The sequence below is a fragment of the Mesorhizobium caraganae genome, from assembly GCF_016836705.1.
Taxonomy (GTDB): Bacteria; Pseudomonadota; Alphaproteobacteria; order Rhizobiales; family Rhizobiaceae; genus Mesorhizobium; species Mesorhizobium caraganae.
In genome coordinates, this window is sequence record NZ_JAFCGY010000002.1 from 57,509 (window position 1) to 115,179 (window position 57,671).

At 63.0% G+C, this 57,671-nt stretch carries 45 protein-coding genes and 1 tRNA gene (2 of these 46 running past the window's edge); 23 read left to right on the forward strand and 23 right to left on the reverse strand.

What is annotated here, in order from left to right; translation table 11 throughout:
• The 7 genes from JQK88_RS07885 to bglA form a co-directional block, all read left to right on the forward strand.
• Window positions 1-1,531, forward strand: partial view of a glycogen/starch/alpha-glucan phosphorylase gene (locus tag JQK88_RS07885; protein ID WP_192256461.1) — the 3' portion only. The gene continues 932 nt to the left of window position 1, outside the view; the window shows 1,531 of its 2,463 coding nt (coding positions 933-2,463); its start codon lies beyond the left edge, outside the window; it ends in the stop codon at window positions 1,529-1,531.
• A gap of 77 nt (window positions 1,532-1,608) precedes the next feature.
• Window positions 1,609-3,822: a 1,4-alpha-glucan branching protein GlgB gene (glgB, locus tag JQK88_RS07890; protein ID WP_203278003.1), complete on the forward strand. Its 2,214-nt coding sequence runs from the start codon at window positions 1,609-1,611 to the stop codon at window positions 3,820-3,822.
• A 36-nt stretch (window positions 3,823-3,858) separates the two neighbouring features.
• Entirely contained in the window at window positions 3,859-5,124 is a 1,266-nt protein-coding gene (gene glgC, locus JQK88_RS07895; protein WP_192256465.1) for a glucose-1-phosphate adenylyltransferase, read from the forward strand.
• A 78-nt stretch (window positions 5,125-5,202) separates the two neighbouring features.
• Complete coding sequence (gene glgA, locus JQK88_RS07900; RefSeq protein ID WP_192256467.1) at window positions 5,203-6,648, forward strand: glycogen synthase GlgA; 1,446 nt, start codon at window positions 5,203-5,205, stop codon at window positions 6,646-6,648.
• 3 nt (window positions 6,649-6,651) lie between these two features.
• Window positions 6,652-8,280 carry an alpha-D-glucose phosphate-specific phosphoglucomutase gene (locus JQK88_RS07905; protein WP_203278004.1) on the forward strand — a complete coding sequence of 543 codons (1,629 nt, stop codon included), beginning with the start codon at window positions 6,652-6,654 and terminating at the stop codon, window positions 8,278-8,280.
• Window positions 8,281-8,479: 199 nt separating this feature from the next.
• Window positions 8,480-10,480: a glycogen debranching protein GlgX gene (gene glgX, locus JQK88_RS07910; protein WP_192256471.1), complete on the forward strand. Its 2,001-nt coding sequence runs from the start codon at window positions 8,480-8,482 to the stop codon at window positions 10,478-10,480.
• Window positions 10,480-12,117 carry a beta-galactosidase BglA gene (bglA, locus tag JQK88_RS07915; RefSeq protein WP_203278005.1) on the forward strand — a complete coding sequence of 546 codons (1,638 nt, stop codon included), beginning with the start codon at window positions 10,480-10,482 and terminating at the stop codon, window positions 12,115-12,117. Before glgX ends, bglA begins: the two co-directional genes overlap by 1 nt.
• Window positions 12,118-12,256: 139 nt before the next feature.
• Here bglA and JQK88_RS07920 read toward each other — a convergent pair whose 3' ends face one another.
• Together JQK88_RS07920 and JQK88_RS07925 are read right to left on the reverse strand one after the other, a co-directional pair.
• Window positions 12,257-14,026: a pilus assembly protein TadG-related protein gene (locus JQK88_RS07920; protein WP_203278006.1), complete on the reverse strand. Its 1,770-nt coding sequence runs from the start codon at window positions 14,024-14,026 to the stop codon at window positions 12,257-12,259.
• On the reverse strand, window positions 14,026-14,472 hold the full coding sequence (locus JQK88_RS07925; RefSeq protein ID WP_192256477.1) for a TadE/TadG family type IV pilus assembly protein: 447 nt from the start codon (window positions 14,470-14,472) through the stop codon (window positions 14,026-14,028). The genes JQK88_RS07920 and JQK88_RS07925 overlap by 1 nt, the downstream gene beginning before the upstream one ends.
• 290 nt (window positions 14,473-14,762) lie before the next feature.
• Here JQK88_RS07925 and JQK88_RS07930 point away from each other — a divergent pair, with 290 nt between their 5' ends.
• The 4 genes from JQK88_RS07930 (at window position 14,763) to JQK88_RS07945 (ending at window position 20,210) form a co-directional block, all read left to right on the forward strand.
• On the forward strand, window positions 14,763-16,355 hold the full coding sequence (locus tag JQK88_RS07930) for a peptide ABC transporter substrate-binding protein (protein ID WP_192256479.1): 1,593 nt from the start codon (window positions 14,763-14,765) through the stop codon (window positions 16,353-16,355).
• A gap of 174 nt (window positions 16,356-16,529) precedes the next feature.
• The gene (locus tag JQK88_RS07935) at window positions 16,530-17,453 is read left to right on the forward strand and encodes an ABC transporter permease (protein ID WP_192256481.1); all 924 of its coding nucleotides are present in this window, start codon (window positions 16,530-16,532) and stop codon (window positions 17,451-17,453) included.
• The gene (locus JQK88_RS07940; RefSeq protein ID WP_192256483.1) at window positions 17,446-18,573 is read left to right on the forward strand and encodes an ABC transporter permease; all 1,128 of its coding nucleotides are present in this window, start codon (window positions 17,446-17,448) and stop codon (window positions 18,571-18,573) included. The genes JQK88_RS07935 and JQK88_RS07940 overlap by 8 nt, the downstream gene beginning before the upstream one ends.
• Before the next feature lie 17 nt (window positions 18,574-18,590).
• Entirely contained in the window at window positions 18,591-20,210 is a 1,620-nt protein-coding gene (locus JQK88_RS07945; RefSeq protein WP_192256485.1) for an ABC transporter ATP-binding protein, read from the forward strand.
• Between the two features lie 41 nt (window positions 20,211-20,251).
• Here the strand turns inward: JQK88_RS07945 and JQK88_RS07950 are convergent, their stop codons facing one another.
• The 10 genes from JQK88_RS07950 to JQK88_RS07995 all read right to left on the reverse strand — a co-directional run bounded on the left by JQK88_RS07950 (window position 20,252) and on the right by JQK88_RS07995 (window position 30,652).
• Window positions 20,252-20,596: a hypothetical protein gene (locus JQK88_RS07950; RefSeq protein ID WP_192256487.1), complete on the reverse strand. Its 345-nt coding sequence runs from the start codon at window positions 20,594-20,596 to the stop codon at window positions 20,252-20,254.
• A 542-nt stretch (window positions 20,597-21,138) separates the two neighbouring features.
• Window positions 21,139-22,287, reverse strand: coding sequence for a response regulator (locus JQK88_RS07955; RefSeq protein WP_203278007.1), 1,149 nt, complete (start codon window positions 22,285-22,287; stop codon window positions 21,139-21,141).
• A 13-nt stretch (window positions 22,288-22,300) separates the two neighbouring features.
• Entirely contained in the window at window positions 22,301-22,648 is a 348-nt protein-coding gene (locus JQK88_RS07960) for a response regulator (RefSeq protein ID WP_246501742.1), read from the reverse strand.
• Between the two features lie 14 nt (window positions 22,649-22,662).
• A complete protein-coding gene (locus JQK88_RS07965; protein ID WP_203278008.1) occupies window positions 22,663-25,317 on the reverse strand; it encodes a GAF domain-containing protein in 2,655 nt (884 codons plus the stop codon).
• A complete protein-coding gene (locus JQK88_RS07970; protein ID WP_192256493.1) occupies window positions 25,283-25,870 on the reverse strand; it encodes an SCO family protein in 588 nt (195 codons plus the stop codon). The genes JQK88_RS07965 and JQK88_RS07970 overlap by 35 nt, the downstream gene beginning before the upstream one ends.
• Window positions 25,867-26,874 carry an ABC transporter substrate-binding protein gene (locus tag JQK88_RS07975; protein WP_192256495.1) on the reverse strand — a complete coding sequence of 336 codons (1,008 nt, stop codon included), beginning with the start codon at window positions 26,872-26,874 and terminating at the stop codon, window positions 25,867-25,869. The genes JQK88_RS07970 and JQK88_RS07975 overlap by 4 nt, the downstream gene beginning before the upstream one ends.
• 43 nt (window positions 26,875-26,917) lie before the next feature.
• Window positions 26,918-27,928: an ABC transporter substrate-binding protein gene (locus JQK88_RS07980; RefSeq protein ID WP_203278009.1), complete on the reverse strand. Its 1,011-nt coding sequence runs from the start codon at window positions 27,926-27,928 to the stop codon at window positions 26,918-26,920.
• Window positions 27,929-27,974: 46 nt separating this feature from the next.
• Entirely contained in the window at window positions 27,975-28,979 is a 1,005-nt protein-coding gene (locus tag JQK88_RS07985; RefSeq protein WP_192256499.1) for an ABC transporter substrate-binding protein, read from the reverse strand.
• Window positions 28,980-29,008: 29 nt separating this feature from the next.
• Window positions 29,009-30,016 carry an ABC transporter substrate-binding protein gene (locus tag JQK88_RS07990; RefSeq protein ID WP_203278010.1) on the reverse strand — a complete coding sequence of 336 codons (1,008 nt, stop codon included), beginning with the start codon at window positions 30,014-30,016 and terminating at the stop codon, window positions 29,009-29,011.
• Window positions 30,017-30,575: 559 nt separating this feature from the next.
• Window positions 30,576-30,652 (reverse strand) — tRNA-Pro (locus JQK88_RS07995).
• Window positions 30,653-30,852: 200 nt separating this feature from the next.
• Between JQK88_RS07995 and JQK88_RS08000 the strand changes: the two genes are divergently transcribed.
• A complete protein-coding gene (locus tag JQK88_RS08000) occupies window positions 30,853-32,373 on the forward strand; it encodes a phosphomannomutase/phosphoglucomutase (RefSeq protein ID WP_203278011.1) in 1,521 nt (506 codons plus the stop codon).
• 11 nt (window positions 32,374-32,384) lie between these two features.
• A complete protein-coding gene (locus JQK88_RS08005) occupies window positions 32,385-34,622 on the forward strand; it encodes a mannose-1-phosphate guanylyltransferase/mannose-6-phosphate isomerase (protein WP_203278012.1) in 2,238 nt (745 codons plus the stop codon).
• A gap of 180 nt (window positions 34,623-34,802) precedes the next feature.
• On the opposite strand, the gene betB is transcribed toward JQK88_RS08005, so the two are convergent.
• From betB to betI, 5 genes are all read right to left on the reverse strand, one after another.
• Window positions 34,803-36,266, reverse strand: coding sequence for a betaine-aldehyde dehydrogenase (gene betB, locus JQK88_RS08010; RefSeq protein ID WP_203278013.1), 1,464 nt, complete (start codon window positions 36,264-36,266; stop codon window positions 34,803-34,805).
• A 104-nt stretch (window positions 36,267-36,370) separates the two neighbouring features.
• Window positions 36,371-38,023 (reverse strand): choline dehydrogenase, encoded by a 1,653-nt coding sequence (gene betA / locus JQK88_RS08015; RefSeq protein WP_192256514.1) that lies wholly within the window; start codon window positions 38,021-38,023, stop codon window positions 36,371-36,373.
• On the reverse strand, window positions 38,016-39,017 hold the full coding sequence (locus tag JQK88_RS08020) for a threonine/serine dehydratase family protein (protein ID WP_192256516.1): 1,002 nt from the start codon (window positions 39,015-39,017) through the stop codon (window positions 38,016-38,018). The genes betA and JQK88_RS08020 overlap by 8 nt, the downstream gene beginning before the upstream one ends.
• Window positions 39,017-40,546, reverse strand: coding sequence for a choline-sulfatase (gene betC, locus JQK88_RS08025; RefSeq protein WP_192256858.1), 1,530 nt, complete (start codon window positions 40,544-40,546; stop codon window positions 39,017-39,019). The genes JQK88_RS08020 and betC overlap by 1 nt, the downstream gene beginning before the upstream one ends.
• Before the next feature lie 8 nt (window positions 40,547-40,554).
• The gene (gene betI, locus JQK88_RS08030) at window positions 40,555-41,145 is read right to left on the reverse strand and encodes a choline-binding transcriptional repressor BetI (protein ID WP_192256518.1); all 591 of its coding nucleotides are present in this window, start codon (window positions 41,143-41,145) and stop codon (window positions 40,555-40,557) included.
• Window positions 41,146-41,346: 201 nt separating this feature from the next.
• On the opposite strand from betI, the gene JQK88_RS08035 reads away from it, so the two are divergent.
• Together JQK88_RS08035 and JQK88_RS08040 are read left to right on the forward strand one after the other, a co-directional pair.
• Window positions 41,347-42,513: an acetyl-CoA acetyltransferase gene (locus JQK88_RS08035; RefSeq protein WP_192256521.1), complete on the forward strand. Its 1,167-nt coding sequence runs from the start codon at window positions 41,347-41,349 to the stop codon at window positions 42,511-42,513.
• A 26-nt stretch (window positions 42,514-42,539) separates the two neighbouring features.
• Window positions 42,540-43,544, forward strand: a complete 1,005-nt coding sequence (locus JQK88_RS08040; protein ID WP_192256523.1) for an asparaginase — start codon at window positions 42,540-42,542, stop codon at window positions 43,542-43,544.
• On the opposite strand, the gene JQK88_RS08045 is transcribed toward JQK88_RS08040, so the two are convergent.
• The gene (locus JQK88_RS08045; protein ID WP_203278014.1) at window positions 43,537-44,892 is read right to left on the reverse strand and encodes a TIGR03808 family TAT-translocated repetitive protein; all 1,356 of its coding nucleotides are present in this window, start codon (window positions 44,890-44,892) and stop codon (window positions 43,537-43,539) included. The two genes, JQK88_RS08040 and JQK88_RS08045, sit on opposite strands and share 8 nt — an antisense overlap.
• Window positions 44,893-45,031: 139 nt before the next feature.
• Here JQK88_RS08045 and greA point away from each other — a divergent pair, with 139 nt between their 5' ends.
• On the forward strand, window positions 45,032-45,505 hold the full coding sequence (gene greA, locus JQK88_RS08050; RefSeq protein WP_192256527.1) for a transcription elongation factor GreA: 474 nt from the start codon (window positions 45,032-45,034) through the stop codon (window positions 45,503-45,505).
• Here the strand turns inward: greA and JQK88_RS08055 are convergent.
• From JQK88_RS08055 to JQK88_RS08070, 4 genes are all read right to left on the reverse strand, one after another.
• Window positions 45,502-45,888 (reverse strand): type II toxin-antitoxin system death-on-curing family toxin, encoded by a 387-nt coding sequence (locus JQK88_RS08055; protein ID WP_192256529.1) that lies wholly within the window; start codon window positions 45,886-45,888, stop codon window positions 45,502-45,504. The genes greA and JQK88_RS08055 overlap by 4 nt on opposite strands.
• Window positions 45,885-46,115, reverse strand: a complete 231-nt coding sequence (locus JQK88_RS08060) for an AbrB/MazE/SpoVT family DNA-binding domain-containing protein (protein ID WP_192256531.1) — start codon at window positions 46,113-46,115, stop codon at window positions 45,885-45,887. The genes JQK88_RS08055 and JQK88_RS08060 overlap by 4 nt, the downstream gene beginning before the upstream one ends.
• Before the next feature lie 79 nt (window positions 46,116-46,194).
• Window positions 46,195-48,315, reverse strand: coding sequence for a methylmalonyl-CoA mutase (gene scpA / locus JQK88_RS08065; RefSeq protein ID WP_203278015.1), 2,121 nt, complete (start codon window positions 48,313-48,315; stop codon window positions 46,195-46,197).
• The gene (locus tag JQK88_RS08070) at window positions 48,312-49,754 is read right to left on the reverse strand and encodes a methylmalonyl-CoA mutase subunit beta (protein WP_203278016.1); all 1,443 of its coding nucleotides are present in this window, start codon (window positions 49,752-49,754) and stop codon (window positions 48,312-48,314) included. Before JQK88_RS08070 ends, scpA begins: the two co-directional genes overlap by 4 nt.
• A gap of 312 nt (window positions 49,755-50,066) precedes the next feature.
• Here JQK88_RS08070 and JQK88_RS08075 point away from each other — a divergent pair, with 312 nt between their 5' ends.
• Window positions 50,067-51,611 (forward strand): helicase HerA-like C-terminal domain-containing protein, encoded by a 1,545-nt coding sequence (locus JQK88_RS08075; RefSeq protein ID WP_203278017.1) that lies wholly within the window; start codon window positions 50,067-50,069, stop codon window positions 51,609-51,611.
• Between the two features lie 7 nt (window positions 51,612-51,618).
• On the opposite strand, the gene JQK88_RS08080 is transcribed toward JQK88_RS08075, so the two are convergent.
• Window positions 51,619-52,518, reverse strand: a complete 900-nt coding sequence (locus JQK88_RS08080; protein ID WP_203278018.1) for an SMP-30/gluconolactonase/LRE family protein — start codon at window positions 52,516-52,518, stop codon at window positions 51,619-51,621.
• A 107-nt stretch (window positions 52,519-52,625) separates the two neighbouring features.
• Here JQK88_RS08080 and JQK88_RS08085 point away from each other — a divergent pair, with 107 nt between their 5' ends.
• From JQK88_RS08085 to JQK88_RS08110, 6 genes are all read left to right on the forward strand, one after another.
• Window positions 52,626-53,345 carry a FadR/GntR family transcriptional regulator gene (locus JQK88_RS08085; RefSeq protein WP_203278019.1) on the forward strand — a complete coding sequence of 240 codons (720 nt, stop codon included), beginning with the start codon at window positions 52,626-52,628 and terminating at the stop codon, window positions 53,343-53,345.
• A gap of 1 nt (window position 53,346) precedes the next feature.
• Window positions 53,347-54,549, forward strand: a complete 1,203-nt coding sequence (locus tag JQK88_RS08090) for a mandelate racemase/muconate lactonizing enzyme family protein (RefSeq protein ID WP_192256543.1) — start codon at window positions 53,347-53,349, stop codon at window positions 54,547-54,549.
• A gap of 23 nt (window positions 54,550-54,572) precedes the next feature.
• Complete coding sequence (locus JQK88_RS08095; protein WP_203278020.1) at window positions 54,573-55,550, forward strand: sugar ABC transporter substrate-binding protein; 978 nt, start codon at window positions 54,573-54,575, stop codon at window positions 55,548-55,550.
• 86 nt (window positions 55,551-55,636) lie between these two features.
• On the forward strand, window positions 55,637-56,614 hold the full coding sequence (locus tag JQK88_RS08100) for an ABC transporter permease (RefSeq protein ID WP_192256546.1): 978 nt from the start codon (window positions 55,637-55,639) through the stop codon (window positions 56,612-56,614).
• A 4-nt stretch (window positions 56,615-56,618) separates the two neighbouring features.
• On the forward strand, window positions 56,619-57,350 hold the full coding sequence (locus JQK88_RS08105) for an ATP-binding cassette domain-containing protein (protein ID WP_192256548.1): 732 nt from the start codon (window positions 56,619-56,621) through the stop codon (window positions 57,348-57,350).
• A gap of 9 nt (window positions 57,351-57,359) precedes the next feature.
• Window positions 57,360-57,671, forward strand: the start of a protein-coding gene (locus tag JQK88_RS08110) for an SDR family oxidoreductase (protein ID WP_192256550.1). 444 nt of this gene lie beyond the right edge of the window; 312 of the gene's 756 nt are visible here — the first part of the coding sequence; it begins with the start codon at window positions 57,360-57,362; the stop codon falls past the right edge of the window.

A 57,671-nucleotide genomic window follows, 5' to 3' on the forward strand; every position in this document is an offset into this window, starting at 1 on the left:
CAGCCAGTATGGCGATCTCGTGTCGCTGCCCGACAAGGCGGCGATCCATCTCAACGACACCCATCCGGCGATTGCCGTGGCGGAGCTGATGCGCCTGCTGATGGACGTCCACGGCATGGATTTCGACCAGGCCTGGGACATCACCAAGCGCACCTTCGGCTACACCAACCACACGCTGCTGCCCGAGGCGCTGGAAAGCTGGCCGGTGCCGCTGTTCGAGCGGCTTTTGCCGCGCCACATGCAGATCGTCTACGCCATCAATGCGCAGGTGCTGCTCGAAGCGCGCGCCACCAACCAGTTCTCGGGTGAGCAGATCAGCCGCATCTCACTGATCCAGGAAGCCGGCGACCGCCGCGTGCGCATGGGCAACCTCGCCTTTGTCGGCTCGCACTCGATCAACGGCGTGTCGGCGCTGCACACCGAGCTGATGAAGGAGACGGTGTTTGCCGATCTCCACAAGCTCTATCCCGATCGCATCAACAACAAGACCAACGGCATCACGCCGCGGCGCTGGCTGATCCAGTGCAATCCAGGCCTCACCGCGCTTACCCGCGAGGCGATCGGCGACCGCTTCCTCGACAATATCGACGCCATCAAGGGGCTCGATGCCTTTGCCGACGACGCCGCCTTCCGCGACAAGTTCGCCGCCGTCAAGCGCTCCAACAAGGTCAAGCTCGCCAATCTCGTCGCCGACCGGCTCGGCATCAAGCTCGATCCATCGGCGCTGTTCGACATCCAGGTCAAGCGCATTCACGAATACAAGCGCCAGCTGCTCAACATCCTGGAGGCGATCGCGCTCTACGACCAGATCCGCTCGCATCCCGAACGCGACTGGATGCCACGCGTGAAATTCTTCGGCGGCAAGGCGGCGCCGAGCTACCACAACGCCAAGCTGATCATCAAACTCGCCAACGACGTCGCCAAGGTCATCAACAGCGACCCGTCGGTGCGCGGCCTGCTGAAAGTGGTGTTCGTGCCAAACTACAATGTCAGCCTGGCCGAAGTGCTGATGCCGGCCGCGGACCTGTCCGAACAGATCTCGACCGCCGGCATGGAAGCGTCGGGCACCGGCAACATGAAGTTCGCGCTCAACGGCGCCTTGACCATCGGCACGCTCGACGGCGCCAATGTCGAGATCAAGGAGTGCGTCGGCGACGACAACATCTTTATCTTCGGCCTGACCACGGCCGAAGTCGCCGAGCGGCGCAGCAATGGCTACAACCCGCGCGCCGTCATCGAAGGATCGCCGGAACTGGCGCAGGCTGTCGCCGCCGTCTCGTCGGGCGTGTTCTCGCCCGACCAGCCGGATCGCTACCGCGAGCTGATCGACGGTCTCTACAACACCGACTGGTTCATGGTTGCGGCCGATTTCGATGCCTATGCCGCTACCCAGCGCGATGTCGACGCCGTCTGGCGCAACAGTCCCGACTGGTACGCACGCGCAATCCGCAACGTTGCCCGCGTCGGCTGGTTCTCTTCCGATCGCACGATCCGCCAATATGCGAAAGAAATCTGGAACGTACCCGCCTGATATGATTGCATGAGACCACGAACAATGGGTCTTATGCACAAGAACAAGAACTGGCTCCCCGGGAGGGAAATCGGCTGATGAGGAAACCGCGCGTGACCGCTGCGACAAGCGGGCCGGACGGGCTGGCACCAGCCGGCGATGTCGCGGCGATTGTTGCCGGTACGCATGGAGATCCCTTCGCGGTTCTGGGTGTGCATGAAGCCGGCAAGGGCTTCGTCGCCCGTTGCTTCGTGCCCAATGCCGAGTTCGTCACCGCCTATACGTTGACCGGCAAGGAGGTTGGTGAACTCTCACGCCGCGACGATGCCGGTTTCTTCGAGGGCAAGGTTTCGATCCGCAAACGCCAGCCGCTGCGCTATCACGCCAAAAATGCCGGCGGCGACTGGTGGCTGACCGATCCCTATTCCTTCGGCCCGGTGCTCGGCCCGATGGATGACTATTACATCGCCCAAGGGTCGCATCTCAGGCTGTTCGACAAGCTCGGCGCCCATCTCATCGACCATGAAGGCGCCTCGGGCGTGCATTTCGCCGTCTGGGCGCCCAATGCGCGGCGCGTATCGGTCGTAGGCGATTTCAACGATTGGGATGGCCGCCGGCACACGATGCGCGACCGCCGTGACACCGGCATCTGGGAGCTGTTCATTCCCGACATCGGCGCCGGACAGCCCTACAAATACGAGATTATCGCCCCCGACGGCGTGCGCCTGCCGCTCAAGGCCGATCCGTTCGCCTTCAAATCCGAGCTGCGCCCGGCCACCGCTTCGGTGACGGCGGTGCCGCCGGCGCATGAATGGGGCGACGATGCGCATCGCAGCTACTGGCGCAAGGCCGATCCCCGGCGCGAAGCCATCTCGATCTATGAGGTCCATGCCGGTTCGTGGCAGCAGCACGACGACGGCAGCTTCCTGTCATGGGACGAACTTGCCGACCAGCTGATTCCCTATGCCGTCGAAACCGGCTTCACCCACATCGAATTCCTGCCGATCTCCGAACATCCCTATGACCCGTCATGGGGTTATCAGACAACCGGACTTTATGCCCCGTCGGCGCGCTTCGGCGACCCCGACGGCTTTGCCCGTTTCGTCGACGGTGCGCACCGCGCCGGCGTCGGTGTCATCCTCGACTGGGTGCCGGCGCATTTCCCGGTCGACGCGCATGGCCTGGCCAATTTCGACGGCACCGCGCTCTACGAGCATGCCGATCCGCGCAAGGGTTTCCATCCCGACTGGAACACCGCGATCTACAATTTCGGCCGCCGCGAGGTGGTGTCGTTCCTGGTCAACAATGCGCTGTTCTGGGCCGAGAAATACCATGTCGACGGTTTGCGCGTCGATGCGGTCGCCTCGATGCTCTACCTCGACTACTCGCGCAAAGCCGGCGAATGGATCCCCAACGAGAAAGGCGGCCGCGAAAACCTCGAAGCGGTCTCCTTCCTGCAAAAGATGAACAAGGAGCTCTACGGCCACCATCCCGGCGTGATGACGATCGCCGAGGAATCGACCTCATGGCCGAAAGTCTCGGCGCCGGTGCATGAAGGCGGGCTGGGCTTCGGCTTCAAGTGGAACATGGGCTTCATGCACGACACGCTGGAGTATTTCGCCAAGGAGCCGATCTTCCGCAAGCACCACCACAACGACCTAACCTTCGGCCTGACCTACGCCTTTTCAGAGAATTTCGTGCTGCCGCTCTCTCACGACGAAGTCGTGCACGGTAAAGGCACGCTGCTCGGCAAGATGGCCGGCGACGACTGGCAGAAATTTGCGACTTTGCGCGCCTTTTACGCCTTCATGTGGGGCTATCCCGGCAAGAAGCTGTTGTTCATGGGCCAGGAATTCGCCCAGCGCCGCGAATGGAGCGAGGCGCGCGCGCTCGACTGGAACCTGCTCGACTTCCGCCCGCATCGCGGCGTCTGGCAGACGGTGCGCGACCTCAACTATCTCTACCGTTCGCGCCCGGCGCTGCATGCGCGCGACTGCGAGCCGGACGGTTTTTCCTGGCTGATCGTCGACGACAAGGAAAACTCGGTCTTCGCCTGGCTGCGCAGTGCGCCGGATGGCAATCCCATCGCCGTCATTTCCAACTTCACGCCGGTGCCGCGCGACAATTATCGCGTGCCGTTGCCCAACGTCGGCAAATGGCGCGAAATCATCAACACCGACGCCTCGGACTATGGTGGTTCGGGCAAGGGCAATGGTGGCGTGGTCGAAGCCAGGGCGGAGGGAGGAGGCATATCGGCAACGATGCTTTTGCCGCCGCTGTCGACGATCATGCTTGAACTCGTTGCGGAGTGAGCAGTGCTCCAGACTGGTAATTTGGGAGGGTAAAAAATGGCAGACTTGAAGAGAACCCAGCCGCTGGCGCGCGATGCCATGGCCTATGTGCTGGCCGGCGGCCGCGGCAGCCGGCTCAAGGAATTGACCGACCGGCGCGCCAAGCCCGCTGTCTATTTCGGCGGCAAGACGCGCATCATCGATTTCGCGCTTTCCAATGCGCTGAATTCCGGCATTCGCCGCCTCGGCGTCGCCACCCAATACAAGGCGCATTCGCTGATCCGCCATCTGCAGCGCGGCTGGAACTTCCTGCGGCCGGAGCGAAACGAAAGCTTCGACATCCTGCCGGCCAGCCAGCGTGTCTCGGAAACCCAGTGGTATGAGGGCACCGCCGACGCCGTCTACCAGAACATCGACATCATCGAGGCCTATGGCCCCGAATACATGGTCATCCTCGCCGGCGACCACATCTACAAGATGGACTACGAGCTGATGCTGCGCCAGCACGTCGACGCCAATGCCGACGTCACCGTCGGCTGCCTCGAAGTGCCGCGCATGGAAGCGACTGGCTTCGGCGTCATGCATGTCGACGGCAAGGACAACATCATCGCCTTCGTCGAAAAGCCCGCCGATCCGCCCGGCATTCCCGACAAACCGGAATTCGCCCTGGCCTCGATGGGTATCTATGTTTTCAAGACCAAGTTCCTGATGGAACAGCTGCGCCGCGATGCCGCCGAGCCGGGCTCCAGCCGCGACTTCGGCAAGGACATCATCCCCTACATCGTCCAGCACGGTAAGGCGATCGCGCATCGCTTCGCCAAATCCTGCGTGCGCTCGACCGCCGAGAATGAGGCCTACTGGCGCGATGTCGGCACCGTCGACGCCTATTGGGAAGCCAATATCGACCTGACCGACGTGACGCCGGAACTCGACCTCTACGACCGCGACTGGCCGATCTGGACCTATGCCGAATTGAAGCCGCCGGCAAAGTTCGTTCATGATGAGGAAGGCCGCCGCGGTTCGGCTGTCTCCTCGCTGGTGTCAGGCGACTGCATCGTCTCAGGCGCTTCGCTGAAGAAGAGCCTGATCTTCACCGGCGCACGCATCAACTCCTATTCGACGCTGGAAGAAGTCGTCATGCTGCCCGACGTTCATGTCGGCCGGAACGCAAAGTTGAAGCGCGTCGTCATCGACCACGGTGTAAGGATACCGGAAGGGCTGGTGGTCGGCGAAGACCCGGCTCTCGACGCCAAGCGCTTCCGCGTTTCGGAAAAAGGTATCTGCCTGGTCACGCAGGACATGATCGACAAGCTGAAGCTATGAAGCAATTCCAGGAAAAGTGTGAAACGGTTTTCCGTCCGGAATTGCGCAAAACAAAGAGTTAGACAGGATCAGAAACGCATGCAGGTTCTGTCGGTCACGCCCGAAATCTTCCCGCTGATCAAGACCGGCGGATTGGCCGACGTGACCGGCGCATTGCCGATCGCTCTGGCCGCCAAGGGCGTGACGATGCGCACGCTCATCCCCGGCTTTCCCCAGGTGATGGACGCCTTCAAGAAAAGGAAGGCCGTCTACCAGTACCCGCTGTTGCAGGGCGGCAAGGCTTCAGTCCATGCCGTGAAGATTGCCGGGCTCGACCTGTTCGTGCTCGACGCGCCGCATCTCTACGACCGCCCCGGCGGCCCCTACGGCAACGCGGCCGGCGCCGACTGGCCCGACAATTGGCGGCGTTTCGCGGCGTTGAGCCAGGTCGGCGGCGATATCGCCGGCGGCGCCATTTCCGGCTACCAGCCCGATCTCGTCCACGCCCATGACTGGCAGTCGGCGATGACGCTGGCCTATATGCGATACGGCAAGGCGGTCGGGGTGCCGTCGCTGATCACTGTGCACAACCTTGCCTTCCAGGGCCAGTTCGGCGCCGGCATCTTCGGTGAGCTCGGCCTGCCGGCGGTGGCGATGGCGCTTGACGGCGTTGAGTATTATGGCGGCGTCGGCTTCCTCAAGGCCGGCCTGCAGGCCGCCTGGGCGATCACCACGGTGAGCCCGACCTACGCGCAGGAAATCCGCTCGCCCGAATTCGGCATGGGCCTCGACGGCCTGATCAACATGCGATCCTCGGACCTCTACGGCATCGTCAACGGCATCGACACCGACATCTGGAACCCCGAGACCGACAAGCATCTGGTGTCGGCCTATTCCGCGCAGACGCTCAAGGCTCGCCTTCCCAACCGGACGGTTGTCGAGGACCGTTTCAATCTGGAGCACGACGACAGCCCGATCGTCTGCGTCATCAGCCGGCTGACCTGGCAAAAGGGCATGGACATACTGGCAGCGGTGGTCGACGGCGTCGTCACCACCGGCGCGCGGCTGGCGATCCTCGGCTCGGGTGACGCCGGCCTCGAAGGCGCGCTGCTTGCCGCCGCCGCTCGCCATCGCGGCCGCGTCGGCGTTGTCGTCGGCTACGACGAGGGCTTGTCCCACACCATGCAAGGCGGCTGCGACGCCATCGTCATCCCGTCGCGCTTCGAGCCCTGCGGGCTGACCCAGCTCTACGGCCTGCGCTATGGCTGCGTGCCGGTCGTCGCCCGCACCGGCGGCCTTGCCGACACCATCATCGACGCCAACGAAGCCGCGATCTCGGCAGGTGTAGCCACCGGTTTCCAGTTCGCGCCCAACAATGGCGGCGCCATGCTGCACGCCATCCGCCGGCTGGTCGACGCGCATGCGAGTCCGGCGGTGTGGGAACAGATCCAGCGCCAGGGCATGAAAGCCGATGTCTCCTGGGACAAGAGCGCCGACAAATACGTTGAACTCTACCGCCTGTTGCTTTCGAAAAGGGTTGCCTGAAGCATGATCCGAACCGTTCCAACCAAACCTTATCTTGACCAGAAACCCGGCACGTCCGGCCTGCGCAAGAAGGTGCCTGTCTTCCAGCAGGAGCACTATGCCGAGAATTTCATTCAGTCGATCTTCGACGCGCTCGATGGCTTCAAGGGCAAGACGCTGGTGATCGGCGGCGACGGCCGCTTCTACAACCGTGAGGTCATTCAGAAGGCGATCGCCATGGCGGCAGCCAACGGCTTCGGCAAGGTGATGGTCGGGCAGGGCGGCATATTGTCGACGCCGGCCGCCTCGCATGTCATCCGCAAATACAAGACCTTCGGCGGCATCATTCTGTCGGCCAGCCACAATCCGGGCGGCCCGCATGAGGATTTCGGCATCAAATACAATGCCGGCAATGGCGGCCCGGCGCCGGAAAAGCTCACCGACGCGATCTTCGAAAAGACCAAGACGATTTCGAGTTTCAAGATCGCCGACATCGACCAGATCGACATCGACAAGATCGGCACCGTCGAGGCCAGCGGCATGACGGTGGAGGTGATCGATCCGGTCACCGACTATGCCGAGCTGATGGAAAGCCTGTTCGATTTCGACGCCATCCGCGCCAATTTCAAATACGGCTTTCGCATGCGCTTCGACGCCATGCATGCGGTCACCGGTCCCTATGCCAAGGAAATCCTCGAACGCCGCCTTGGCGCTGAGAACGGCACCTGCCGCAACTACAAGCCGCTGCCGGATTTCGGTGGCCATCACCCCGACCCCAACCTGGTCCACGCCAAGCATCTCTATGACGAGATGATGGGTCCGGACGCGCCGGATTTCGGCGCTGCCTCCGATGGTGACGGCGACCGAAATTTGATCATCGGCAAGGGCATCTTCGTCACCCCCTCGGATTCGGTGGCGATGCTTGCCGCCAATGCGCAACTGGCGCCGGGCTACAAGGACGGTCTCAAAGGCATCGCCCGCTCGATGCCGACCAGCGGCGCTGCCGACCGCGTCGCCGAAAAGCTTGGTATCGGCATCTATGAAACGCCGACCGGCTGGAAGTTCTTCGGCAATCTGCTCGATGCCGGCATGGCAACGATCTGCGGCGAGGAAAGTGCCGGCACCGGCTCCAACCATGTCCGCGAAAAGGACGGACTGTGGGCGGTGCTGTTGTGGCTCAATATCCTGGCGGTGCGCGGCGAAAGCGCCAAGCAGGTGGTCACCGAGCATTGGGCGACCTATGGCCGCAACTATTATTCGCGCCACGACTATGAAGAGGTCGAGACCGAACGCGCCAATGCCCTGGTCGACGAGTTGCGCGCCAAGCTCGCTTCGCTGCCTGGCACCAGCGTGCGCGGCCTGAAGATCGCCAACGCCGACGACTTCGCCTATCACGATCCGGTCGACGGTTCGGTGAGCAAGAACCAGGGCATAAGGATCCTGTTCGAAGGCGGCTCGCGCGTCGTCTTCCGCCTCTCGGGCACCGGCACTTCAGGCGCGACGCTGCGCGTCTATATCGAGCGCTACGAGCCGGACAGGGCGAGGCACGATCTCGACACGCAAGAGGCGCTCGCCGATTTGATTGCGGCGGCGGATGATATTGCGGGGATCAAGAGCCATACCGGCCGCAACAAGCCGAGCGTGATTACTTGAGAGTGGTGCGGCGCGCCTCTCCTTCTCCCCTTGTGGGAGAAGGTGGCCGAGCGAAGCTCGGCCGGATGAGGGGTGCTCCAGCTTGGCGCACACCATCGTTTCAAGCACCAATGCCTCATTCCTTCCAGCACCCCTCATCCGTCTCGGCGCTGCGCGCCGATCCACCTTCTCCCACAAGGGGAGAAGGAAAGCCGCGCCCATGACCCATCTCGGCGCAACCATCACCCGCGATGGCATCCGCTTCGCCGCCTGGTCGTCGTCGGCACGGCGTCTTTGGGTGTCGATCTTCGACGACACCGGCACCCACGAAACCGACCGGCTTGAGCTTCAGCCGGACGGCGAGGGCGTTTTTGCCTTGTCAGTCGCCGGCCTTGCCGGCGGCACCCGCTATGGCTTTCGCGCCGATGGCGACTATGCGCCCGAACGCGGCCTGTGGTTCGATCCCGACAAGCTGCTCACCGATCCCTACGCCATCGAAATCGACCGGCCGTACCAGTATCACTGGCGGCTCACGGCCAAACGCAACGAAGGCGCCGACACCGCGCAGCTCATGCCCAAGGCAATTGCCGTGGCTTCGCTCAAGGTCGTGCCGGCCAAGCCGCCGCTGTTCAAACCCGGCGGCCTGATCTACGAACTCAATGTCCGCTCCTTCACCAGGCTGCGCCCCGACGTGCCGGAAGTGCAGCGCGGCACCATCGCGGCACTTGCTCATCCCGCCATCATCAAACACTTGAAAAAGATCGGCGTCTCCGCCGTCGAACTGATGCCGGTGACGGGATGGATCGACGAGCGGCATCTGCCGCCGCTCGGCTTGAGCAACGCCTGGGGCTACAACCCGGTCACCTTCATGGCCCTCGACCCGCGCCTGGCGCCGGGCGGCCTGACCGAATTGCGCGACACGGTAGCTGCGCTGCGCAAGGCCGGCATCGGCACCATCCTCGATCTCGTCTTCAACCACACCGGTGAGAGCGATCGGCTCGGCCCGACGCTATCGCTGCGCGGCCTCGATGCCAGCGCCTATTACCGGCACGAGCCGGGCGGCAGGCTGGCCAACGACACCGGCACCGGCAACACGGTCGCCTGTGACCATCCGATCGTTCGGGAGATGGTGCTCGACACGCTCCGCCATTTCGTCCGCTATGCCGGCGTCGACGGTTTCCGCTTCGATTTGGCGCCGATCCTCGGCCGCGTCGATGGCATTTTCGATCCGGAAGCACCCTTGCTTCAAGCCATTGCTGGCGACCCGATCCTTGCCGATAGGGTGCTGATCGCCGAGCCCTGGGATATTGGCCCGAACGGCTATCAGCTGGGCGATTTCCGCCCGCCATATCTGGAATGGAACGACCGCTACCGCGACGACGTCAGGCGCTTCTGGCGTGGCGATGCAGGCGCCGTCGGTGCGTTGGCGACAAGGCTTGCCGGCTCGTCCGATGTCTTCGCCAAAGAACGGCGCAGCGCCAGCCGCACGGTGAATTTCATCGCCGCGCATGACGGCATGACGCTCGCCGACATCGTCGCCTATGAGGCCAAGCACAACCAGGCCAATGGCGAGAAGAACCGCGACGGCCACAATGAGAACCTGTCGTGGAACAATGGCGTCGAGGGCGAGACCCCTGACAAGGCGGTTGCCGAGGCCCGTTCCGGTGACTGCCGGGCGCTGCTCGCCACCTTGTTTGCCTCGCGCGGTACGATCATGCTGACGGCGGGCGACGAATTCGGCCGCACGCAAAAGGGCAACAACAACGCCTACGCACAGGACAACGCCATCACCTGGCTCGACTGGGCCGGGCGCGACCTCGTGCTGGAAGCCCATGTGTCGGCGCTCGCCGCACTGCGCCGCGCTGCGCCAGCGCTTTCTGACACGCGCTTCCTGACCGGGGAGCCGCCGACTGGTTCCGATGTGCCCGATGTCGCCTGGCTGACCGAGACCGGCGCGCCGCTTGGCGAAGCCGATTGGAACGACGCCGCGCGCCACCGTCTCATCATGCTGCTTGGCAATACAGCGGAAGGCCGCCTGGCCGTCATCGTCAATGGCGACCGCCGCCAATGCGTCTTCACGCTGCCCGTGCGGGAAGGGTTCCAATGGCAGCCGGCTGTTGTAACGCAGGCGATCGACCTTGCGCGCCCGCTGCCCGGCCGCAGTGTCAGTTTCATGATCGAGCGCCGGACCGCAAAGGCCCGCGCCAGGAAGGGTTCGTGATGGCCGACGACAATGCAGAGCAGGGGGCCGACTGGTGGCGCGGCTGCGTCATCTACCAGATCTACCCGCGCTCGTTCCAGGACACCACCGGCGACGGTAGCGGCGACCTCTCAGGCATCACATCGCGACTGGCGCACGTCGCCTCGCTCGGCGTCGACGCCGTCTGGCTGTCGCCCTTCTTCAAGTCGCCAATGGCCGACATGGGCTACGACGTATCCGACTATCAGGCGGTCGACCCGATGTTCGGCTCCCTGGAGGATTTCGACGCGCTGGTGGCCGAGGCGCACCGGCTCGGCCTGAAGGTGATCATCGACCAGGTGCTGTCGCATTCCTCCGACAAGCACGAATGGTTCGTCGAAAGCCGATCGAGTCGCGACAACCCCAAGGCTGACTGGTACGTCTGGGCCGACACCAAACCCGATGGCAACGCCCCCAACAACTGGCTGTCGGTCTTCGGCGGCCCTGCCTGGGATTGGGACGCGACCCGCCGGCAATACTACATGCACAATTTCCTGGCTTCACAGCCCGACCTCAATTTCCACAAAACGGAGGTCCAGGACGCGCTGCTCGACACGGTGCGGTTCTGGCTCGACCGCGGCGTCGACGGCTTCCGCCTGGACACGGTAAACTACTATGTCCATGACCGCTGGCTGCGCAGCAATCCGCCTTTGGCGTCGAGCGTCGCCGGCACCAATGGCGAAACCAACACCTATCTCTTCCAGGAACATCTGTTCGACAAGTCGCAGCCGGAGAACCTCGGTTTCCTCCGGCGCTTTCGCGCTCTGCTCGACGAGTATGACGGCCGCGCCAGTGTCGGCGAGGTCGGTGACGAAGGCCGCTCGCTGCAGACGCTGGCCGCCTACACCTCCGGCGGCGACAAGCTCAACATGTGCTACACATTCGACCTGCTCGGCGCGCAATTCTCGTCTGCCCATGTGCGCGGCTGCGTCGAGGCGTTTGAAACAGCGGTTGCCGATGGCTGGGTCTGCTGGGCGTTTTCCAACCACGATGTCGTGCGCCATGTCAGCCGCTGGACGCGGCCCGGCGGCGATCCGGATGCGGTGGCGAAATTCTCGATCGCTCTGCTCGCCTGCCTGCGCGGATCGATCTGCCTCTATCAAGGCGAGGAGCTTGGGCTGCAGGAGGCGGAACTGACCTTCGAGGATCTGCGTGATCCCTTCGGCATCCGCTTCTGGCCGACGGTCAAGGGCAGGGACGGCTGCCGCACGCCGATGGTCTGGGAAGCGGGCGCCGACAATGCCGGTTTTTCCTCGGCCAAGCCCTGGCTGCCGGTGCCTGCAATCCAGCGCGCCCGGGCGGTCGACGTCCAGAATGGCGACGAAAATTCCGTGCTCGCCGGCTACCGGAGGATGCTGGCCTTGCGCAAGGCATATCCGGCTCTCGTCAAGGGGGCGATCCGCTTTCTCGATACCGAGGGCGATGTCCTTGCCTTCATCAGGCAGGGCGAGGGCGAGACATTGCTCTGCGTCTTCAATTTCGCCGACGAGCCGGCCGACTGGCCACTGCCGCCGGATTTCGGGCCCGTCGTGGCGATAGCTCCGGGTGGCGGTGTGGTCCTACAGGAGGAGGGGCTGTCCCTGCCGGCGCTGGGCTGGTTTGTCGGACGAACCGGCTAGAGCGGTTCACCGTTTCACGGAAACGGCGAACCGCTCTATCTCTTTGTTTTCACGCAATTCCCAAGGGAAAGCGCTACGCGCTTTTCCCGGGAAAACCGCACACACTTTTCCTGGAATTGCTCTAACCTAGAGATCGGGCCTATTGCACCAGAACGGAGCGGCCGCAGGTCGCGCCGGTGACCCGGACATCGGCCTGGCCGACGCTCACACCGAGCGCTGCGAGCACATTGTAGACCAACGTGTCGACAGGCGCCGTCACGCTGTTCAGCAGCGCCACCACCGGCGGCTTCACGGTTCCCAGCAGAGTGCTGAGGTTGATCGGCAGGCCCAGCACGTTGGCCGTCAGCGACAGATCGCTGACCAACGACGTTGTCAGCGACTGCGTCAGGTTCTGCGTCGAGGCAGTCTTGATCGTCTTGGCGGTGATATTGGCATAGTCGAAGACAAGGTTGGTCGGATTGATGTTTTTCATCGCAAATGCCGCCGAGCCCTTCACCGACACGGGCGGGACGAGCAAAAGCTTCACTGCCGCGATTTCGGTAATGGAGAAAAGCTCATCTTTGGTGAAGTCGGCGAAGGCTCCGGGATTGCCGTCGGCGCTGCTGGCGGCAAGATGCGCCTCTACGACACCCGGAGTTGTGGCTACCGTGACCTTGATGCTCTCGGGACGGCCCGTCGGACAGCTTATGTCCGTCAGCTTGGCCTCCGCGTAGGCGATTTCGATATGCAGCGGCAGGGTGACGGAGAGCAGGCTGGTGCCGCCGCCGATATTGCTGTTGCCGACAGTGACCGACGCCAGAAGCTTGATGCGTGTCTGCGCGGTGCGCACCACGGTGCCGGCCTCGCCGACAGCCAGCCATGGCGAGGATTGCATCAGCTCGCCAATGGCGACGTTGAGCGTCGTGGCGGTGAGGCCAGGCACGGTGACGCCAAGGTCGAACTGGGCCTGGGTGGTGCCGTTTGCAAGGGAGGCTGCGGCCGTCAGCATTCCCATGGCGCTGGTATCGACACCCAGACCCGAGGGCTTTTGCCCGAGACCCAGGCGGCCGACCGAGCCGAGGTCGACAAGGTGGCTGAGCGGAATCTGGACCGTGCTGGTGGCCTTCGAGGCCACCGACTGCAAGGCCAGCTTGGCCGTGTTGCCAAGCCCTGGGACATTGGCCATGGCGGTTGCGATCTGGCCGATGCTCGCCTTTGAAGCCAGCACATCCGAATAGGATACACCGGTCATGTTCAACTGAACCGCGAGCGCGTCGACAAAGGAAAGCACGTTGATGTCGGCCGCGATCAGGGAATTATAGTCCATCACGCTGAGCGAGATGTTGCCGCCCACCAGTCCCTTGAGGAGCGCATTGAGCAGGCCGTCATTGACGCTGAGCAACCTCGAGCCGACCGAAAATGTCGCTTGCGCCTGGGCGTTTGCGGTGGCCGTCGTGCCGATGACCGGTGGGGCCATGAGCGAGGCGCCGAAATAGAGCGTGCCCTGCTTCTTCAGGAACACGCGCACGGCGTTGTAGGGCAGCTTGCCCGCTTCGAACCGGCTGCCGGCGGCGATCGAACTCAAACCGGTGTAGCGCCCCGGCACAATCTGGACCACCGCCTTGGTGGCTGTTGGCGCGACGGTTGTCCCGTCTTTCTGCACGGCAACCGAGCTGATGCCATTGTCTTTCAGCGTCGTCAGCACCGCCGTTTCAACGTTGGCAAGATTGGCCGCAGCAGTGATCGCCGCCAGGTCGACGATCGACTGCGCTGCGCGGCGCTCGTTGAATAGCGCACCTTGGTCGACGGCGAACCCCGTCAGGACCAGCGCGACGGGCGCGCAGAGCGCCGTCATGACAGCGAAATTGGCCCGCTTCTCGCGCAGCAGCCGCCGGCATATCTGCCACATTCCAGCAACGGTACTACGCATCAGATGCCCCCGACCCGGATCGTCGATTGGCGTTGAATGGTCATTCCCGGCATCGCCAGATTGGGGAACAGATTCCAGATCGGCAAATTCCGTGCGTCGTAGCTGACCGAGACCACGAACTGACTGCCATCGGCGACGCTGTCCTTGGCGTCGACCGTCAGTTTCGTGGCATCGACGAAGGGATAACCATTGACATCGTTGTTGATGAAGTTGGTCACCAGCGTCTTGCGTTCAGTGGCGTTCAGCCCCGCAATCGCCGTTCGCGCCGCATCCGCCGCGATTTGCTGGACCGAATGGCTGGCGCCGAAATAGATGCCATATGCAACCATTCCGAGTAGAAGCAGGATGAACAAAGGCGCCAGCATGGCGAATTCGATCGCCGAGGTCCCCGAGGCGTTCGCCCGGAAACGACACCACAAAGCGGGGAGTTTTGGGTTCTGCAGCATACTGCCGAGTATGCCAAACTTCGCTTGCAGAAACAGAAAATCGATAAAGCAACCGCAAGGTGCAGCCAGTTGAGTGGCATCTGAATTTTAGCTGGCACTATTTTAGCGCGGGACTACTAACTCTACGTCAAGCAGCGGGCGGTTGAAATAATATTTCCGTCTGTCTAGTGTCCTGCCACCAGCTGCCGGAAAGGGAACCGGCGGCGCGCTCAAAGGGGCCAGAAATCGGTTCCGGGGCGTTAACACTCGAAAGGCGCGAGCAGCTAAGCCGCGCCGCAGGGAGAGACTTCATGCTGAAAAATATGCTGAAGGCGACGCTGGTCGCCACAACCATGACCTTTGCTGCAGGCACGTTCCTGACACCGGCCCTTGCCGAGACCGTCTATAACAGAGGCAGCGCCGCCGAAGCGGAGACGGTCGATCCGCACAAGACCTCGACCGTCTACGAAGCCGATATCATACGCGACCTGTTCCAGGGACTGGTCATGCACGATCAGAAGACGAACCTCATTCCGGGCGCCGCCGAAAGCTGGACCGTATCGGATGACGGCACCGTATACACCTTCAAGCTTCGCAAGGACGGCTTGTGGTCGGATGGCAGCCCGGTGACGGCGGACGACTTCGTCTATTCCTTCCGTCGGCTGGAGGATCCGGCGACCGCCGCCGAATACGCTTCCATGCTCTATCCCGTGAAGAACGCCGAGGAAGTCAACACCAAGAAGGGCAAGCCCGAGGATATGGGCGTCAAGGCGATCGACGCCAACACCTTGGAAGTGACGCTGAAGGCGCCGACGCCATACTTCCTCGAGATGCTGACCCACCAGGCCACCTATCCGGTCAACAAGGCCTCGATCGACAAGCTCGGCGCCGATTGGATCAAGGCGGGCAATCTCGTTTCGAACGGCGCCTATACACTGGCTGAGTGGATTCCCAACGACCACATGAAGCTGGTCAAGAATCCGAAATTCTGGGACGCCGCGACCGTCAAGATGGACGTGGTCAACTACATCCCGACCGAAGACCGCTCGTCGGCGATGAAGCGCTTCGAGGCCGGCGAACTCGACAGCTACGGCGATCTGCCTACCGAACAGCTTGCTGACCTCAAGACCAAGTTCGGCGATCAGGTCCGTGTCGGACCGTATCTCGGCACCTACTACTATGCGATCAAGACCGACAAGGCGCCGTGGGACAATGTCGAGCTGCGCAACGCCATCTCGATGGCGATCGACCGGGACTTCCTCGCGGAGAAGGTCTGGCAGAATTCCATGCTGCCTGGCTACTCGATGGTGCCTCCGGGCATCGCGGGCTACACCCCGGCAATGGCTAAATACGCCGACATGTCGCAGATCGACCGCGAGGACGCCGCCAAGAAGATCCTCGAGAAACTCGGCTATACGCCTGAGCATCCTCTGAAGATGGAGATCCGCTACAACACCTCTGAAAATCACAAGAACACCGCGGTTGCCATCCAGGAACAGCTGAAGCCGCTTGGCGTCGAGATCACGCTGCTCAACACCGATACCAAGACCCACTATTCCTTCCTTGAGCAGAAGGGTAACTACGACGTGGCGCGTGCCGCCTGGATCGCCGACTACAAGGATCCGGAAACCTTCCTCGGCATCACACGCAAGGCGAGCGGCAACAACTATTCGAACTACAACAGCCCTGCATACGAGGCAGCCATGGACAAGGCCGCTGCCGCTGGCGGCAAGCCGGAAGAGCGCATGAAGGACCTCACTGAGGCCGAGCGCATCCTTGTCGATGACGTCGGTAACATTCCGCTTCTCTACTACAGCTTCCACGACATCGTTTCCTCGAAGCTGCATGGCTTCGACGACAATGTGATGGACATCCATCCGTCCCGCTTCATCTCCAAGGACTGAATCATCCTTGACTGGACCGCCGCGCCTCATCCGGGCGCGGCGGGCTGGTCGGTCATCGCATCGGTCCGAAAGTCGTGGTCGATTTTCGGCAAGCCCGGTGCGAAGATTTGGAGCGCCGGAGCGTGGCAATGCGTCCGCATGGACGTGTGGCGCTCTGGCCGAAGCGGGGCGCCGATGCTGCGATATATTCTCCGGCGGCTTCTGACCGCCATACCGACGCTATTCGTCATCGTGACGATGGCGTTCTTCCTGATACGCGTCGCACCAGGCGGTCCGTTTAATCAGGAGCGGGGCTTGAGCCCCGAGATCAGGGCCAATCTGGAAGCTCAGTTCGGCCTCGACGATCCGCTCTGGCTGCAATATGCCCACTATCTCGGCAATCTTTTGCGCGGCAATTTCGGGCCGAGCTACAATTTGCCTGACTTCACCGTCACCGAACTCTTCGCCAAGGGCTTGCCGATTTCGGTCCAGCTCGGCACCTCCGCGCTGATCCTGGCGCTTCTGCTCGGCTCGGTGCTCGGCACCATTGCCGCGCTCAACCAGAACAAGGTTGGCGACTACATGGTCATCGCGCTGGCGACAGCCGGCAGCACCATCCCCACCTTCGTCATCGCGCCGGTGATCCAGTTGGTGTTCGGATTGACCTGGAAGCTGTTGCCGATCGGCGGCTGGGGCGACGGCGCACTGATCAACAAGATCGGGCCGGTGCTGACGCTCGCTTTGCCGCAGATCGCCATTGTCGCCCGCCTGATGCGCGGTTCGATGATCGAGAGCTTGCGCTCGCATCATATCCGAACGGCGCGGGCGCTCGGCCTGTCGGACTGGTCGGTGGTGGTCAAGCACGCGCTGCGCGGCGCCATCCTGCCGATCGTGTCCTTCACCGGTCCGGCGGCCGCGGCGCTGCTCACCGGTTCGGTCATCGTCGAGACCATCTTCTCCATTCCTGGCGTCGGCCGCTATTTCGTCGATGCCGCGCTCAACCGCGACTACACGCTGGTGATGGGAACCGTGGTGGTGATCGCGCTCTTCACCATCGTCTTCAACCTGATCGTCGACGTCATGTATGCGGTCGTCGACCCGAGGGTGCGCTATGACTGATATCGCAGCCACCGCCGCTCCGCCGGCCGTTGTCGGCCGCTCGCTCTGGGGCGACGCATGGGCGCGGCTCAAGGCCAATCGCGCCGCCATGTTCAGCCTCTATTACCTTGCCTTCATTGGCGTCATCAGCGTGTTCGGCCCCTGGTTCGTACCGCATCAATACACCACCATCTATGCCGACTATGTGCGCACGCCGCCGAGCTTCAGCCCCTATCCACGGGCCGACATGATCGAGACGGCGCTTGACGATGCGATCAAGCGCATGCGCGTCGACATCAAGGAATGGAAACAGGACGGCGATCGCGTCACCGTCACCGTCACCTCGACCAAACCGATCGATGAGCGCAACATCCGCTATCTCGACCGCTCCGATGCCTTCGATAACACCAAGATAGAGAGCAAATCGGCCGACGGGCTCGAATTGACAATGACCGCGTCGGTCAAACAGCAGTATTTCCTGTTCGGCACCGACAACACCGGCCGCGATCTGTTGTCGCGCACGCTGATGGCAGGGCGCATTTCGCTGGCCATCGGCCTGCTTGCCGGTGTTGTCGCCGTGGTCATCGGCGTCCTTTACGGGGCGGCGGCCGGCTTTTCCGGCGGCAAGATCGACGAGGTGATGATGCGCATCGTCGACGTGCTCTATTCGCTGCCGTTCATCTTCTTCGTCATCATGCTGGTGGTGTTCTTTGGCCGCAACTTCGTGCTGATGTTCCTGGCGGTGGGTGCGGTGCTGTGGCTCGACATGGCGCGCATCGTGCGCGGCCAGGCGTTGTCGATCCGCCGTCAGGAATATGTCCAGGCCGCCGAGGCCATGGGCGTTGGCCAGCGCGGCATCCTGCTCCGCCATGTCATTCCCAACCTGCTCGGACCCGTGGTGATCTACATGACGCTCTTGGTGCCGCAGGTTATTATCCTGGAAAGCTTCCTGTCTTTCCTCGGCCTTGGCGTGCAGGAGCCGATGACCAGCTGGGGCGTGCTGATCTCGGTCGGCGCCAAGAACATCGGCACCGCCAACTGGCTGCTTTTGTTCCCGGCCTTCTTCCTCGTTTCGACGCTGTTTGCACTGAATTTCGTCGGCGACGGCCTGCGCGACGCGCTCGACCCGAGAGATCGATAAAGATGGGAACCGTTGACATGGCAACTCCCGAAACGATCCTCAGCGTCAAGGACCTTCGCGTCCGCTTCCGCACGCTCGACGGCGCCGTCGAAGCCGTCAAAGGCATCAACATCCACGTCAATGCCGGCGAGACCGTCGCCGTCGTCGGCGAATCCGGCTCCGGCAAGAGCCAGACGATGATGGCGGCAATGAGCCTGCTGGCTTCCAACGGCGAGGCGACGGGTCACGTCGACTATCGCGGCCGCAATCTTTTGACCATGACCAAGAGCGACCTCAACAAGGTGCGCGGCGCCAAGATCAGCATGATCTTCCAGGAGCCGATGACCTCGCTCGATCCGCTCTATTCGATCGGCAACCAGCTGATCGAACCGATCCGCAAGCATCGCGGGCTGAACGCGGCCGAGGCGCGCGAGGAGGCGCTCAAGCTGCTCAGGCTGGTGCATATTCCCGACCCCGAACGGCGGATGAAATCCTATCCGCACGAAATGTCGGGCGGCCAGCGCCAGCGCGTCATGATCGCCATGGCGCTGGCCAACGACCCCGATATTCTGATCGCCGACGAGCCGACGACGGCGCTCGACGTCACCATCCAGGCGCAGATCCTGACGCTCCTCGCCGAACTGCAGCGCAAGCTCGGCATGGCCATCGTCTTCATCACCCACGACCTCGGCATTGTCAGGCGCTTTGCCGACCGCGTCTATGTCATGCGCTATGGCGAGGTGGTCGAGGAGGGCGAGGCCGAAGCGCTATTTGCCAACCCGCAGCATGCCTATACGAAAATGCTTCTGGCCGCCGAACCGACCGGCACCAAGGCACCGCCGCCGGCCAACGCGCCGGTGCTGCTCGAAGGCAGGAATGTCGAAGTGACCTTCAAGATCGGCGGCGGCTTCCTCGCCGGCGAACCGCTTCTTTTGCGCGCCGTCGACCACATTTCGATCCGGCTGAAGCGCAACCAGACGATCGGCATTGTCGGCGAATCCGGTTCGGGAAAATCGACGCTCGGCCGCGCTTTGCTCAGGCTGTTGCCGAGCGACGGCGTCATCCGCTTCGGCGATCGGGATATTTCCACCGCTGACCGCCAGGCAATGCGGCCGCTGCGGCGTGAGATGCAACTCGTCTTCCAGGATCCGTTCGGCTCGCTGTCGCCGCGCATGACTGTCGGCCAGGTCATCACCGAAGGGCTTCTGGTGCATGAGCCGAACCTGTCAGGCAAGCAACGCGATCAGCGCGCCGTCGAGGCCTTGCTCGAGGTCGGCCTCGACCCCAATGCCCGCAACCGCTACCCGCACGAATTCTCAGGCGGCCAGCGCCAGCGCATTGCCATCGCGCGCGCCATGATCCTGAAGCCTAAACTGGTGGTGCTGGACGAGCCGACCTCGGCGCTCGACCGGTCGGTGCAGAAACAGATCGTCGAGCTCTTGCGCAAGCTGCAGGCCGACCACGAACTGTCCTACCTCTTCATCAGCCACGATCTCGCCGTGGTGCGCGCCATGGCCGACTACATCATCGTCATGAAGCAAGGCAAGATCGTCGAGGAAGGCCCGACGGAAGAGATATTCAGCAACCCGCAGGCAGCCTACACACAGACGCTGATGAACGCGGCGATCGATGTGACGCGGTTCCGGTTGAGTGCTTGAGGCGTGAAGTGAAGCAGATTGTCAGGGCAGGGCCAGTTCGCTTAGCCCGCTGACTTGGGGCATCTGCCGGCTCTTGTCGTGACAATCACCTCTTCCCGCTGCTTCAGCTTTTCGATCCTGGCCGTCTCACGGTTGGCGACGGCGGTCTTGACGCGTGCGCCGCCGAGCAGCCAGTTCGGCACGCTGGTGTTGGCGACCTTGCCGCGGGTGATGGCGGTTTGCGAGATTTCACGCGCGATATCGCCCACGGCATTGTTGAGCTCGGCGCATGTCATGCTGTCGTATTTCGCCGGGTTGACCGTACCGCCCAGCGATGAGCAGCCTGTCGCCAGCGACAGAGCAAGCAGCGCTGACAGCCGGCCCGCGCTTGAAATCAACAAATTCATCTTCCGCACACCTCGTTTCGGGCCGCTGTTTCGGCGGTTGTCCCATTATCGAGGTAGCGCGGATGGTTGTCTCGTCAAAACACCATGGCGACGCCAGACGCCGATACGGCCGGGTTGCCTTTAAGGTATCTTGTGGGATGTCGGGAGAAGCCTACTGACTGATGATGGTCAGCAACCCTCTGCCCGCTTTACCACCCTCTCGCGACCGTCCTCGCCGGCTGTCCGCAATGGCGGTCAACCTAGGACATCGGGTCCTGGAGGTTGAACGACCGCTATCGTTCTTCCCTGCCTACGGCTCCCGGCCCGAAGGCTGCCAGACTGCTTCGCGCCTTAATGTCGGTCGTCGAGCACGCCATAGCCGCGTCCCAAAAGCAGACATCCGAGTGAAGGCCTCATTTGCGTAGGCTGACATTGGGTTGTTACTCGCGGGGCGACCGCTTTCCCCCGTTGCAGCGAACTCGAGATCGGTGGATGGCTGGGCTGCTTTGTGTCGGCGGTTCGACGGGCCGTATGGTCCGAAAGAGACCGGAGTGCGTCCAACGCTAGCTTGGCCGACCGATCCACCGCACGATTTCATAGGCAGGCATCGGGCGGCGAAAACCTTTCAGTGTCAGTTCGCCAACGGCGACGGACTCAACCAGTGATTCCACGGCACCAACGACCCGCTGGCTGACGAGAATCTGGCGTGGCCTGGCTTCCTCACACAATCGGGCGGCGTGGTTCGACACTGTGCCTATCACTGCATAATCGGCGCGCTGGTCGAAACCGATCCGCCCTATGGTTGCATGGCCTCGGGCGATGCCGATTCCGAAGCCGAGCAAGTGATCGCGCTTGCGCCATTGCTCTGAATGCTCGCCAATCGCATCACGCATCGCCGTAGCCATGCGGACGGCTCTCTCCGTATGGTCGGCGCAGGGCAGTGGATCGTTGAAAACCACGACGATACCGTCGCCCACGAATCGCTCAAGAGTTCCCTCGTGGCGGATGATTTGTTCACCAAGACAGGCGTGGTATTCGCTAAGAACCGCCATCACCTCCTCGGGCTCGGCAGTCTCGGCGAAGGCTGTAAAGCCGCGTAGATCGCAGAAAACGACGGTCACCTCGCGACGGTGACTTTGCAGAAGCGTGTCGCCATTTCCTGCCGCAAGGATGAGGTCGGCGACCTGCTCGGGCAGGAAACGCCGCAGCCGGCCCATTCGCTCGATCTCGATCACCTGCTCCGCCAAGGTCTGCTCGAGCGAGCGGTTCCAATCGGAAAGCTGTGCGGCCTGTTCCTGGAGGAGTTGGGCCTGGCTTGCGACGGTATCGTGAAGCGCCTTCTGGCGCAGCATCGAGCGCACCCGCGCCAACAGCGCCTGGTGCTCGAAGGGCTTTGTCAAATAGTCATCGCCCCCGGCGTCCAGCCCCTCGACCACATCGCGCGTGTCGGCTTTTGCGGTGACAAGAATGACGGGGATCGATCGCAGCGAGACGTCCTGCTTGAGCATGCGTACCAAACTGATGCCGTCGAGCTTCGGCATCATGATGTCGAGCAGGATCAGATCCGGCGTGAGTTCGCGGGCTTTCGCAAGCCCCTCTTCACCATCGGCGGCGGTTGCAACTTCATAGCCGTTCGCCTCGAGGCGCATGCGCAGGATCTCGAGGTTTTCCGGAGTATCGTCGACCGCGAGAATGCGTGGCGGATCGTGCAAGGCGCTGCCTCCCTCAAGAAAGGAACCCGCGAATCTCGGAAAGCAGCTGGCGCGGACTGAATGGCTTGGCAATGTAACCATCGCACCCGGCAGCAAGGGCTTTCGCTTCGTCGCCCGACAACGCATAGGAGGTGACGGCGATAATCGGAATGTGCCGCAGCGCCGGATCGGCCTTGATGCGGCGGGCCGCTTCATACCCGTCGATCACTGGGAGCTGAATGTCCATAAGGATAAGGTCTGGCCTGTGCGCTCCGGCTGCAGCGATGCCGGCGGCGCCGTCCGCTGCCTCGATCAGTTCGTATTCGGTGGTGGCAATGAGATCGCGGATGATCTGGCGGTTGTCCTCGGTGTCTTCCACCATTAGGATTCGTTTGCTCATGCGGCCCTCACGTCCTTATTCACCCGGATTGGTACTTTGAAACGGAATGTCGACCCTGACCCGATCACGGACTCGACGTCTATGGTTCCGCCATGCATTTCGACGATGCGCTTCGAGATCGCCAGGCCAAGACCTGTGCCACCCTTCTGCCTGGTGCTGCTGTTGTCGACCTGCTGGAATTCTTCGAAGATGAGAGCCTGGTCCTTGGACGCGATGCCGGGACCGGTGTCTCGGACGGTGATCTCGAAGTGCCCGTCGACCGCATCGGCAAGAATGTCGACTGCACCCGTTTCGGTGAATTTGACGGCATTGCCTGCAAGATTGAGCAGGACCTGCGTCAAACGGCGTTCGTCCCCGCGGCCGATTGGAAGGTTCTCGGCAACACTCGTTGAAAGCTCAAGACCCTTCGCTCGCGCCAGCGGCTCGACAGCCGCAACGGTCGATCGAACAATCTGCGCGACGGAGTAGTCCTCGATCGCCAGCGTGAGCTGGCCGGCTTCGATCTTGGAAAGGTCGAGTACGTCGTTGATGAGGCCGAGGAGGTGACGACCGTTTGCCTGCACGCGCGCGACGGTTGTCTTCGCCTTGTCCGGGAGTTCGCCGTAGATGCCGTCGACCAGCAGTTCTGTGAAGCCCAAGACCGAATTGAGCGGTGTCCTGAGCTCGTGGCTCATATTCGCGAGGAACTGGGACTTGTGGCGGCTAGCTGCCTCCAGCTCCCGGCCTTTCTCCTCGATCTCGCGGAACAGCTTGGCATTCTGGATCGCGAGCACCGATTGGGCTGCGAAGGTCTCCAGCAGGTGGACAACTTGCTCATGGAAGGCACCTGGCTTGTGGCGCCTGACGACCAGTGCACCGACGATCTTGTTGGGCCTCAGCAGCGGAACGATCAGGATACCGCGATATCCGGCTTCGACGATCGTCTTTCTTACAAGGAAGGATGAGGTCTCCTGGCTGAGGTCGGGAAACTGCACCGGCATGCAGCGCCCGGGTGCGTCGCCGATCCCCATGTCGGCCAGCCCGATCGTCTGGTGTGAGACCGCGGCGATAAGCTCATCGCTCATACCGAAGTTTGCGCGCGGAAGGAATTGCTGTCGCGTGCTGCTGAACACGTAGATGGTGCCAGCATCCGTCTTCGACAACTGGACCGCTTTGGCGACGATCGTTTTCAGCACCGTGTCGAGATCCAGCGTCGAATTGACCGCCTTGCTCACCTCACCAAGCGCCTCGAGCTCACCAACAGACGCGGCAAGCTCGCGCGTCCGTGACTGCACCGCCTCGAAGAGCCGCGCATTCTCGATGGCGATCACCGCCTGGTCGGCGAATGTCTCGACGAGCGCGATCTCCTTGGGATTGAAAGGTTGCGGCTCAACCCTCGTCATGACGAATACGCCAACGAGATCACCTTCCCGCAACAGCGGGGCAGCGAGGACGGTGCGGAATCCGCCTGCCTCGGCGATCAAGGCAACGCGGTAGTCCGGATCAGCGGTCACGTCTTCGATTTGCACGATCCGCCGTTCTTCGATTACGCGCCCTACGGCGGAGCCTCGACCTGCGGCAAGCGCTGGAAGTGGATTGGCGTCGACATAAGCACGGAAACTGGGCGGGTAGCCATGCGTCGACACATAGCGGAATACGCCATCCAGCAACTGCACGATGCCACCCTTGTCGGCACGGCTGAGCCTGACAGCCGATTCCACCAACGTATCGAGCACGACCTGCAGATCGAAGGTTGAGCGGCTGATGACCTTCAGAACGTCTGCAGTGGCCGTCTGCTGCTGAAGGGCTTCGTCGAGCTGCTGGGTGCGCGTCTCAATCTCCTGATACAGGCGCCCCAGCTGGTCGGAGGTCTGGTTGACGTTAGCGGCGAGCACTCCAAGTTCGTCGCGATTGGCGACGGCAACCTGTTGGGCGAAGTCGCCGGCCGCTATCTGGCTGAGACGCGTCTCGATCTTCTTGACCGGTTCGATCAACGACCAGGAGATGATGTAGCCGAGCCCCAACGCCAGCAGGATGCTACCCACCGCAAACGAGGCCACGATCAGTCTGGACGTGCCGTACACACCCTCGGTCGTTTCGATGGCCGCCACCATGTCGGCTTCGGCCATGTTAACCAGCTGGTTTGTCAGGCGCTCGAGGCGATCAGCCGACGGTACGATTCCATCAAGCTGAACCTTGCGCGCATCCTCAGTGTGGCCGGCTCGGACGAGCTCTGCCACGTGCGTCACCCCGGCCGTCAGCTGTTCGTACTCTTGCCTGACCTGGCCAAGTACTTCCACCTCGGCTTTGGCAACGAACTCCATGCGGTCGAGGTCGTAGCCGAACTGATTGAGCTGGCGCAGCGCAGCATCCAGCATCCGGTCGTCCTGAAGCAACAGGGCGGTGGAGATGCCGTAGAGCTGGGTGGTCGTATCGTGCTGTACCTGGCGGTAGGCCGCGATCCTGCGCTGCAGCTTGATCAGCTCGTTGGTCTGATCGTTGACCCCACTCAGAACCTGCAACCCGACGGCCCCGAGCACGATCAGCAGGCCAACGATCGACAGGAACGCGATCAAGAGCTTGGTCTGGACGCGCGCCGGCAGCCGGGCAACCCAGCCAACGAGCCGGTTCGTTATGCTATTTGGATTCGTCCAAGAGGCTGACAAGGTCATCCCGGAACTCCTCCAGGTCGAACCGGACGCCAAGATACTGTACTCGCAAGATGCCATTGGGGTCCACGAGCGACGTCAACAAGGTATGGTCGACCTCTCCGTTCGCCGCCTTCTTCGCGATGACCCCGTATTTCCGTCCCACCTCATGGACGACCGCCGGATCACCGGTGAGAAACGACCAGCCCTTCAGATCGGCACCAAAATTCTGCGCATATTCCTTCAAGACATCGGGCGTATCGCGCTCCGGGTCTACGGTGATCGAAACGAAGGCGATTTGGGGTCCGAACGCACTACCCAACTTTTCCTGCACGCTCGCCATATGGGCGGTCAGCATGGGGCAGACGTCGGTACAGTAGGTATAGATGAATGAGACGGCGACCACCTTGCCGCGAAAGTCGTGCAGCGACACGCGCACACCGTCCTGCGATACCAAGGTAAAGTCCGGCGCCTGCCCGATCGTCGGCAGGCGCTGGTCATGCGGCGCGTCGTGCGCATAGGCGGGCCAAGCAACAAGCTGCGCCAACAACAAGACGCATACCGGCCACGTGCTCATGTCTTCAACTCCAGCTTGAGCTCCTCGAGGAAGTGCCAGTCGGTGCCGCTGGCGATGATCTGCTGTGGGCTCGACTTGATCATGCCCGTCTCCTGCATGCGCAGCGCGTAGAAGCGCATCGAGGCTTCGGCGTCGTAGTCCCGCCAGACGTCGTACTGCGTATCGCTCAGCGTTTGCAGCGCGTATTCGTAGCTGTCGACGAAACCTCGCTCGACCATCTGCCCTGCACTCCATGCGGGATCCGACGCGCAGAGGTCAGCACCCTTGACGATCGCTCTGAGCACGCGCTTGGTCGCCACCGGGTACTTATTCACGTAATCCGCAGCGGCCGAGGTCATGCAGCAGAAGTGCTGCGACCACGGGCGGTCGATGGTTGTGTTGAGGATCGTGTGGCCGATTTTCTTGGCGCGCAGTTGCTGCGTCTCCGGCGGCGTGAAGAGGTATGCATCGAACTTTCCTTCGGCGAAGGCTTCCACCGGCTTGCTTTCCTGGACCCATTCGAAGTCGTTGTCGGGATCCAGTCCGATATAGGCGGCCATCAGGGCAACTAGCACGCGCGACGGCGCATCGATGTCGTGCATGCCCACCCGCTTGCCCTTGAGGTCTGAGATGCCTTGGATGCTGTCGTTGGCGATCAGCTCGAGGCACCCGGAGTGCAGACCGCCAAGCACCTTGATTGGCACGCCGGCGTCGATCGACGCGACATGGACCGGCGCGTAGTTCATGCTGAAATCCGTGTCGCCGCGTGCAATCCACACCGCCTGATCGACCTTCTCGTCGCCCTGGACGTAGCGGACGTCGGTAAAGCCCTCAGCTTTGAGGAGCTCTCCGGCCAGGTACATCCCCGCCCAGCAGTAGGCACCATCGATCCACCGCGGCAGGCGGACGGTGGTCGTTTCCGGTGGTGGCTCGGCCCAGGCCTCAGTGGTTGCGCCGATTAAACCAGCGGTGCCGGCCGCCGCGGCGCCAGCCATGAAGGTGCGGCGATTTTGAATGATCTGCATGGGCCTCTCCTTCCCATAAAAGGCAACTATGTGCCTTGGCCGCTCACGTTTTCATCTCGCGCTTCAGCTCGTCGAGAAAGCGCCAGTCCGTTCCATCGGCGATGATCTGCTGTGGGCTCGACTTGATCATGCCCGTCTCGTGCATGCGCAGCGCGTAGAAGCGCATCGAGGCTTCGGCATCGTAATCCCGCCACCTGTCGTACCGGATGTCGTGCAGCGTTTGCAGCGCGTAGTCGTAGCTGGGCACGAAACCGCGATCGACCAGCTGTTCTGCAGTCCATGACGGATCTGAGACACAGAGGTCGGCGCCCTTGAGGATGGACCGCAGGACGCGCTTTGTAGCCGCCGGATATCTGTCCACATAATCCGCAGTCGCCGAAATCATGCAGCAGAAGTGCTGCGACCACGGCGGGTCGGTGGTCGAGTTGAGGATTGTGTGGCCTACTTTCCTGGAGCGAAGTTCCTGCGTGCGGGGCGGTTGGCCGAGCACTGCATCGTACTTTCCTTCGACGAAGCCTTCCGCAAAATTGTGCTCTTCGATGACCCATTCGATGTCGTTGACGGGATCGAGCCCAACATAGGCGGCCATCAGAGAAACCAACACATATTGCGGCGAATCAAGCGTAAAGACCCCAACCCGCTTTCCCCGCAGGTCCGAGATGCCTTTAACCCTGTCGTTGGCGATCAGTTCGAGGCACCCGGAGTGCAGTCCGCTTAGTACCCTGATTGGCACTCCAGCATCGATCGACGCCAGATGAATCGGCACATAATTCACACTGAAGTCCGTCTCGCCGTTTGCGATCCACGCCGAATGATCAACCTTCTTGTCACCTTGCACATAGCGGACATCGGTGAACCCCTCGGCGCGCAGCATCTCTCCGGCGAGGTACAGGCCCGCCCAGCAATAGGCGCCGCCGATGTACCGCGGCAGGCGGACCGAGGTGGTCTCCGGCAGCGGCTCAGCCCAGGCTTGCGTCGAGGTGCCGATAAGTCCCGCGGCGCCGGCTGCCGCAGCGCCGGCCAGGAAATGACGGCGGTTCTGGAAGACCTGCATAAGCCCCTCCTTCCCTCGATAGGGCGCACGCCGTGTTGGCGATTGCCTACGTCTTCAACTCCTTCTTCAGTTCGCTGAAGAAGCGCCAGTCGGTGCCTTGGGCCAAGAGCTTCTGGGGGGTGCTCTTGAGCATCCCGACCTCATGGAGGCGCAAGGCGTAGAAGCGCAGAGTGTCCTCAGCGCTATACTCACGCCAACCGTAGGGGATCGCCTTCATGACCTGGAGGGCATGGTCATAGCGCCTCGTATAGCCCTGCTCCACCAAGAACTGGGCGGACTGCTCGGGCTCGCTGGTGCAGAAATCCGCCGCTTTCAAGATGGCGCGGAGGGCGCGTTTGGTGGCCACCGGATACGTGCGGACGAACTCTCGGTTCCCAGCCAACACGCAGCAGAAGTATTGCGACCAGGGCCGGTCCACGGTGCTGCTAATCAACACATGGCCGATCTGCCGCTCCCGCATCTCCTGTGGTTCGGGGGGAAAGCCCAGGTAGGCGTCGATCTTCCCCTCACTTAGGAGCCGGATGGACTCGGAGCCCGAATGCGTGACGAAGTGTATGTCCTTATGGAGGTCCAGGCCCACATACGCCGTCATAGCGGCGAGAAAGACGTATCGGCTGGAATCCAGCGACGGCACGGCCACAGTCTTCCCCTTGAGGTCGCGGATCGCTTGGACGCGATCGGTCCCGAACAGCTCAAAGCAGCCGACGTGGAGTCCAGCCAGGATGACGATCGGATCCCCAGCCTCCAGGTGGAGAAGGAGCGGGGCGGCGAAATGCGCACTGAGGTCAGCTTCACCAGAGGCGAGGGCCGGCGCGATGTCTGCGGTCCCCCTCTTTTGGAGGTAGTGCACCTCAGTGAACCCTTCGCTGCGCAGCAGTTCTTCGGCTACATACTGGGGGGCCTGACAGATGCTGGGAATCCGGATGAGCCGGATCCGCGTCGTTTCCGGCGGTGGCTCTGCGGAGAGCGATTGGCGGACCCCGACGAGGCTTGCAGCGCCGGCTGCCGAAAGGCCGGCCAGGAAGCGCCGGCGGCTCTGAATGATTTGCATCTCCACGTCTCCCCTTGAGACAAATGGGATCAGGTTTTCAGCTCACGCTTCAACTCGTCGAGGAAGCGCCAGTCCGTTCCGTTGGCGATGATCTGTTGCGGGCTCGATTTGATCATGCCCGTCTCCTGCATGCGGAGCGCATAGAAGCGGACCGAATCCTCAGCATCGTAGGCCCGCCATTTGTCGTGCGCGGTATTCTGCAGGGTCGTCAGTGCAAGGTCGTACCTCGGCAGAAAGCCGCGATCGACCAGCTCGCGCGCCGCCGAGGTTGGGTCGGACGCGCAGAAATCGGCAGCCTTGAGGATGGCTCGCAGTACACGCTTGGTCGCAAGCGGGTATTTTTCTACATAGTCCGCCCTGCCTGCGACCATGCAGCAGTAATATTCCGACCATGGACGGTCGACCAAGTTGCTGACAATCGTGTGGCCTATCTCATCGGAACGGACCTTCGAGAACGCGCTGGTGTCGGTGAGGAAGGCATCGACCTTGCCGTCGATGAAATCCTGCATCGGCGAGGAGCCTACGACCCATTCGATGTCGTGGCCGGGATCCAGCCCGACGTAACTGACGATCAGGGTAAGGAATACGTGTGGGTGGTCATTCAGGGCCCAAATCCCCACCCGCTTACTTTTCAGGTCAGCAACGCCGTTGACGCTGTCGCTGGCCCGCAACTCCCAGCAACCCATGTGCACGCCGGTCAACATCTTGATAGGCGCTCCTGCATCGATGGATCGGATATGCATCGTCGGCATGTTGAAATCGAAATCCGTCACTCCGCCAGCGAGCCACAGCGTGTTGTCGACCTTGGTGTCTCCTTCGACGTAGCGGACGTCGGTCATGCCGTCGGCGCGCAGCAGCTCTCCGGCGAGATAGAGCGAACCCCAGCAATAGGCTCCACCTACCCAGCGGCCCAGCCGCACAGTAGTCGTTTCCGGGGGCGCCTCGGCCCAGGCCTCAGTCGTTGCGCCGATGAGACTTGCGGCGCCGGTCGCCGCAGCGCCGGCCAGGAACGTGCGACGATTTTGAATAATCCGCATCGGAACGCTCCTTTCCGAATTGCAAAGGGCAATTCTGGCCGGAACCGAGCAAAAGAGGTTCGGCAGAGGCAGATGGTCTTGTGAGCGCGACGAGCAGTTATGGATTCTAGCGCGCCCAGTCCGATGCGGGAGTCTTGCGCTCTCAGTCGCCGGCTCATGTATTAGCAACCGACGATATGCCAACGATACGCCCAATTTGAGTCGGTTGCGAGCGCAAAACTTACTACGCCAAACGTCCTGCCAGCACCTCGCTGTCAGGGGAGACTGTTTGCGCGGTTGCGAATGGCCACTTCGATTGCGGCCATCCGAATGATCGACGCAAAGGTCTGCATCGGGTCAGCTTCTAGAGCATGATCCCACCGGCTGAACGTCCGATGTCGTTCTTCGGACGCCAAAAGCCGTCATTCCGCTCCCAGCCCCATCAGTCATCCGACGACTGCCGGCAACTGACCGCTGCTTAGGAGAGCTATACACCCTGCCAGCCGCGAAGAGCTGCCAACTACTTTTCCATTTCTGTGGGGATGTCGGGAGAAACGGACACCTAAGTGTCTGTTTTTTCTGGTCGGAGTGGCAGGATTTGAACCTGCGACCCCCTCGTCCCGAACGAGGTGCGCTACCAGGCTGCGCTACACTCCGTGACCAGACCGCGGGCTTATAGCCGCCGTACTTCGTTCCTGCAAGCGGCAATGGCAGCGCTTCTGTCGCATTTCGTTCGCTTTCGTCGGGCATTGCCGAAAAGCTTGGATTTCCCGCCCGAGATAAACCCCGCTTAAAGCCTTGTGTGCTAGGCAGCAGCCTCGATAAATCGTGTTTTCGCCATCTGGAGCTCTGCTGTCTTGCCCCTGAAAATCGTAGGCGACGCCCGGCCCAACAGCTTCGAATTCGAAACGGAAGCGCTGATCAAAGCGTCGGGATTTCGCGAGTACGATGCGCGCTGGTGGTTCGGTCACCCCGGCTCCGAGCAGTCGCCGGAGCTCAACCTGATCGGCGTCCAGGCGCTCGGCATGGGGCTGGGCACGTTGATTCGGCGTCTTGGCGCCGGGCCTGACATCGTCACCGGCCACGATTTCCGCGCCTATTCGCTCGGCATCAAGCTGGCGCTGGTGTCCGGCCTGATGGCTGCGGGCGCCAGAGTAAAAGACATCGGCCTGGCGCTGTCGCCGATGGCCTATTTCGCCCAGTTCGCGCTCGACACACCGTCCGTCGCCATGGTCACGGCCTCGCACAATGAAAACGGCTGGACCGGGGTCAAGATGGGCGCGGCGCGGCCGCTGACCTTCGGGCCGGAGGAGATGAGCGCACTGAAACAGATCGTGCTGTCCGGCGATTTCGATCTTGTCGGTGGCGGTTCCTACGATTTCGTCTCCGGGTTCCGCGAGATCTATCTCGACGATCTGGTTGGCGACAAGCGCATCGCGCGAAAGCTGAAGGTCGTGGCCGCATGCGGCAATGGCACCGCCGGTGCCTTCGCGCCGCAGGCGCTGGAGCGCATCGGCTGCGAGGTGATCGCGCTCGACATCGAGCTCGATCATACTTTTCCGCGTTACAACCCGAACCCGGAGGACATGCAGATGCTGCATGCCATCAGGGACAAGGTTCTGGAGACCGGCGCCGATGTCGGGCTGGGCTTCGACGGTGACGGCGACCGTTGCGGCGTGGTCGACAATGAAGGCAACGAGATCTTCGCCGACAAGGTCGGCGTCATGCTGGCGCGGGATATTTCGAGCCAGTACCCCGGCTCGACTTTCGTCGTCGACGTCAAGTCGACCGGGCTGTTCAACACCGACAGTGTGCTGCGCGCCAATGGCGCCGTCACCGATTACTGGAAGACCGGCCACTCCTATATCAAGCGCCGCGTTGCCGAGCTCGGCGCCGTCGCCGGCTTCGAAAAGTCAGGCCATTTCTTCTTCAACCCGCCGATCGGCCGCGGCTACGATGATGGTCTCATCACGGCAACAGCCATTTGCCAGATGCTCGACCGCAATCCGAAAAGCTCGATGGCCGATCTCTACCGCGCACTGCCGCTGACCTTCGGAACGCCGACCATGTCGCCGCATTGCGCCGACGATGTGAAATACGGCGTTGTCGAACGCGTGGTGACGGACTTCCAGGCAATGCAGCGCGACGGCGAGGCTTTTGCCGGCCAGAAGATATCGGACCTCATCACCGTCAACGGCGTGCGCGTCGTTGCCGAGGATGGCACCTGGGGGCTGGTGCGGGCGTCGTCGAACAAGCCGGAGCTTGTCGTGGTTGTCGAAAGCCCGGTATCGTCCGACCGCCGCCGTCAGATGTTCGAGGCCGTCGACGCCGTGCTGCGCCGCAGTCCCGAAGTAGGCGCCTACAACCAGACCTTTTGATTGGGCCTTTCATGACCGAGCGCATTGTCAGTTTTGTCATGAGTGGCGGTGTCGGTTCGCGGCTCTGGCCGCTGTCGCGCGAGGACAATCCAAAACAGTTCCACGATCTTTCCGGCGACGGCTCGATGCTGGCCAAGACGCTGCGCCGGCTGACGGCACGGCCGAAAGGCGAGACGCCGATCTTCCTGATCGCCGCCGAGCGTCATGCCGAGCGCGTCCATGCCGACCTTGCCGGTCTCGACCTCTCAGGCGGCGGCCCGCTGTTCGAGCCGACCGGCCGTAACACCGCTGCTGCCGTGGCGCTGGCTGCATTGCGCACGCTGTCCGAGTTTGGCGACAGCCTAGTGTTGGTGGTGCCGTCGGACCACGAAATCGCGACGCCGAAGCAATTCTGGCAGAGCATCGAGGCAGGCAGCGAGGCAGCCCTTGCCGGCCGGCTGGTGGTGTTCGGCATCAGGCCGACGCAGCCTGAGACCGGCTACGGCTATATCGAGGTGTCAGGCGAGAACAGCGGCGTCTTCGACGTCTCCCGTTTCGTCGAAAAGCCTGACCTTGCCACCGCGCAGAGCTATCTCAAGGCCGGCACTTTCTACTGGAACACCGGCATCTTTCTGTTTCGCGCCGGCGCCATGCGCGACGCGTTCGCGGCGTTCCAGCCGGACATCTGGCAAGCCACGGAAGCGGCCTACAAGGCGGCGACATCGGATCTGTCCGGCCTCTATATGCCGCTGGAGCTCTACGCCGCCATCCCGTCGAACTCGATCGACTACGCCATCATGGAGCGGGCCAAGGACATCGCCATGGTGCCGGTCGGCTTCCGCTGGAACGATCTCGGCTCCTGGCAGTCGCTGCTCGATGTCGGCCCTGCCGATGCCAAGGGCAATGTCGTCGTCGGCGATGTCGTCGCCATCGATTGCGAGAATTCCTACATCAGAAGCGACGGCCGGCTCCTGTCGGCGATCGGCATGAAGGATGTCGCTATCGTCTCGACCGCCGACGCCACTTTCGTCGCGCCGGTCAGCCACAGCCAGCACGTGAAGAAGATCGTCGAGCAGCTGGAGAAATCGGGCCGGCTGGAAACCAGGTTCACGCCGGCGCATGACCGCGTCATCGAAAGCGGGGCCTGGCGGCGGCGCGTGCATCACTGGCTGTTCGAGGAGACCTTGCCGCTGTGGTCGACGGCAGGCGTCGATGAGCGCCATGGCGGCTTTCATGAGGCGCTCGGCTTCGATGCCCAACCGCTGATGAAGCCCAAGCGTATGCGCACAATGGCGAGGCAGGTCTATGCCTTCGCCGTTGCCAAGGCGCGTGGCTGGGACGGACCGGCGGACCGCCTGATTACCCATGGCATTGCCTTCATGGCCGGCAAGGGCCGCACCGAAAAAGGCGGCTGGGTGCGCACACTCAATGTCGACGGCTCCGTCGCCGACGCCACGGAGGATGCCTACGACCATTCCTGCGTGCTCTTGGCGCTGGCGCATGCGCATATGTGCGGCAACCCCGATGCGCTGCGGCTCGGCGAAGAAACGTTCTCCTTCCTCGACGCGCATCTCGAGGACAGCCGCATGACCGGCTTTCTCGAGACTTCGGACGGTGAGGGCGATCGGCGCTCCAACCCGCATATGCATTTGCTCGAGGCTTTCCTCGCCTGGTACGAGGCGACGGGCGACCGCACCTATCTGCGACGCGCCGCCCGCATCATCGACCTCTTCCGCAGCCATTTCTTCGACGCCGAGAGCTGGACGCTGGGCGAATTTTTTGACGCGGGATGGAAACCCGCGGCCGGCGAGAAGGGCACATGGACCGAGCCCGGCCACCATTTCGAATGGGCCTCGCTGCTCACCGACTTTGCCGCCCGTAGCGGCCAGAGCGAGTTGAGCAATTTTGCCCGCAAGCTCTACGCCTCGGCTATCGCCAACGGCCTCAACCGCGCCACCGGCCTTGCTTACGGCGCTGTCTCCAGACAGGGCCTGCCGCTCGACCTTGTGTCGCGCAGCTGGCCGCAGGCCGAAGCGATCAAGGCGGCGATCGCACTGGATGGCTCAGGCGGTCCCGATCTCAAGCCCGAGATCGAGGCGCGAGTCGGCCGCCTGTTCCGCTGGCACATCGACCCGGCCCCGCTCGGCCTCTGGATCGACCGCATCGACGAACGCGGCCGCTCGCTGGCATCGGACGTGCCGGCCAGCATCTTCTATCATCTGGTCTGCGCGCTGACGCAGTATCTTGATGGGACGGCGCAGAAGGGGTGAGGGCTGATCTCCCCCCTTGAGGGGGAGATGGCCGGCAGGCCAGAGGGGGTCGGTTCGACTGGATGCGGCCTCCTTGCGATCGATGAAGGTTGGTGCTTCACGCGCGGCGACCCCCTCTGTCGCCTTCGGCGACATCTCCCCCTCAAGGGGGGAGATTAGGCGCTCGCCCGCTATCGCCTCTCAATACGGGCTCGCCACGTCCCCGGTCTCGACATACACCGCCTTCAGCTGCGAATAGAGCGCCAGCGCCGCAAGCGAATTCTCGCGCCCGATACCGGACTGCTTCACCCCGCCGAACGGGATTTCCACCGGCGTCAGATTGTAGGCGTTGATCCAGCACGTGCCGGCCTGCAACTCGGCGATGACGCGATGCGCACGCTGCAGGTCGCGGGTGAACACACCGGCGGCGAGGCCGAATTCGGTGTCGTTGGCGCGGTCGATCACCTCGTCCTCGCCGTCGAACTTCAGCACGCTCATCACCGGTCCGAAAATCTCCTCGCGCGCGATGCGCATGGTGTCGGTGACGCCGGTGAACACCGTCGGTTCGACGAAGAAGCCGCCATCAAAACCCTGCAGCGACGGTATGTTGCCGCCGCAGGCCAGCGTCGCTCCATCCTTCTGGCCGGCCTTGATGTAGGAGACGACCTTCTCCTGCTGCGCCTTGTTGACCAGCGGTCCCATCTGCGTTTCTGGATCGAGCGGGTCGCCGATGCGGATCTTTTTCGTCCGCTCGACCAGCCGGTCGACGAAACGGTCGTGGATGCCGCTCTGCACGAACACGCGCGTGCCGTTAGAGCAGATCTGCCCCGTCGAATAGAAATTGCCGAGCATGGCGCCGCCAATGGCATTTTCGAGATCGGCATCATCGAAGACGATCAGCGGCGACTTGCCGCCGAGCTCCATCGTCGCGTGCTTCATCTTCGAGCCGGCCAGCGACAGCACCTTGCGGCCGGTCGGCACCGAGCCGGTCACCGACACTTTGGCAACGACATCATGGCCGACAAGGCCGGCGCCGACATCGCCATAGCCCTGCACGACGTTGAACAGCCCGTCGGGCAGGCCGGCCTCTGAGTAGATTTCGGCCAGCGCCAGCGCCGACAGCGGGGTGTTCTCCGACGGCTTGAACACCATGGCATTGCCCATGGCGAGCGCCGGCGCGGATTTCCAGCCGGCGATCTGGATAGGATAGTTCCAGGCGCCGATGCCGACGCACACGCCAAGCGCCTCGCGGCGCGTATAGGCAAAGGGTCCGCCGAGATCGATGGCCTCGCCGTTGAAGGCAGCGACCGCACCGCCGAAATATTCGAGGCAGTCGGCCGCCGACGGCGCGTCCGCCACCAGCGTTTCCTGGATCGCCTTGCCGGTATCCAGCGTCTCGATGCGCGCGAGATCGGCGTTGCGGGCGCGCAAAATGTCGGCGGCGCGGCGCAGGATGCGGCCGCGCTCAACCGGCTTCATCCGCGCCCAGGCCGGTTGTGCCGCGCGTGCGGCTTCGATCGCCAGCTCCAGCACATTCGGCGTCGCCGAATACAAGGTGGCGATGATCTCGCCCGTCGCCGGATAGATCACCGGCAGCGGCGCACCACCTTCATCCTCGATGTAGCGGCCGTTGACATAGTGCGATGCCGTTGGCTGGGCGCGCATATGAAGTCTCCAATGATCTTTCCTACAGCGCCGCGCGTCCTCTTGGACGCGCAAAGGTCGCTGTAGCACTTTAGTTTGGCGGAAGCATTCCGCCCGACAATGCCCTATCGATCCGCGACCTGCCAGCGCGGATTGATCCAGGGTTCCAGGTTGGACGGCGCTAGCGGCGTGCGGCCGAGAATGTGGTCGGATGCCTTCTCGCCGGTCATGATCGACGGCGCATTGAGGTTGCCGTTGGTGACGCGCGGGAAGATCGAGGAGTCCGCGACGCGCAGTCCTTCGACGCCGATGACGCGGCATTCCGGATCGACCACGCTCATGATGTCGTCGGCGCGGCCCATCTTGCAGGTGCCGCACGGGTGGTAGGCGCTCTCGGCATGATCCCGGATGAAGGCATCGAGATCCTCGTCCGACTGGACGTGCGAGCCCGGCGAGATTTCCTTGCCTCGAAAACTGTCGAAAGCCTTCTGGCCGAAAATCTCGCGGGTCAGCCTGATGCAGTGGCGGAACTCCGTCCAGTCGTCTGGATGCGACATGTAGTTGAAGCGGATAACCGGCGTCGCTTTGGGGTCGGGCGAGCGCAGCGTCACCGAGCCGCGCGACTTCGAGCGCATCGGTCCGACATGCGCCTGGAAGCCATGCGCCTTGGCCGCCGCCTTGCCATCATAGCGTACCGCCGCCGGGATAAAGTGGTACTGGATGTCGGGGTAGTCGACGCCGGCTTGCGAGCGCACGAAGGCCGCGGCCTCGAAATGGTTGGTGGCGCCGAGGCCGGTCTTGAGGAACAGCCACTGCGCCCCGATCAGCGCCTTGGAGAACGGGTTGAGCACCGAGTTCAGCGTGATCGGCTGCGTGGATTCCTGCTGGATGTAGAGCTCCATATGATCCTGCAGATTGCGGCCGACACCTGGCCGGTCGGCCACGACCTGGACGCCGTTTTCGGCGAGATGCGCTGCCGGGCCGATGCCGGACAGCATCAGGATCTTGGGCGAATTGATCGACGATGCGGCGACGATTACCTCACGTCGTGCCTTAACGACCTGAATCTGTTTGTGAGCTTCGATCTCGACGCCGACGGCGCGCTGATTCTCGATGATCACGCGGCGGGCGAAACCTTTGACCACACTGACATTTTGCCGTTTGAGAGCCGGCTTCAGATAGGCTGATGCCGCCGACCAGCGGCGACCGCCGCGGATGGTCTGCTCCATCGGCCCGAAGCCTTCCTGCTTCGAACCGTTGTAGTCGTCGGTCAGCTCGAAGCCGGCCTGGCGGCCGGCCTCGACGAAAGCGCCGTAGAGCGGATTTTTGCGCGGGCCGCGCTGGACGTGCAGCGGCCCGCCATGGCCCCGCCAGCCATCCTCGCCGCCGTCATTGTCTTCCATCCGCTTGAAGTAGGGCAGCACATCGGCGAAGCTCCAGCCAGTCGCGCCCTCTTCGGCCCAATGGTCGAAGTCGCGGGCATGGCCGCGCACATAGACCATGCCGTTGATCGAGGACGAACCGCCGATCACCTTGCCGCGCGGCGTCGCCAGCACGCGGCCGCCGAGATGCGGCTCCGGCTCGCTGGCAAAGCCCCAGTCGTAAAGGCTCATGTTGAGCGGGATCGACAGCGCCGACGGCATCTGGATCAGCGGTCCGATATCGGTGCCGCCAAACTCGATGACGATGACCGAATGCTTGCCGTCTTCCGACAGCCGGTAGGCCATGGCCGAGCCGGCCGAGCCGGAGCCGATAATGACGAAATCTGCTTCAAGCATGGTTCATATGCGCCATGAAATCGGCGAGCGAGACATTGCCGCCGGTAGCCACAACCAGGACGGTTTTACCCGTCACATTCACCTTGCCACCGAGCAGCGCCGCCAGCGATGCGGCGCCCGATGGCTCCAGCACCAGCTTCATCCGCTCGAAGGCGATCTTCATTGCCCGCCGCACAGATGCATCGTCGACGGTGATGCCGCGCACGCCGGCGGTCTTGACCGCCGCGAACGGCGCATCGCCCGGCCGCCGCGACATCAGCCCGTCGCAGATCGATTTCGGCGCGATCGGCATGGTCTCGATGGCGCCGTGATCCAATGACGCCCCCATGCCGTTGAACCCTTCCGGCTCGACGCCGATGATCTCGGTCGCCGGCGACAAATAGTGGAAGGCGAGCGACACACCGCCGATCAGTCCGCCACCACCGACCGAGCAGAACAAGAGGTCGGCACTGGCGTCCTTTGCCTCAAGTTGTTCGAGCGCTTCGAGCCCGGCGCCGGCCTGGCCAGCAACGATCTCCGGATCGTCGAATGGATGCAGCAACGCCAGCCCTTCGATCTCGGCAATCTCGCGCGCCTTGGCGGCCGCGACCTCTTCACGGGCGCGCTCGCCATGATCGGTCAGCACGACGCGCGCGCCATAGCCAGCGGTGGCATCCCGCTTGGCGGCCGGCGCATCGATCGGCATGACGATGGTGACGGGAATGCCGAGCGCCTGGCCGGCAGCCGCCAGCCCTTGCGCGAAATTGCCGGAGGAGTAGGCGACGACGCCTTTCCTGGCTTCGTCAGGCGACAGCCGCTTCAGCCGCCAATAGGCGCCGCGCACCTTGAAGGAGCCCGCCCATTGCAGCGATTCCGGCTTGATGAACACGCGCGCAGCACCGGTCTCCTTGGCGAGCGCCGCGGATTCCAGCAACGGCGTGATCTGCGTCGCCCTGGAGGTGACGGCATAGGCCTGCTTGAGATGATCGAGGGAGGGAACGAACGTTGTTGTCATCATTCGCCTCGCGGATACCTTTTGCTCTCTTCGAGATTGTCGAGATTCATGTGGTTGCGCATGTACCGCTCCGATGCTTTTTGCAGCGGCTGGAAATCCCACGGGTAATAGGCGCCATTGCGCAGCGCCGGGTAGACGACCCACCGGCGCGCCTGGCTCTCGCGCACCGCGGCGTCGAAGGCGACCATGTCCCAACGCGCCCGGACTGCTTTTGTGAAAGCTGTCACGAGGGCAGTGTGCGCCGGATCGTTGGCGAGGTTGTCGCGCTCGAGCGGGTCGGCTTCGAGATCGAACAGTTGCGGCGGGTCGAGCTCGCAATGGACGAATTTGTATTTGCCGTCGCGGATCGCCACCAGCGGCGCGTAGGAGCCTTCGGCTGCGTACTCGATCAACACGGGCGTGGTGCGCTGCCCGCCCTTGGCAAGCGGCAGCAGCGACTGGCCGTCGGTCCATGGCGCGATCGCCCCGATGTCGATGCCGGCGAGGTCGCAGAGCGTCGGCGTCACGTCGAGATTGGAAACCGGCGCCTCGATCAGCCCTGATGGCACGCCATTGCCGGCGATCATCAGCGGCACCCGCACCGAGCCCTCGAAGAAGCTCATTTTGAACCACAGGCCGCGCTCGCCCAGCATGTCGCCATGGTCGGAGCAGAACAAGATGGTGGTGTCGTCGAGCATGCGCGTGCGCTTGAGAACGTCCAGAAGCTCGCCAAGCTTGTCGTCGACATAGGAAATGTTGGCGAAATAGCCGCGCCGTGAACGACGCACCTGCTCACGGGTAATGTCGAAGGAGGGGTAGTCGGAGGCATGATAGAGACGCTGCGAATGCGTGTCCTGCTCGTCATGCGCGATGAACCCGGTTTCCGGGTCCAGCGCCTGGCAGTTCTCGTAGAGATCCCAGTACTGCCTGCGCGCGACGTAGGGGTCGTGCGGGTGCGACAGCGAAACGGTAAGGCACCAGGGCCGATGCTCCGCATCGTCCTGCTCGCGCGAAAGCTGATAGAGCTTCTGCGTGGCGAGGAACACGACCTCGTCGTCATACTCCATCTGGTTGGTGGTCTCGGCGACACCGGCGCCGGTCACCGAGCCGAGATTGTGGTACCACCATTCGATGCGCTCGCCGGGCTTGCGGTAATCCGGCGTCCAGCCGAAATCGGCCGGATAGATGTCGGTGGTCAGCCGCTCCTCGAAACCGTGCAACTGGTCGGGCCCGACGAAATGCATCTTGCCCGACAGGCAGGTGTAGTAGCCGGCGGCGCGCAGATGATGGGCGAAGGTCGGGATCGAGGAGGCGAACTCCGCCGCATTGTCGTAGACCCCCGTGCGCGACGGCAATTGCCCGCTCATGAATGAGGCGCGGCCGGGCGCACAGAGCGGCGAGGCCGTGTAATTGTTGGCAAAGCGAGCCGAGCGGGCGGCCAGCGCCTTCAGATGCGGCACATGCAGGAAGTCGGCCGGCCCGTCGGGGAACAGCGTGCCGTTGAGCTGATCGACCATGACGATCAGGAAATTGGGTCGCCTTGATGTCACTGAGGCTGTCACTGTGTCTGTCGCCCGCCGAGTTTGATTTCCAGATAGTCTTCGACCAGCGCGATCGCGGTCGCCGCGTCCGGCACGCCGTCCTTCAGCGCGCGCCTGATATAGAGGCCGTCGATCAGCGCTGCGGTTGCTTCCGCCGCACGGTCGGCTTCGTGCCTGGCCAAGATGCCGGTCAGGCCGCTCATCAGGTTCGAATGCAGCCGCCGCGCATAGACCCTGAGCAGTCGGCGCAAAGCCGATGATTTCTGCGCCTCGACATAGAAGGCGAGCCAGGCGGCGATGGTTTCCGGCTGGAACTGGATGTCGGAGAAGTTGACGGCTACCACGGCTGAGACGCGTGCGCGCGGCGTGGCGGCGGCTTGAAGAGCACGCCGCATGTCGATGGTCAGTTCTGCCAATATGTGCCGCATCGTGGCGAACAGCAGTTCATCCTTGGCGCCGAAATAGTGGTGGGCGAGCGCGGAGGACACGCCGGCCCGTCCGGCGATCTCCGACATGGTCACGTCGAGCGAGCCGCGCTCGCCGATCGCCGAGATCGTCGCGTCGATGAGCGCCTTGCGGCGCAGTGGCTCCATTCCGACTTTCGGCATTGTTGTTCCTGGCTCCTGACCCGCATGATTATTTTTTATTGATCCGTCAATCAACAAAAATCGATCCGATCGCGGCCTGCACCAAGCGATTGTCGGCCTGCGGCCCTTTTCGGCGCGGTGGGGATTGTTTATATTTGAACAATAAAGGCGAACTGCGCCATGAGCCCACATGCTAGGCTGGCGCCAAGGATGGAGACCGCCATGACCGCATGTATCGTTGGCTGGGCGCATTCGCGCTTCGGCAAGCTCGAAGGCGAGACGCTGGAAGGGCTGATCACCAAGGTCGCGGTTGACGCGCTCGACCATGCCGGGATCGGCCCGGACGAGGTCGACGAGATCGTGCTTGGCCACTTCAATGCCGGCTTCTCGCCGCAGGATTTTACCGCCAGCCTGGTGCTGCAGGCCGACGACCGGCTGCGCTTCAAGCCGGCGACCCGGGTCGAGAACGCCTGCGCAACCGGCTCCGCCGCGGTCCGGCAAGGGATCCGCGCCATCGACGCCAACGCCGCCCGCATCGTGCTGGTGGTCGGCGCTGAGCAGATGACGACGACGCCCGGTCCCGAGATCGGCAAGAACCTGCTCAAGGCGTCCTATCTGCCGGAGGACGGCGACACGCCGGCGGGTTTCGCCGGCGTCTTCGGCAAGATCGCGCAGGCCTATTTCCAGCGTTATGGCGACCAGTCCGATGCGCTGGCGATGATCGCCGCCAAGAACCACAAGAACGGCGTCGACAATCCCTACGCGCAGATGCGCAAGGATTTCGGCTACGAGTTCTGCCGCCAGGAAAGCGAGAAGAACCCCTTCGTTGCCGGTCCGCTGAAGCGCACCGACTGTTCGCTGGTTTCCGACGGCGCGGCAGCCCTTGTGCTGACCGACACGTCGACGGCGCTGAAGATGCGCCGCGCTGTCGCCTTCCGCGCCAACGAGCATGTTCAGGATTTCCTGCCGATGTCGAAGCGCGATATCCTGTCGTTCGAAGGCTGCGAATACGCCTGGAACCAGGCCTTGAAGAAGGCAGGCGTGACGCTCGACGACCTCTCCTTCGTCGAGACGCATGACTGCTTCACCATCGCCGAACTGATCGAATATGAAGCGATGGGCCTGGCCAAGCCGGGCGAGGGCGCCAAGCTCGCGCTGGACGGCACGACGGCAAAGGACGGCCGGCTGCCGGTCAACCCATCTGGCGGGTTGAAGGCCAAGGGCCATCCGATCGGCGCCACCGGCGTGTCGATGCATGTGCTGTCAGCAATGCAGTTGACCGGCGAGGCCGGCGGCATCCAGGTGCCTGGCGCAAAGCTCGGCGGCATCTTCAATATGGGTGGCGCTGCCGTCGCCAACTACGTTTCCATCCTCGACCGGATCAGATAAACCGCCCTGCATTTCTGGGAGGTGACATGACAAATCCGGTTCTGGTCGAAGTTTTGCGCGGCGCGATCGTCGAGAGCGCCCATCGCGGCGCTGTCGCGGTCTTTGATGGCGACGGCAAGCCTGTATGGGAAATCGGCGATACGGCGAAGCCGGTGTTTCCGCGCTCCGCGGTGAAGGCAATCCAGGCATTGCCGCTGGTCGAAACGGGTACCGCTGACGCCTATGGCTTCGGTGACCGCGAACTGGCGCTCGCCTGCGCCTCGCATTCCGGCGAACCCGCGCACGTCGAATTGGCGCAGGCGATGCTGGCCAAGGCCGGCCTCGACAAATCAGCGCTGGAATGCGGCGCGCATTGGCCTTCCAGCCATGGTGCGGAGATTGCACTGGCCCGCGCAGGCGGCTCGCCAAATGCGCTGCACAACAATTGTTCCGGCAAGCATTCCGGCTTTCTCTGCACCTGTGTGCACGCAGGAATCGCGCATCGCGGCTACGTCCAGGCAGGCCATGCCTTTCAAGAGATGGTTCGCGACGCCATGCAGGCGGTAACCGGCGCTGCCCACGATTCCAATAGCCGGGCCACGGACGGCTGCTCGATCCCGACCTACGCGGTGCCGCTGAAGAGCTTTGCGCTGGGCTTTGCCCGCATGGCGACGGGCAGGGGCTTTGGCCCTGAGCGCGCCAAGGCGGCCAAGCGCCTGCTGTCAGCCTGCATGGCCGAGCCTTTCCTGGTTGCCGGCACCGGCAAGGCGGATGTGGCGCTGATGCAGGCCGCGCCCGGCCGCATCTTCGTCAAGACCGGCGCCGAGGGCGTCTATTGCGCCGCTGTTCCGGAGCTAGGCCTCGGCATCGCGTTGAAATGTGATGACGGCGCCGGCCGCGCCGCCGAGGTGATGATCGCCGCGGTGCTGGCAAAACTTCTCGGGGCTGACGAGGCGCTGGCGGCGAACCTTTTGGAACAGGCCAATCCGCCGATCGAAAGCCGCATCGGCGCCAAGGTCGGCGCGCTGCGGCCGACAGCGTCGCTCAGCTGACGCGGTTTCGCTCAACCGTCAGATGCGCATAGCCGGTATCGCTTGATTTGGCGAGATCGCCGGTTGCCGGCTCGGCCCAGCGCTGGCCGATGATGGCGCCGTTCCTGGCGCCGTCGATGACGTTGTCGGAAATGATGGCGTTTCCCGCCCCCTCGACCACCGTGACGGCAATGCCGGTTCCCGCGTTGCGGATGATGTTTCCGGTTGCCACCACATTGCGCATATAGGCGCCCCAGCCGATCTGCATGCCGTAGAGCGGCGCGTTCTCGATGATATTGCCGGTAACAGTGGTGTCGGCCTCGACGCTGATGCCGACGCCGAAGCCCGGCGCATCTGCGGGGTAGGGGCCTGTAGTCGACAAATTGCGCACGATGTTGTTCGAGCACACGCCCATGCGGCCGCCCTCGTTGAAATTGACGATCGAGATGCCGTTGGCAGCACCGTCGACGATGTTGTTGCCGATGATGGCTCCTTCGAAGGAGAACTCGGAATAGAGCGCCGTCTCGCCCGAGCGCGAGCAGGTGTTGCCGACGACCTGCAGATTGCTGGAACTGTTGGCGCGGATCGCCGAGAAGGCGCAGTCCGAGACGATGTTGCCGGAGATGGAGACATTGCCGGCGCGGAACGCGTTGATGCCGTTGCCGTTCTGACCGGTGCCGCCGCTGCGCGCGCCAACCCGCTGCACGCGGTTGCCGCTGACGATGGTGCCGTCCTCGGCCTGCTGCCAGCGATGCACGAGAATGCCGCCATTGCCGCAGTCGGACACGGTATTGCCCGATATCTCCAGGCCGGCGGCCTCTACCGAGTAGATGCCGGCGTCCGCTGCCCCCGAAATATCCGAGCGCTCGACGCGGCCGGATGCATGCTCCAACGCCAGCCCGTGCTTGCCGCTGCCGGTGATCATGCAGTTGTCGATGACCAGGTGGGCGACGCGGCGCAGGTCGAGCAACCCTTGCGCATCGTCGGCCAGAGAGCCGCTGGCTCCGTCGAAGACCAATGCGGTGAACTCGATATGCTCGGCCTGTTCGGCCGTGAGCAAACGGCCACCACCGCCATAGAGAACGCGTGAGGCGCCGGGCACGCCGGAAAGCCTGACACGGGCGGGCAGCGTCAGATTGGAGACGACGTAGTTCCCCGGCGGCAGGAACACCGGCGCGTTGCGCTCGCTCGCCTCGGCAAGCATCCTGGCGAAGGCTTTGCTCTGGTCGTCCGCTGCGTCCGGCTGCACGCCAAGCTCGGCGGCGTTGATCGAGCCGCGCGCTGCCGCCTTAGCCAAGATGTTGCCCGACGAAAGACCGAGCACGGCAAAACCGGCCGTCCTCTTCAGCAGCGCTCGTCTGTTCAACATCGGCACATCCTTTGCGATCCCCGACTTAACCGCAGGAATCGTGCCAGCCGCAGCGGTCTTCGCTCGGTCCATAGTCCGGCCAATGACCGGGTCCGGCAAGTGGCTTGTACAGTCGCCGAAGCGGGCCTAAGTTCCGTGGATGAGCAGAGCTTTCACCCGTGAGGAAGACAGCGAAAACGCCATCGCCGGCATCGGCGAGCGGCCGATCAGCCCGCACCGCAATCTGGTGACGGAGCGCGGGCTGGCGCAGATCGAGGACAATCTGACCGATCTGCGCGACATATTGGCGAAAGCCGAGAGAAAAGCAGACCGCGAGCGCATCGCCGTCGTGTCGCGCGACCTGCGCTACTGGACCGCGCGCCGCGAAAGCGCCGAACTCTCCGTGCCGGAGCCGGGCAGCGACCAGGTGCGCTTCGGCATGGGCGTCACGCTGGAAGGCGACGACGGCAAGAAGGTGCACTGGAAGATCGTGGGCGAGGACGAGGCCGATCCGTCAAAGGGCAGCATTTCCCACGTCTCGCCGATGGCGGTGGCGCTCTTCGGGAAGAAGGTCGGCGACGTCGCAAGCGTCAACGGCAAGGAATGGGAAATCGTCAAACTGTCGGAGAGCTAGTTTTCAAGCTTGATGATATGGTCGCGGAAGAATGCCGCTGCACCCGCTTCATCGATTTCGCTGGCCGCCACCATCATAACCAACTGAATGATATCCGCCTGCTCGGCTTCAAGACTGAACCCGTTGAAATAGAGAAACAAGTCCGCCGCGGCGAAAGCGGTGCGCTTGTTGCCGTCAACGAACGGATGGTTCTTGGCGATGCCGAAAAGATAGGCAGCTGCCAGTTCGCAAAGATCGGGCTCGCCGTAGGCCTCTTTCTGCTGCGGTCTGGCGAGTGCCGATTCTAGCATGCCTTCATCGCGGATACCCGGCGCACCGCCGTGAAGGCGTAACTGTTCGGCGTGCATCGCTTCCACAAATTCCCGCGAATGATGTTCGATCATTTCGCCAGCGCGCGGTAGGCTACCTCGTATTTCTTCATCCGCTCACGCGCGATCTTCATCTTGCGCTCGAATTCCTCGGCGGAGTCCTCGGTGCGCCGCAGACGAAGCTCATCGCCTTCCTGGACGATGACGATGCTGTCACCGGCCTTGAGGTTCAGGCGGTCGAGAATTTCCTTGGGCAAAATCACGCCCTCCGAATTGCCGATCCTGCGAATGATGGTGTTCATAGCAAAGCGTCCTGTTGCAACGCCAATTATAACTTGATGGTCATGCTGTTGCAACAGATATTATAACTTTCTGACCTCTTTACCCCGCCAGCAGCCGGCCCAGCAAACGATCCGCAGCTTCCGGGATAACCGTGCCCGGCGGGAAGATTTCCGCAGCACCAGCCGCAAGCACCGCATCATAATCCTGTGGTGGGATGACGCCGCCGGCGACGATCAATATGTCGGCGCGGCCGAGTTTCTTCAGTGCATCGCGCAGTTCGGGGATCAGCGTCAAATGTCCCGCCGCCAGTGACGAGGCGCCGACGATATGGACGTCCTGCGCGACCGCCAGCTTGGCGATCTCGTCCGGCGTCTGGAACATCGCGCCGACGGTGACGTCGAAGCCGAGATCGGCGAAAGCCGTGGCGATGACCTTCTGGCCACGGTCGTGGCCGTCCTGTCCCATCTTGGCGACCAGGATGCGCGGCTTGCCGCCGGATTTCTTCTCGAAAGCTTCGAGCTTCTCCAGCAGCCGGTCGACCGTCAGATTGTCGCCAAGCGCGTTGCGATAGACGCCGGAGATCGTCTGCACCGAGGCGACATGGCGGCCAAAGACCTTTTCCAGCGCCAGCGAGATCTCGCCGACCGTGGCGTTGGCGCGCGCGGCGCGGATGGCAAATTCCAGCAGGTTTTCGTTACCTTGCGCAGCGCGGGTCAGCGCATCGAGCGCGCTCTCGACCGCGCCGACATTGCGCGTGCCTTTCAGGTTCTGCAGCTTCGACAATTGCCGGGCTCGGACCTCGGCATTGTCGATCTTCAGCACGTCGACCTCGATGTCGTTCTCCGGGCGATGCGCGTTGACGCCGACCAGCATCTGTTCGCCGGAATCGATGCGCGCCTGCGTGCGCGCCGCCGCCTCCTCGATGCGCAGTTTTGGGATGCCCTGTTCGATCGCAGCGGCCATGCCGCCAAGGCTCTCGACCTCCTCGATATGTGCAAGCGCGCGCGCTGCCAGATCATGCGTCAGCCGCTCCAGATAGGCCGAACCACCCCACGGGTCGACAATGCGCGTGGTGCCGGATTCCTTTTGCAGGATGAGCTGCGTGTTGCGGGCGATGCGGGCCGAATGGTCGGTCGGCAGCGCCATCGCCTCGTCGAAGGAATTGGTGTGCAGCGACTGGGTATGGCCCTGCGTCGCCGCCATCGCCTCGATCATGGTGCGGGTGATGTTGTTGTAGGGGTCCTGCGCCGTCAGCGACCAGCCCGACGTCTGGCAATGGGTACGCAACGACAGCGAACGCTCGTCCTTCGGCGCAAAATTCTTCTGCATCAGGCTCGCCCACAACAGGCGCGCTGCTCTGAGCTTGGCGACCTCCATGAAGAAGTTCATGCCGATCGCCCAGAAGAAGGAAAGCCGTGGCGCGAAACGGTCGATATCGAGACCGGCGGCGACGCCCGCACGTGCATATTCGATGCCGTCGGCGATGGTGTAGGCGAGTTCCAGGTCCGCCGTCGCGCCGGCCTCCTGCATGTGATAGCCGGAGATCGAGATCGAATTGAACTTCGGCATGTGCTTGGAGGTGTAGGAGAAGATGTCCGACACGATCCGCATCGAAGGCTTCGGCGGATAGATGTAGGTGTTGCGGACCATGAACTCCTTCAGGATGTCGTTCTGGATGGTGCCGGCGAGATCCTTCTGCGCAACGCCCTGTTCTTCGGCTGCCACGATGTAGAGCGCCATGATCGGCAGCACGGCGCCGTTCATGGTCATCGACACCGTCATTTCGTCGAGCGGGATTCCGTCGAACAATTGCCGCATGTCGAGGATGGAATCGATGGCCACGCCCGCCATGCCGACATCGCCGGCAACGCGCGGATGATCGCTGTCATAGCCGCGATGGGTGGGCAGATCGAAGGCGACCGACAGGCCCTTCTGGCCGGCGGCGAGATTGCGCCGGTAGAAGGCGTTGGATTCTTCGGCCGTCGAGAAGCCGGCATATTGCCGGATCGTCCACGGCTGCTGGACATACATGGTCGGGTAGGGGCCGCGCACGAAGGGCGGCATGCCCGGATAGGTGTCGAGATGGGTGAGGCCCTTGAGGTCGCCCTGACTATAGAGATGCTTGACGGCAATGCCTTCCGGCGTCAGCCGCTGGCCCTTGACCTCGATGGGTGCGCGCCGTGGCGCCGACCAGCCGATCTCTGAGAAATCCGGGATCAAGGTGCGGCTCCGATCGACTGGTCGATGCGGACCGGAAACAGGGCCTCACACACCGCCACGCCCTCGGTGAAAGGAGGCCGCCGCTCGGCCGCCAGCGTCTCGACCGGCGTTTCGCTTTTGAGCGGATAAAGCGTGGTGCCGATGATTGCCCGTTCACCCGACCGGTAGGCCTCGGCGCGGCGCTCGGATGCCGCCTTGACGCGCGCCTGGATATGGCCGTGCTGCAGGCTTGCCAGAACGCCGCCTTCCGCTTCGATCCTCTGGAATTCTGCCCACGCCGCTTCGCACAGGCCCAAGGTCAGCGCCTCGACCGCGCCCGAGCCATAGGTGGGGTCGGCGACGTGGTCGATATGGCTTTCATTGGCCATGATCAGCTGCGCGTTGCGGGCGATACGGCGGGCAAAAGGCGCCGGCAAGCCATGCGCGATCGTGTGCGGCAGGACGGAGATCGAATCGGCGCTCCCGGCGGCTGCGGCAAAACCGGCGATCGCAGTGCGTAGAATATTGGTCTCGGGGTCGGCTGCCGTCATCATGCGGAACGACGTCTCGGCATGGATATTGGCGGTCGAGGCCGGGATCGAGCACGTCTCCTGGATTCGCCCCCACAGCCTGCGCAGCGCCCGAACCTTGGCCGTCGACAGGAATTGGTCCTGGTCGACGCTCAGGGCAAAGCCGATATGCGGTGCGGCATAGACAAGCGGCTGGCGCGCGTCCTCGAACATCCTGAGATAGGAGACCGCAGAAGCGAGCATGGTGCCGAGCTCCTGCGCCTCGGTGGCGCCGGCATTGTGGAACACCCGCCCGTCCGCCTCGAGCAATACGCCCGGCACGCCAAGCGAGAAGAAATGTGCCAGCGATTGCGGCATCGATGCCTGCAAGGCCTCGATCGACATCCGCAGCCGGCCGGTTCCGGCAAAGATTGCCGCCGGGTCGATGCCGAAGGAGAGGTTGAGTTTCGCCGGGTCGGAGCGGCGCTTGCTCAGGAACGCCACCAGCCAGTCGGCGACGGCGCGGCTCCAGGGATGGGCGTCGATGCGGATCTGCACGCGGTTGAGCGGTATGCCATCGAGCACCGTCTCCAGCGCCTGCGCCGTCCGCGGCAGGCCGTAGCCGAACGCATTCGGGGCGCCTTCGAAGACCAGCGACAGGCCCGTCGCGCCTTGCGCTACATCGTCCAGAGCCTGCGCCTTGGCGCGGCCGATATCGGGATCGTCGATGCGCTGGCTGACGATCCAGGGCAGTTTGGGGTTGGCGCGCACAAGCGGTTCGGCGCCAGCGGCGCGATCGTAGAGCGGCTCTATGCGAATGGCGTCGTCGGTGTGCGACACCAGCCTGTCCTCGAAGGATGCGCCGGCCAACGCCTTTTCGGCCAAGGCCAGCCAGCGCTGGCGCTCGACGTTTGTGGGTTCGACTTCCTTGGTCAAGGCTCCGGCGCCCATCCATTTTCCTCGTTCTTATGCGGCCGCACCAGCCGGGAGCGGTTCAGTCTACGGTCCCCTGTCCGATATCGCAATGCAATGCGCCTTCAGGGTCCGAACTCGATCTCTCTGATATAGGTCAGCCTGCGTGGACGAACCATGAACGATTGCCAAACACCGGCAAAATCCGCAAGCTCCAAAAGGCCGATTTGAGCATTGGTCCAGTTTAGACAATTGGCCCATCTGAGGATTTGGATTGTCGCTGTGCAACGGCCTCACTATACGTGCGGCAAGGCCATCGGCTTTAACACCAGTTTGCGGAGACATGGACATATGGCTGACGAGACCAGCATTTTCCTCGGCGCCAGCCGCAAGCCCGACGACAGCTATCAGCGCGCCGAACAGCTTTTGCTGCAATATGGCAACCGCCATGGCCTGATTACCGGCGCCACTGGCACCGGCAAGACGGTCAGCCTGCAGATCCTGGCCGAAGGCTTTTCCAATGCCGGCGTGCCGGTGTTCTGCGCCGATATCAAGGGTGACCTGTCCGGCATCGCCATGATGGGCAAGGCGCAGGATTTTCTGGTCAGGCGAGCCGAACAGGTCAAGCTCGACCCTTACGACTTCCAGGAATTTCCGGTCATCTTCTGGGACCTGTTCGGTGAGCAGGGCCATCCGATCCGCGCCACCGTCTCGGAAATGGGACCGCTGCTTTTGTCGCGGCTGATGAACCTCTCCGAAGCGCAGGAAGGCATCATGAACATCGCCTTCCGCATCGCCGACGAGGACGGCCTGCTGCTGCTCGACATGAAGGATCTGCAGGCGCTGCTGGCCAACATCGCCGAGCGCGCCGAGGAGATCAGCTCGCGCTACGGCAATGTCACCAAGCCGTCGGTCGGCGCTATCCAGCGCACGCTGCTGGTGCTGGAACAGCAGGGGGCGGCGAATTTCTTCGGCGAGCCGGCTTTGCGCATCGCCGACATCATGCGCACCACCCGCGACGGCCGCGGCGCCATCAGCGTGCTTGCTGCCGACAAACTGATGATGAACCCCAGGCTCTACGCCACCTTCCTGCTCTGGCTGATGTCGGAGCTGTTTGAGGAATTGCCCGAGGTCGGCGACCCCGACAAGCCGAAGCTGGTCTTCTTCTTCGATGAGGCGCATCTGCTTTTCGACGAAGCGCCGAAGGTGCTGATCGACCGCGTCGAGCAGGTGGTGCGGCTGATCCGCTCGAAGGGCGTCGGCGTCTATTTCGTCACGCAGAACCCCTTGGATATCCCTGAAAAGGTTCTCGCCCAGCTCGGCAATCGCGTGCAGCACGCGCTGCGCGCCTACACGCCACGCGAACAGCAGGCCGTGAGGACGGCGGCCGAAACGTTCCGGCCCAATCCCGATTTCGATTGCGCCACCTCCATCACGCAGCTCGGCACCGGCGAAGCGCTGGTCTCGACGCTTGAGGCCAAGGGCGTGCCGTCCATGGTGCAGCGAACGCTGATCCGCCCGCCATCGTCCAGGCTTGGCCCGATCACAGTGGATGAGCGCCGCAAGCTGATCGACCAGAGCCCGGTAGCCGGCCAGTATGAACAGACCGTCGACCGCGAATCGGCCTTCGAGATGCTGCAAAAGAAGGCCAAGGGAGCGCAGGAGGCGGATGAGCAGGCGCAGCAGGCCGGCAGTGGCCGCTCAGGCTGGACCATTCCCGGCTTTGGCAACGATACGCCGCCGCAGTCCGGTGGCCGCCGCGCGCCGGCGCCGAGACCCTCCAACCGCCAGACCGTCGCCGAAGCCGCGATCAAAGCTGTCGTGCGCTCGGTCGGCTCGTCGGTCGGACGGGCGATCGTGCGCGGGATTCTGGGCAGCCTATCCAGGGGGCGGTAGGAAAAACCTAACCGAAGCGGTTGCTCGGTTGGCCTCGCTCCCCCGGTCGGAGCGCAAACAGTCCGCCCTCATGTGGGTGCGCGTCAAGGTGGTTGGTGGTCATGGTGAAGCGCGCCGAGGTGACGAAGAGCGTATCGAGATTGGCGCCGCCAAAGGCGCAGCTTGTCGGCCAGGAGCAGGGCAGGTCGACGATCCTGTCCAGCCGGCCGTCCGGCGCGATGCGGACGAGGCAGCTGCCGCCCACGACCCGGCAATTCCAGATGTGACCTTCGGCATCCATGCAGGAGCCGTCGGGCAGGCCCCGCTGGAAGTCGCCGAAAAGCAGCCGCCGGTCAGTGAGCCCTGAAGAGCCGCCGTCCCAGGCATAGCTGTAGATTGCGTTTTTAATCGTGTCTGCGGTCACGAAGCGACCGTCCTGTGTCCACACCATGGTGTTGGTGATACCAAAATGCTCTTCGGACAGGCGCGTCACGCCGCCGTCGGGGGCCATTCGAAACAGCTGCCCGGCATCCTGCGTGATGGTCAGGGGCGCGTCATCTGATCCGATGTTGTTGGCCATCGTGCCGACCCAGAACGAACCATCGGGCGCGACGACGCCCTCGTTCAGCCGTATGTCGGGCCTGTCCGGCTCGATCGTCGCAATGGTTTGGAACGGCCCGCCGAAGTCCCACACGGCAATCGCGTTCCTGAGGCCGACAATGGCGCCGCCATCGGCGCGCAAGCCGATCGAGGTGACCAGATCGGGCGTCTCCCAGGATTCGTGAGCCAAGGTCAGCGGGTCCAGCCTGTGGATCCTGCGACCGATAATGTCGACCCAAACCAGCCGGTCGCGGCGATCGTCCCAGATCAGGCTCTCCCCGACGATGTCTCGTGCATCGAAGACCAAGCGGGCATTCATATCGTCCATGCGGTTCCTCCAGGTCAGCGCATCCAGAAACACCATTGACATATATCTTTAGGGTGAATTAACAACAGTTGGATAACAACCTGTCATACAGGTTTCAAGGGAGCATTATGCAGGATCCGACGGAGACAGGGGGTGAGCCGAGCCCCGGCCTTGTGAGCACGGCGATCCAGGCGATCACCCAGCACATCCGCTCGGAGGGCCTTGCGGCCGGCGATCCGTTGCCAAGCGAAGCGGCCATGACGCGCCAGCTCAATGTCTCGCGAACCGTCGTGCGCGAGGCGTTCCGGTCGCTTTCCGCAATGCGCCTGATCGACATGAGCGCCGGGCGCCGTGCCACGGTTGCCAAGCTCGACACCGGCGCCATGTCGATGGTGATCGAGCACGGCATCACCACGCAGCAGATCAGCGTCCATCAGGTCTATGATGTCAGGCGCACGATCGAGATGCGCACCGTGGCGCTCGCGGCGCTCCGCCGCACCGAGGCAGAAGCCGCCGCGATTGCGCAATCGGCCAGGCTGATGCGTGAGAATTTCCAGAACCCCGAGATTGTCATGGAGCATGACATCGCCTTTCACGAGGCGATCGCGGCGGCCTCGCACAACCCGGTCTTCTCGCTGATCGTCACCGCCTTCAGCGGGGTCACGCGCCGCACCTGGGTGATCGGCTGGCGGACACGCTCCTCCAGCGAAGACCAGCTCAAAATGATCAAGGGGCACGAGGACATAGCCGAGGCGATCCTCAAGGGCGATCCAAGACTGGCGGCCGAGCACATGGCGCAACATTTCGACAAGAGCGTCAAGGCGCTCCTCGACGCGGGAATTGCCTGACATGAAGATCACCGCGGTCGAAACCATTCGCATCGAGGAGCGGCCCAACCTTCTCTGGGTAGAAGTTCATACCGACGAGGGCATCACCGGGCTCGGCGAGACCTTCTTCCTGTCGCGCACCGTCGAGGCCTATGTGCACGAATATGTAGCGCCACGGGTGATCGGTCGCGATCCGCTCGAGATCGACCTTTTGTCCGCCGACCTGGTCGGCTATCTCGGCTTCCGCTCCAGCGGCGCCGAGGTGCGCGGCAATTCGGCCTTCGACATCGCGCTCTGGGACATTTTCGGCAAGGTCACCGGCCAGCCGATCGCGCAGCTTCTGGGCGGCTTCAGCCGCCGCTCCATCCGCACCTACAACACTTGTGCCGGCACCGAATACATCAAGGACGCCAAAGGCCAGACGACGGCCAATTACGGCATCGGCGCCGGGCGCGACTATGACGATCTCAACGGCTTCCTCAATCGCGCCGGCGAGCTGGCCGAGGAGTTGCTCGAGGACGGCATCACCGCCATGAAGATCTGGCCGTTCGATCACGCCGCCGAAAAGACGCGTGGCAACGACATCTCGGCGGCCGATCTGAAATCCGCGCTGCAGCCATTCGAGAAGATCCGCCGCGCCGTCGGCGACAAGATCGACATCATGGTCGAGTTTCATTCGATGTGGCAGCTTTTGCCGGCCATGAAGATTGCCGGCGCGCTGGAACCTTATGCCACCTACTGGCACGAGGACCCGATCCGCATGGACAGCCTCGGCGACCTGAAACGCTACGAGGCGGTCAGCCCGGCGCCGATCTCGGCCTCCGAGACGCTGGGCAGCCGCTGGGCCTTCCGCGACCTGCTCGAAACCGGGGCTGCCGGCATCGTCATGCTCGACATCTCCTGGTGCGGCGGCCTGTCGGAGGCGCGCAAGATCGCCGCGATGGCGGAGGCCTGGCGGCTGCCAGTCGCACCGCACGACTGCACCGGTCCGGTCGTGCTCGCCGCCTCGACGCATCTGTCGCTCAATGCGCCCAACGCGCTGGTCCAGGAAAGCGTGCGCGCCTTCTACCGCACCTGGTACCGGGACTTGGTGACGGCGTTGCCTGAAGTCAAGAACGGCATGATCACCGTGCCGCCGGGACCGGGCCTGGGGCTGGCGCTCAACCCCGACCTCGGCAAGGCCTACACCGTCCAGCGCCGCGTCTCCGACAACACCGACATCTAGGAAATCTAAAGGGAGGAATTGAAATGAAAAAACTGACTGCAACACTTCTGCTTGGCGCCGCTCTTTTCGGCGCCCAGACCGCCGCGCGCGCCGACGGGCTGAATATCGTCTTCACGCACCATTCTTCAGCATCGAACACCTTCTGGCAGGCGGTGAAGAAAGGCTTTGACGACGGCTGCGCCAAGGTCGAGGCCAGCTGCAACATGGTCTTCACTCAGACCGAGGGTTCGATCGAGCAGCAGGTCGCCAACATGCGCGCCGCCCTTGCCGCCAAGCCCGACGCGCTGCTGACCTCGATCGTCGACGACCATGCCTTCGATGACGTCATCAAGGAGGCGCGCGATGCCGGCGTGCTGGTGATCGCCGTCAATGTCGACGACACCGAAGGCGCCAAGGGCAATGCGCGCCAGGCCTTCGTCGGACAGGGCTTCAAGCCGGCGGGCTATTCGCTCGCCAAGGCGATTTCCGAGAGCTTCCCGAAGGATGGCCCGATCAAGGTGTTGGTCGGCATCTCGGCGCCCGGCCAGAACTGGTCCGAAAGCCGCGGCGCCGGCGTGATGCAGTTCCTCGAAGAGTACAAGGCTGCGCACGCCGACCGCGACGTGTCGTGGGAGCGCATCGACAGCGGTACCGACCTTGCCATCACCTCCGATCGTGTCGGCGCCTATCTCAATGCCCATCCTGATACCACCGCTTATTTCGACACCGGGTTCTGGTGCGCCGGCGTTGCCCGCGTGCTGGCCGATCGCGGCGTAGCGCCAGGCAAGGTCCTGCTTGGCGGCTTCGACCTGGTGCCCGAGGTGCTGCAACAGATGCAGAAGGGCTACGTGCAGGCGCTGGTCGACCAGCAGCCCTACATGCAGGGCTTCATGCCGGTGATGGAGGCCTATCTCAATAAGAAGATCGGCCTGGCGCCTTCCGACATCGACACCGGCCAGGGCATTGTGCGGCCCAACGAGGCCGACGCCATCATGGCGCTCTCCGCCCAGGGGATGCGCTGACAACGCAGCGCCAGTGAACGGCATTGCATCGGCGGCGCTGCGCGCCGCCGATGCGTCAACAGAGGTTCGAATTCCTGGAGCCTGACGTGAAGCGTCTGTTCAAGACCTATCTCGAAAAGCCGGAGCTGGCCGGTCTGATCCTGCTCTTGCTGCTGATCGTGGTGTTCCAGATCCGATCGCATGGTGTGTTCCTCAACCAGGACAATCTGCGCGGCATTCTCGGCATCCTGCCGGAGGCCGGCCTCGTTGCCATCGGCGTCACCATCCTGATGATCAGCGGCGAGTTCGACCTCTCCGTCGGCTCGGTGTTCGCGCTGATGCCGATGACGATGGCGGTGCTGATGCTGCATGGCGCCCCGTTCCCACTGGCGCTGCTCGCCGGACTGCTTGTCTCGGCTGCGATCGGCTTCATCAACGGCTACGTCACCATCCGCTTCGCCATACCGAGCTTTATCACCACGCTCGGCATGCTGTTCATGGCGCGCTCGCTTACCGTCGTCGTCTCGGGCGGCTTCCCGCCGCTGCTGCCTGCCGACCTGCCGAACTGGCTGTTCACCTCCTTCGTTGGGCCCGGCAACATGTTTCGCATGTCCTTCCTGTGGTTTGCCGGCATTGCGGTGCTGACATCGCTGATGCTTTCGCGCACGAATTTCGGCAACTGGATCAAGGCCACCGGCGGCTTTCCGCCGGCCGCCGCCGCGATGGGCATCCCGACCGCCAGGGTCAAGATCATCTGCTTCATGCTCTGTTCGATGCTCTCCGGCTTCGCCGGCATGCTACAAGTACTACGGCTGGGTTCGCCTTTGCCGTCGATCGGCGAGGGCATGGAACTGCAGGCGGTGGCGTCCGCCGTCATCGGCGGCGCTTCGCTCGCCGGCGGTATCGGCACCGTCATGGGCGGCATCATCGGCACGACGCTTATCCGCGTCATCGACAACGGCCTCGTGCTCAGCCATGTCGACGCCAATTGGTTCAAATTCGCCATCGGTTTCCTGACCATATTTGCCGTCGTCGCCAATGCCTGGATGCGCAAGCGCGCCAAGGCCATCAAGATGGAGGACTAAAGCGATGGCCGACGTGATCATCTCCGTGCACAACCTCCACAAATGGTATTCCGGCGTCCATGCGCTGAAGGGGGTGACGCTCGACTTCACCCGCGGCGAGGCTCTAGGGCTGGTCGGCGACAATGGCGCCGGCAAATCGACCCTCATCAACATCCTCTCCGGTGTCCACACGGCGGACCAGGGCGAGATCAAGGTCGAGGGCAGGACAGTCCGCATCGCCAAGCCGCGCGACGCGATGGATCTCGGCATCGAGACGATCTACCAGTACAATTCCATGGTGCCGACCATGTCGATCGCCAGGAACCTGTTCATCGGCCGCGAGCCGACCCGGTTTTCGGTCTTCGGCGTCGGCTTGCTCGACCAGAAGAAGATGGCCAGCGAAAGCATCCGCGCAATTGCCAATGTCGACCTTCACCTGCGCTCGCCGGATGCCCTTGTTGGCGAGCTTTCCGGCGGCCAGCGGCAGGGCGTCGCCATCGCGCGGGCGATGCATTTCAAGTCGAAGGTGATGATCCTCGACGAGCCGACCAACCATCTCTCCGTCAAGGAGACGAAGAAGGTGATCGGCTTTGTGCGCGGCCTGAAGGAACAGGGCATTACCGGCGTCTTCATCAGCCACAACATGCATCATGTCTTCGAATGCTGCGACCGCGTGGTGGCGATGGCGCGCGGCGAAATCGTGCTGGACAAGCGGATCGCGGAAACGTCGATCGATGAAGTCCACGGCGTTCTGTAAGAGGTGGCAATGAAGGTCCTTGCCGATCGTGTCGTGCTCCTGACCGGCGGCCTTGGCTCGCTCGGCCGGGCCCAGGCGGTGACGTTGGCGCGGGCCGGCGCGCGTGTGCTGGTGCTCGACCGCCCCGATAGCGAGGACGGGCCGGGGATTGCCTCGGCGCTGGCCGCTGAGGCGGGCGGCGACGTCGCCTTCATCGGCTGCGACCTCAACCGGCTTGCGGAGGCAGAAGCCGCGGTAAAGGCGCTGGCGGCGAAGGAAGGCGGGATCGATGTCCTGATCAACAACGCAGCCCTGATCATCAACAGGCCGTTCGAAGCGTTC

Coding starts and splice junctions, on each gene's coding strand:
- JQK88_RS07940 (WP_192256483.1), top strand. CDS start 17,446: ATGACTGATATCGCAGCCACCGCCGCTCCGCCGGCCGTTGTCGGCCGC.
- JQK88_RS08045 (WP_203278014.1), bottom strand. CDS start 44,892: ATGTTGAACAGACGAGCGCTGCTGAAGAGGACGGCCGGTTTTGCCGTG.
- JQK88_RS07985 (WP_192256499.1), bottom strand. CDS start 28,979: ATGCAAATCATTCAGAGCCGCCGGCGCTTCCTGGCCGGCCTTTCGGCA.
- JQK88_RS07945 (WP_192256485.1), top strand. CDS start 18,591: ATGGCAACTCCCGAAACGATCCTCAGCGTCAAGGACCTTCGCGTCCGC.
- JQK88_RS08080 (WP_203278018.1), bottom strand. CDS start 52,518: ATGGACGATATGAATGCCCGCTTGGTCTTCGATGCACGAGACATCGTC.
- JQK88_RS08090 (WP_192256543.1), top strand. CDS start 53,347: ATGAAGATCACCGCGGTCGAAACCATTCGCATCGAGGAGCGGCCCAAC.
- JQK88_RS07975 (WP_192256495.1), bottom strand. CDS start 26,874: ATGCAGATCATTCAAAATCGCCGCACCTTCATGGCTGGCGCCGCGGCG.
- glgC (WP_192256465.1), top strand. CDS start 3,859: ATGGCAGACTTGAAGAGAACCCAGCCGCTGGCGCGCGATGCCATGGCC.
- JQK88_RS08075 (WP_203278017.1), top strand. CDS start 50,067: ATGGCTGACGAGACCAGCATTTTCCTCGGCGCCAGCCGCAAGCCCGAC.
- JQK88_RS08070 (WP_203278016.1), bottom strand. CDS start 49,754: ATGGGCGCCGGAGCCTTGACCAAGGAAGTCGAACCCACAAACGTCGAG.
- JQK88_RS08035 (WP_192256521.1), top strand. CDS start 41,347: ATGACCGCATGTATCGTTGGCTGGGCGCATTCGCGCTTCGGCAAGCTC.
- JQK88_RS08040 (WP_192256523.1), top strand. CDS start 42,540: ATGACAAATCCGGTTCTGGTCGAAGTTTTGCGCGGCGCGATCGTCGAG.
- JQK88_RS07970 (WP_192256493.1), bottom strand. CDS start 25,870: ATGAGCACGTGGCCGGTATGCGTCTTGTTGTTGGCGCAGCTTGTTGCT.
- JQK88_RS08105 (WP_192256548.1), top strand. CDS start 56,619: ATGGCCGACGTGATCATCTCCGTGCACAACCTCCACAAATGGTATTCC.
- glgX (WP_192256471.1), top strand. CDS start 8,480: ATGACCCATCTCGGCGCAACCATCACCCGCGATGGCATCCGCTTCGCC.
- betA (WP_192256514.1), bottom strand. CDS start 38,023: ATGCTTGAAGCAGATTTCGTCATTATCGGCTCCGGCTCGGCCGGCTCG.
- JQK88_RS07925 (WP_192256477.1), bottom strand. CDS start 14,472: ATGCTGCAGAACCCAAAACTCCCCGCTTTGTGGTGTCGTTTCCGGGCG.
- glgA (WP_192256467.1), top strand. CDS start 5,203: ATGCAGGTTCTGTCGGTCACGCCCGAAATCTTCCCGCTGATCAAGACC.
- JQK88_RS08005 (WP_203278012.1), top strand. CDS start 32,385: ATGACCGAGCGCATTGTCAGTTTTGTCATGAGTGGCGGTGTCGGTTCG.
- JQK88_RS07980 (WP_203278009.1), bottom strand. CDS start 27,928: ATGCAGGTCTTCCAGAACCGCCGTCATTTCCTGGCCGGCGCTGCGGCA.
- JQK88_RS08085 (WP_203278019.1), top strand. CDS start 52,626: ATGCAGGATCCGACGGAGACAGGGGGTGAGCCGAGCCCCGGCCTTGTG.
- bglA (WP_203278005.1), top strand. CDS start 10,480: ATGGCCGACGACAATGCAGAGCAGGGGGCCGACTGGTGGCGCGGCTGC.
- JQK88_RS07930 (WP_192256479.1), top strand. CDS start 14,763: ATGCTGAAAAATATGCTGAAGGCGACGCTGGTCGCCACAACCATGACC.
- JQK88_RS07960 (WP_246501742.1), bottom strand. CDS start 22,648: ATGGTGGAAGACACCGAGGACAACCGCCAGATCATCCGCGATCTCATT.
- JQK88_RS08060 (WP_192256531.1), bottom strand. CDS start 46,115: ATGAACACCATCATTCGCAGGATCGGCAATTCGGAGGGCGTGATTTTG.
- JQK88_RS08095 (WP_203278020.1), top strand. CDS start 54,573: ATGAAAAAACTGACTGCAACACTTCTGCTTGGCGCCGCTCTTTTCGGC.
- JQK88_RS07965 (WP_203278008.1), bottom strand. CDS start 25,317: ATGACCTTGTCAGCCTCTTGGACGAATCCAAATAGCATAACGAACCGG.
- JQK88_RS08020 (WP_192256516.1), bottom strand. CDS start 39,017: ATGACAACAACGTTCGTTCCCTCCCTCGATCATCTCAAGCAGGCCTAT.
- betB (WP_203278013.1), bottom strand. CDS start 36,266: ATGCGCGCCCAGCCAACGGCATCGCACTATGTCAACGGCCGCTACATC.
- JQK88_RS07950 (WP_192256487.1), bottom strand. CDS start 20,596: ATGAATTTGTTGATTTCAAGCGCGGGCCGGCTGTCAGCGCTGCTTGCT.
- JQK88_RS07905 (WP_203278004.1), top strand. CDS start 6,652: ATGATCCGAACCGTTCCAACCAAACCTTATCTTGACCAGAAACCCGGC.
- JQK88_RS07920 (WP_203278006.1), bottom strand. CDS start 14,026: ATGCGTAGTACCGTTGCTGGAATGTGGCAGATATGCCGGCGGCTGCTG.
- JQK88_RS08055 (WP_192256529.1), bottom strand. CDS start 45,888: ATGATCGAACATCATTCGCGGGAATTTGTGGAAGCGATGCACGCCGAA.
- JQK88_RS07935 (WP_192256481.1), top strand. CDS start 16,530: ATGCTGCGATATATTCTCCGGCGGCTTCTGACCGCCATACCGACGCTA.
- glgB (WP_203278003.1), top strand. CDS start 1,609: ATGAGGAAACCGCGCGTGACCGCTGCGACAAGCGGGCCGGACGGGCTG.
- betI (WP_192256518.1), bottom strand. CDS start 41,145: ATGCCGAAAGTCGGAATGGAGCCACTGCGCCGCAAGGCGCTCATCGAC.
- JQK88_RS07990 (WP_203278010.1), bottom strand. CDS start 30,016: ATGCGGATTATTCAAAATCGTCGCACGTTCCTGGCCGGCGCTGCGGCG.
- greA (WP_192256527.1), top strand. CDS start 45,032: ATGAGCAGAGCTTTCACCCGTGAGGAAGACAGCGAAAACGCCATCGCC.